Source organism: Microcoleus vaginatus PCC 9802 (assembly GCA_022701275.1).
GTDB lineage: Bacteria > Cyanobacteriota > Cyanobacteriia > Cyanobacteriales > Microcoleaceae > Microcoleus > Microcoleus vaginatus_A.
Map to the genome: position 1 here is coordinate 3,191,585 of CP031740.1, position 57,671 is coordinate 3,249,255.

Consider the following 57,671-nt stretch of genomic DNA (forward strand, 5'->3'; position numbering starts at 1 on the left):
ATCGCGCTCTTGCTGATAAAATTCAATATCTGTATCTTCCAGCACAGATTTTTCCTCCCCAGCCAGCTTGCGATCGATCAAATCAGGAATATACGACAACTGGAACTTCTCGTTAAGTTTTACCAAATTCGCCTCAACTTCCCCCGTTTGCATCAAGTGAATCCCAGCCAGCAACACCCGGTAAACATACAGCAGCGGCTTAACCCGACGCGGGCGTTCTTTCTCAAACAATTTCCATTGAGTTTGAGCAAAACCGAGATAGTGGTGGCTGTGGTGCTTGGTAATGCAGTGAGAGGCAATAGCCTTTAATTCCTCGTGTTCCTTTGTACTGTAAACTATCAGCGGCGAATACAGTTGTTCCAAGACGTAGCCGTTGCGCTTCAACAGCAACTCAAAAAATTTCTTGATGTCGTGAGTTACTAAATCGAGTTGCATTCCCTCCCGAACTTCAGAAACTTCGATCGTTTCTTCTCCAGCAATCAGCCCAATTACTTTGGGTAGCGGCAAAATGTGTACTCCCCGCAAGTCGAAGTCAGAATCTGCGGAAGGAAAGCCGTATAAGTGCGAACCGCTGACAGTCGCAAACAACAGCGGATAAGGTTGAACGGAGATAATTTGGGCGAGATTCGAGATGTATTCTGTCATTTATTCCAGTCCATGCAGGCGGGCTTTGTTTCACAAGAAGCGATTTCAAGATCCGATTTCGATCGCACCTCTGCGAGATTTAATCAAAAACAGATTCGCTTTCTCGTAATTAGGACGTTCTGGCAATTTAGTGGCAGCAAAAGCGCGATCGAACTCACCGTGTAAACTCAACCGCCACTGATTCACCTCTTCCCAGGATATTTCTTGGTTGCGGATCGATAAAAGTTGCGATCGATAATCCTGCACCCGAACAGGCACAAACCCCTCCTTGAGCACCGTAATTCCTGACAGCAGCAAGCGAATTAAGTGCATCGCGTGCTTCCAACGAATTTCCCCGGTATTGCGGAGGTCTTGCTCCATTTTTTTAAATTGAGACAAAACGTAGCTATTGTAAGTTTGGTAAACCAATTGAGAAAGAAATATTTCCCTAATTTCCAGCAATTCTTGTGCGACAGGAGAAACCGTTTCTACTAAAGGCGTGTACAAACATTCTAGCACATTTGGATTAGCTTTTAGTGCCAAAACTAGAAACTTTTGCAGTTCCCAATAGCATTCCTGATTTTCCTTGTTTTCCAATTGTTCTGGAATGCCGTAAAGCGACCAATGAAGTATTGCCGGCGGCAGGTAAATCCCGCGTCTGTCTGTATCGGATTGCTCGTTATCAAGACCATAAGCTCTCGAACCAAGAATGCAGCGGTAAATTACAGAATCATAGAGGTTGTATTCTGCAAGAAAATCTCCTCCTGACTGCAATCCTTCGCTCTGAAACTGCTTGCGGATGCTGAGTTCGTGCCGCCGCAGACTAACTTCTGTTCCGTCTGGGAGTTTGACTAAATATGCGTGAGAATTGTCTGTAGGCGATTGAAGGATGACACCTACTAATCCCGGTTTCCAAGATTGGTCACGGGCGGGGTTTTTAACCTCAATTCTGGTGACAATTTGGGTTCCTGTGGGTAGGATTAAGTTGAAATTTTGAGGAATATTGGCATTTGCCATGAGGAAACCTCCTGCGGGGGCACGAGCTACAATGTTAGTGTAGCATATGTGTAGTATAGAAGGCAAGTTTTGGGCGATCGCGGATTTGGCCTTGTTGAACAGTGTCTAATTCACGATCAAAGAGGAATACCGCCAGCGCTTTGAGGGGGAGGTGTTGGAGATTGTGGAGACTCACCCGACAATTGCCACGATTAGCAACGGGCAAGCGGTGACGGACTTGCAATTGGTGACGTTAGAGGCTACACTGAGGCAAGAGTTGCGTAGAAAAAACGTGCATTTGTCGGAGTCGAATATTCGCAAGGCGTTTAATTTGAAGGTAATTGGAATCAATACGGTATACTACTTTTGTTCTACAAAGCGCCCAACATTGGAAACGTCTACCAACTCTCCCGGCTCTCACTCTTAAAGTATAGAAGAACACAGAGGCTGATAGATGGATGAAATTGATTGGTTATACCCCTTTGGATGTCTCCCCCCAAGCAATGAAAATGAGTGGTTGAATCTTAAAGACTTTGTAGATATTTATAACTCCATTCATACTACACACTACATCCTAGAATCCTTTCCTGAAAACGATAATCGTACAACTCCCGAACCGGAGATTCTACTTCGTGATGGCGATGCACGGATGGTAATTGAGCGTAAGGCGTTCTCATGGACTTCAGACCATATCAGACATCACCAACTTTGGCATGAGTTTACCAAGACATTTACAAATAAAGTAAGAAGCACTTTTTTCGACGATGTTTATGTGCTTGAGATTAATAATGTAGATATGCCAAAAAATAAGAGAGAAGTGATTAGGTTGGCAAATGAAATAGCAAGCTCAGTTATTGAGCATGAAGCATGGATTAAGAATTCAGAAGGAATTGCCACGGATGAATCACCGTTATGGAGCTTCTTCAGAATACCAGAGATAGACCGAGAGGATGCCCCTATTGAGTCGGGTATTTGTTGTAGTCTGAAAAACCCATTTAACTATAGCCAACAAGAAATAAGAGATTTATCCCCACAAATAAAATCGGAAGTAGCTGAACTCATTAAACGTGCGGCTCCTAAGTTTGATAAATATCGCGATTGTATCAAGATTTTAATTTTGGAGTTACACACGAACGTCTTAACTTTTTCAATTAAAAGTTTAACTCAGATTATACAAACTATCGAGGTACCTGAAAGTATCGATCAAATCTGGATTGGAGGACAAGTTGAACTGAACAGTGGGGAATCAGTATTAGATTATGAGTTAGCCGTAAACAAGCGGAAGTTCGCGATTTAGCCGAATTTTTGCAGTAAAGACAACAACAAAAGCAAGTAAGCTAAAAAAGCTATTACCGATGACAAATAACTTGTCACTTATCATAAAAATTAATGGGCAATACAGGATTTGAACCTGTGACCCCTTCCGTGTGAAGGAAGTGCGCTACCACTGTGCTAATTGCCCGCAGATAACTAAGATACCATACCAAGTCCAAATTGGCAACTAAATTTTTCCTAAAAAATCAGCAGCTTGTTTCCGAGTTAAACTCGACACAATGCCAAGAATACAGGCATTTGTCGAGTCTGGCATCAGTTAACCTGCCACCAACCCGCCGCTGGGCCGACAAATCGCACTACAATCCACCAAGCCACCAAAAGGCTAATCCCGATCCAGCTTCCGCGACTTGTCCACTTGACAAAATCTTGGCTTTGGGTTTTCGTGATTGGCAGCCAGGAAACGATGCGTTCTTCTTTACCGTATTCGTCGCCGATCGCCTCTTTGCGACGCTTAGATTCACCCATAATCTTTGTCTACTAAATTAGATTTCAACTGGATACCTAACCAAATTATACGCCAACAGGTGATCTCAAGCCTGCGTCAGCCAAGTCGTATCCAAATAATCAATCCTCGCAAAAGGACTCAAAGCCGCTAAAACCTGCTGTCCATAACTGCGGTGAATCACCCTGCTGTCGAAAATCGCCACCACCCCTTGACGTTCTCGCACCGGCGCGATCGCCCGTTGCAACTCATTCAGCGCCGCCGGCAGTAAATACAACCGAAACCAATCCTTGCGCCGTTCCTTATAATAAGCCACACGCGCCGTCACCAAAGGATTCTCCAAAGAAGGTAGCGGCAAAGTTGCGATCGCCAGCAAATGAGGCGCGCTCAATTCCCCCTGATGTTCCCGCCAAAACTCCCACCCCGTCACCAAAATCGCATTCTCGCCCACATCTGTTTTTTCTACCTGCACCCGAGAACCGAACTCAGAAGCCAAAATCGCCGCCAGCCGAGCCTTCAGCGGTACATCACCAACAATCAGCACAGTTAAACCCGCCACCGACGCGCTCATCAACAGCAAAGTCCGAATTTCTTCCATTAAAACACCCTGAAATTCCGGCGTATTTGGCAGCGGCAGCCAGTTGGGAATGTACAGTTGAATTAATTCACTTTGTCGATCGGGCGAAAACTTAACGCTCGTCAATTCTGGAAGTCCCAGCATTTCCCGGAAAATCGGAGCCTTCGGTTCCACATCCACCGCCCCACCAATCAACACCACGGGCTGATCGTCCCAAATTTTGCCCAAAACCTCCCCCACCTGCACCGGCGCGCAGTAAAGAGAAAATGACCCAGCCTCCCGATGAATTTGCGCCCACCGCAGTTTTCCGTTTGTTTCCCACCGCTGCCAAAAATTTCTCCAAGCAGCCGGAATTAGGGGGTTTGGCTCGATTTTTTCAAACAGCCCCTGCAAAATATTTTGCTCTGCCGTTTCCAGCAAATAGCACTCCTCTGGTTTCGCCGGATGCTGAAAGAATGCCCGCGTTAGCATTACCCGCCCTTGGAGGATTGCATCGGCTTCCAAAGGCTGAGATTGCATTAAATCATTCCAATCAGCCGGTTGCAAACCCGCCGTCAATTGCTGGCGCGTCCAAACTTCCAAGTCATCCACACCGTCGATAATTGTCGGAATATTCCTGTGCAGTTGCGAATTCCCCGCCAAGCGAGCCGCCAGCCAAGACTCGGGATCTGCTAGCATCAATCCTCGCCCCGTGGCACGATCCGAATAAGTCTCGATTGACCCCTCTGTTTGCAGCCACTCTTGCAAACGCGGAATTTCCACGGCTCTCAAATGCTCAATCAGCGGTGTCGGCGCCACTAAAATCACAGGCTCCGGCCACATCAATATCGGCATCAAATAGCTAACTCGATACCGCTGTCGGTAAGCTCCAGCGGGAAGCCCTGTTTGGATCAGAGCGCTGCGCCCCAAGCGCAAAGCGCGCGCCACGAGCCGCGCCATGGTTAAATGGTGGGGCCAGTGCGGCTCGGAGTTCGATCGCAGGAAGCGGAGCAATGAGTTGTGGACTTCTACCTCAATCAATCGGTTTTAAAATTGATATTTCTCACTCAACATAATCAAAACTGGCCAGAAAATCAACTACTTTTTGACCGAGAGGCAAACTGAATTTACTGTCCTGATGAGTTGCACCTCCCTTCCCAAAATTCCCGTGAGAATTCACCATCAAACTCTCCTGTCCCGAACTAATTAAAATAGTTTGGGTAGGTGACTCAAAAAACTTTGTTGGCTGACTAACCCGTGATATATTAGAAACCAAATTTATCAACTCATTTAATTTATTTGTAGCTGTACTCAATGCTTTACGCAACTGCACTATTCGTTTCTCATCCAAATTTTGAGTTTCGATATTTTTGCCGATAACCATAATATTTCTCTGAGTTTGTACAGCATCCTTAAAAGGAAGAATCGCTAAAAAAGCTGCTGGCAATAAATGCTCATCGCTCTCAAATCTAAAAGTGAGAGTTGTGCGGCGGTAGCCGACTTCAATATTAGGAGGAAAATTCATGGCCCGGTAATGCCGAGCTATTTCGCTGTAAACTGTTGCTAAAGTGCTGTTTGCTGAATAGTCTAAAAGTGCATCAACCACAATTTGCACTAACCCAGGCGTGTGATTTAAAAATTTTCTCGATTCTGACGGCGAATTAAATTGTTGAATCTGAGTGCGATCGCCAGCCGGGCTGAGGTCAATCCACTGGCAAGTAATATCCTCTGCAATGATACCACACCGAGGAACCAAATACAGCTTTGCTCCTGTTAAAGTTGCTCCCCTCAAATCAGCGCCCACCCAATCGGCATTAATCAAATTTGTTTCTGTCAAATCAGCGTGAACGAAACTAGCACTTCCTAAATTAGTATTTCTTAAATCTGCTCCGTTAAGGTTAGCTCCGCTCAATTTAGCAAAGCTCAGATCCGCGCCGTTGAGGTTAGCTCCCGTCAAATCAGCCCATTTGAGGTTAGCTCCGCTCAAATTTGCACTGCTGAGATTCACCTGTTGCAAAGAAGCTTGTCTCATATCGGCATTGCTCAAATTGACGCCGCTAAGTTCTGCTTTCGTCAAATCTGCGCCGTGTAAGTTAGCTTCTTGAAAGTTAGCTGAAGAAGCCGAAGCACCTCTGAGATTTGCACCGGAAAGATTAGCACCGCACAGGTTAGCTTCCGTCAGTTTTACCTCTCTTAAATCTGCTTCAGTCAGGTTAGCGCCGCTGAAGTTAGTTTTGCTGAGTTCGCAGCGGACTAATTCGCTTCTAATCAGGGATGCTCGGATTAATTGAGCTGCACTTAAATCGGCTCTCACTAAGTTTGCTACGTTGATAGTAGCCCCGTTTAAGATTGCCCGCGAGAGGTTGGTACTGCTGAGTCTAGCCACATTCAGGTTAGCTTCGCTCAAGTTAGCTTCGCTCAAGTTAGCGCCGCTGAGGTTGGTGACAAATAAGCTAGCCCGCCTTAAAATTGATTGGCTGAGGTTGATGCGGCTGAGATTAGCTTCATTCAGGTTGATTCCTGTGAAATCTCTGTCACCTTCTGTGTATCTCTTGACGAGTGCAAATCGTTTGAGCAGTTCTTCAGCTTCCATTTTTTTTCTTTAATGAAATGGCAATTGGCTAACTTTTATATGGCATGAATAGAAATGATATCAAATTAATTTATAGTATTTACTCACCGAGCTGATAAAAGCTTTTGACAAACTCAATGACCGTATTTAGCGGCGGGGTGGTAAATCTTTGGGCTTTAATTGCAGGACTGATAGACGTTTTGTTGACTCCAGGCAAATTTGTCAAGTTTCTGCCAAAATCTGGGTGATAGTGAATCATCAAAGTTTCGGCGCTGGAGTTAGCCAGTACAGTTTGGGTAGGCGATTGGAAAAAACTTGACATCGGTTCGCGATCGAGGCGAATCGGCTGAATTTTCATTTCCCCTATTTTCCTCATTGTTTTGGTCAGGGCTACGTTTAATTGCACTACCATATTTGAGACTCTGACGCCCAGGTTATTACCACTTTGGGGTTGAATCATCTTGATCAGAGTAATCAAATTTTTCTGAGTAAATGCTGCATCACTAAAGGGAATAATCGCAACGAAAGCTGTGGGAAATAGTTGCTCGTCCTGCTCTATTTTAAAGGATATGATTGTGCGTCTGGAATTAACTTCGATACTGGGAGGATGGCTCAAAGCAGGGTATTGACGGGCAATTTGGCGGTAGGTAGCTGCAAGGACAAAGTTAGCATCGGGGTCGAGGGGTCGATCGACAATAATTTGAACTGTCGGTGGTGTAGCATTGAAAAACCTTTGAGATTCTTCTGGGGTAAAGCGCTGAATGTGGCTGCGATCGCCGTTGGGACTGAGGTCAACCCAATCGCAGGTAATGTCATCTGCTTTCACATCAAACCTAGAAACCGCGTAAATTTTTGCCCCCGTCAGGGCCGCCCCCGTCAAATCTGCGCCCACCCAATCAGCGTGAATCAAATTAGCTTGAGTCAAATCCGCGTGTACCAAAGTAGCGTTCAACAGATTGACATTGCTCAAATTTGCCCCGTACAAGTTGGCCCCACTCAATCTCGCTTCATCGAGGTCAGCGCCGGTCAGGTTCGCCCCGCTGAGGTCAGCCCACCGGAGATTAGCGCCTCGCAAGTCAGCGCCGCTAAGGTTTGCCTGAGACAGATTAGCTTGTCTGAGTTCGGCATTGCAGAGGTTGACTCCTCGCAAGTCTGCCCTACTGAGGTCGGCTCTGTGCAAGTTTGCCCGTTCCAAGTTTGCCGCTGTTAGGGAAGCGCCTCTCAGGTGAGCCCCGCTGAGGTCGGCTTGCTCTAGATTGGCTTCTCTGAGGGTTGCTTCTCTCAAATCTGCTTCGCTGAGATTTGCACCGGTCAAATTGGCACTGCTGAGGTTGGCTCGAATCAGTTCGGATCTGATCATTGTAGCTTCGACGAGTTGGGCTTCTCTGAGGTCGGCTCGAATCAAGTTAGCCACGTTGAGAATAGCGCCGCTGAGGTTGGCTTTGTAGAGATTGGCACCGCTGAGTCTGGCAACATTGAGTTTAGCTTTTCTCATGTTGGCGTTTGACAAATTGGTGCCGCTCATGTTGGTGAGGCTCAAGATTGCCTCACTGAAATTAGCTCCGCTTAGATCGATCCTGCTGAGATTTGCCTCGCAAAGGAGGATGGCAGTAAAGTCTCTTTCTCCTGCTGCATATTTGGTGATGAGTTCTTCGGCATCCATGCTTTTCAATTTCCCTGATGTGTTAGCTAGAACAAAGCTTTGTTGTGCCAACCTTTAAACTAGAATAAGCATTTTTTGTAACTTGATGCAATATGCCTAGACATCTATATTGTGGAAGCCTTTTATAAAATCCAAAATGCTAGTGATATTAGCTTGAGCCAATTTTGTGCTTTCGGCTAACTTACCCGATGGTGAGTTACTTGGCTCGTATTTTTTAATCAGGCGCTTGCCGAAGGCAGGGTGGTGATATACGCTGAGTCTTTGATCGCGGGAATTAATTAATATCATCTGTGTGGGAATTTGAAAAAAATTGATGCTTTCGCCGATTTTTGGAAAAGAACTGGAAATTTTGATTTGGTCTACTTTGCTGATAGCTTGGTTGAGAGCTTTGCTGCATAACTGGACGTGTTTTGATTCTTTGACGTTAAGTTTACCTGCATCGTGGGATTGAATCATTTTCATCAAAGCTATTAGGTTTTTTTGAGTTATGGCAGCATCGTTAAAAGGAATGATGGCAACGTAAGCGGTGGCAAATAATTTATCGTCGCTGTCCATTTTAAAGGCGAGTACGGTGCGCCTGGAGCTGACTTCGATCGTGGGAGGCTGACTTAAACTCGGGTATTGTTGGGCAATTTGGTAATAAGTTGCAGCTAGTGCAAAATGAGCGCCTTGGTCTAAGGGCGAGTCAATCACAATCCGAACTGTGGGCAAGGTTTCATGAAAAAATTCCTGGGTTCCTCCCGAGTTCAACCAGTAAATTTGGCTGTGGTCGCCGTTGGGACTGAGATCAACCCACTTGCAGGTCATGCCTTCGGTTTTGATGCCGAGTCGCGAAACTGCGTGAAGTTTGGCTCCGGTTAAGGTGGCTCCGGTTAAGTCGGCTCCAATCCAGTCGGCGCGGATCAGATAGGCATTTGTCAGGTCGGCGTGAACTAAGCTGGCATTCAGCAAGTTGGCGTGGCAGAGGTCGGCTCGGCTGAGGTCGGCACCGCTCAATTTGGCTTCGCTCAGGTCGGCCCAGCGGAGATTACAGCCGCTGAGAATAGCCCAACGCAAATTGACGCCGCTGAGGTCGGCGCCGCTGAGTACGGCTTGAGTAAGGTTGGCTTGTCTCAGTTCTGTGCCTCGCAAGTCGGCGCCGCTGAGGTCGGCGCGACTAAGGTCGGCCCCTTGCAGGTTGGCTTGTTCGAGGTTGGCTTCTGTCAAGCACGCGCCGCTGAGGTGGGCGCCTCGAAGGTTGGCTTGAGCGAGGTTGGCTCCTCGAAGGGTGGCTTCGGTGAGGGTGGCGCCGCTGAGGTTGGCGCCGCTGAGGTTGGCGCCGCTGAGTTCGGCTCGAATCAGCTCGGCTCTGATCAGTTTGGCTCCTATGAGTATGGCTTTTTTGAGGTCAACTCGCACTAGGTAAGCGACATTGAGGTCGGCGTCGGTGAGGTCGGCGCCGCCTAGATGGGCGCCGCTGAGTCTGGCGATGTTGAGTTTGGCACCGATGAGGTTGGTTTGGCTGAGGTTGGCTCCGCTCAGGTTTGCTACACTCAGATTCGCACCCTTGAGGTTGGCTCCGCTCAAGTTGACGCCGCTGAGGTTGGCCTCAGTCAGGTTGATTCCGGCAAAGTTTCTTTCTCCGGCGGCATATTTTTTCAGGAGTTCCTCGACTGTCATGGGGGCGGCACCGTATCAAATATCCCCATTTTATTGCTATGAATATCGGTATTGTAGGACTGGGTTTAATTGGTGGCTCGATCGGGCTGGATTTGCGATTGCGCGGGTTTAATGTTTTTGGGGTTTCGAGTCGGCTGCAGACTTGCTCCCGGGCCCAAGCTCGTGGTGTTGTCAATGAAGCCAGCATACACCTGTCTCTAATGGCAGCAGCCGATGTGGTTTTTATTTGCACGCCGCTGGGGTCGATCGAGCCGATCGTCCGAGAATTGGTGCCCTATCTTTCCCGGGATACTATTGTAACGGATGTCGGTTCCGTAAAAACACCCATAGTGCAGGCTGTGTCTTCTCTGTGGCCGAACTTTGTGGGGGGACACCCGATGGCGGGGACTGCTGAAAGCGGAATCGAGGCGGCGGTGCCGGATTTGTTTGTCGGGCGACCTTACGTGGTGACGCCGACTCCCCAGACGCCGGCGCTTGCGGTCGATAAGGTTGAGGAAATTGCGCGGTTACTGGGTGCTAAAGTTTACCGATGTGAGCCGGAAGAACACGATCGAGCTGTGGCTTGGATTTCTCATTTGCCGCTAATGGCGAGCGCGACGCTGGTTGCTGCGTGCGATCGAGAGGGCGATCGGAATATTGTTAATTTAGCTCAACATTTGGCGAGTTCGGGTTTTCGGGACACGAGCCGCGTTGGCGGCGGCAATCCCGAGCTGGGAGTGATGGTGGCAAAGTACAATCGAGAGGAATTGTTGCGATCGCTCTCTATTTACCGCGACAGTCTCGACGAGTTCATCACTGATATCGAAGCTCAAAATTGGCAAGCTCTCGAACACAAGCTGAAGCAGACTCAACAAGCGAGACAGAATTACAACTTGTGAGCCAAAAATTACAAGCCAATTCAACCAGTAATTCACGTTCAGATTGAGGCGCAAATAGTTGGTGTAGTGGCTAAAATGAAGCCAGTGTTAACGTTTAAAGCCTAGGAACGGGGCTTTGGAGAATTTAAAATTAAACAAGAGTAAGGTGTGCGCCGATCACCCTACAAATTTCTAATTCTCGGCCCTATTTCCGATGCCCCATGCCCTATGAATGATTCTCAAGTATCACCAAATCCCTCAAAACCTGTCCATCCCCTAAAACGGCTGCTGAAGTACGGGCGCCGCTACCGCCTGAAAGCTTGGCTGGCAAGTATCTGTTCGTTGCTCAATAAATTCTTTGATTTAGCGCCGCCAGCATTAATCGGTATTGCCGTTGATGTGGTGGTGAAACAGCAAGATTCTATCCTCGCTCAGTGGGGCATAAAAGATGTCTTTTGGCAACTGGCAATTATCACTCTTTTGAGCGCAATTGTTTGGACGTTGGAATCTCTTTTTGAATATGCCTATGATTATTTGTGGCGCAATTTGGCTCAGGATATTGAACACGATTTGCGTCTGGAAGCTTACAGCCATTTGCAGGAATTAGAATTAGCTTATTTTGAAGAGCGCAGCACGGGCGGTTTGATTTCTATTCTCAATGATGATATCAATCAACTCGAACGTTTTTTGGACGACGGTGCTAATGAGGTGATTCAGGTAATTACAACGGTTGTTGTGATTGGAGCGGCTTTTTTTGCTGCATCTCCTGGTGTTGCTGGGCTGTCAATGCTGCCGATCCCTTTTATTATTTGGGGTTCGATCGCCTTTCAAAATCGCCTCGCTCCTTTTTATGCTGATGTGCGGGAAAAGGTGAGTTTTCTGAACGGGCAACTGTCGAATAATTTGATGGGAATTACTACTATTAAAAGTTTTACTTCCGAAGATTATGAAATTCAGCGCATCGAAACACAAAGCCAAGCTTACCGCCAAAGCAACCGACGGGCGATCGTACTTTCGGCAGCTTTTATTCCGCTGATTCGGGTTGTGATTTTCTTGGGGTTTATTGCAACGCTATTTCTGGGCGGTTTGGAGGTGGTGGCGGGGCGATTGTCTGTGGGAACTTACAGCGTTTTGGTGTTTTTGACGCAGCGGTTGCTGTGGCCTCTGACTCGCCTGGGAAATACTCTGGATCAATACCAGCGCGCAATGGCATCTACTAATCGGGTGATGAATTTGTTGGATACTCCGATCGCCATTCGCACGGGTGATATTCGGCTGCCGGTTAGTTCGATTAAGGGTGAGTTGGAATTTAAAAATGTTACCTTTTATTATAATCAAAGAAAACCCATATTGCAGTATTTTTCCTTGACTCTGCCGGCGGGAAAAACTACTGCGATTGTTGGGGCTACGGGTTCGGGAAAAAGTACGCTGGTGAAACTAATCTTGAGGCTGTACGAGGTACAGCATGGCAATATTTATCTCGACGGTATAGAATTAAATAACCTGAATTTAAAAGATTTGCGGAGAGCGATCGGATTGGTGAGTCAAGATGTGTTTTTGTTTCACGGTACAGTGGCCGAAAATATTGCTTACGGCAGTTTTGAGGCAACTAATCGAGAGATAGTAAATGCTGCGAAAATTGCGGAGGCTCACGAGTTTATCGCCCAATTGCCGGACGGTTACAACACTATTGTAGGGGAACGCGGTCAAAAATTGTCGGGGGGTCAGCGGCAGCGAATTGCAATTGCACGGGCTGTTTTGAAGAATCCGCCGATTTTGATTCTTGACGAAGCTACTTCAGCGGTGGATAACGAGACTGAGGCGGCAATTCAGCGATCGCTCGAACGAATTACCAAAAATCGCACTACAATTGCGATCGCCCACCGTCTTTCTACTGTCCGCAATGCCGATTGCATTTGTGTCATGGAAGAGGGGCTGGTGGTAGAATCGGGGCAGCACGAACAACTGATCGAACAGGACGGAATTTATGCGGCGCTCTGGCGCGTGCAATCTGGTATAAGATAGAAACGCAGCGGTTTTGGGTAATTGCTAATTAGGAATTGGGAATTGGGGATGGGGCATTGGGCATGGGTAACTAATGACAACAGTCAACTGCCAACTGCCAACTGCCAACTGACTACTGACTGCTGACTGTAAAATATTAGTTTATACAAACAAGAAGAGAAAATGTTTCTATTTGATAGCCCTCAGTCCAAACCCAACGAAAATAGCTGGAGCCGCAAGTTAGATAAATTTGTGAAAGCTAATCAAAATGAATTGGCTGCTTTGGCTTGGGGACTATTTCTGGAAAGGGGAGAGGAAAGCGAGGAGATTTTAGCAATTGATATTGCAGAAACTGCGCGTTTTGTGTATTGTAAGAAAGAGGCGGTTGAGGAGTTGAACCGTCAAGTGAGAAGTCAGATTCAGGAAGTTGTAGGTGTGTTGAACGCTCACAAGCCTGAGAAGGAAGTGGCGATTTTGGCGATCGGTGAAGGTCAAATTAAGTTGATTCTTTTTGAACCTAAGCCTGAACCTCCTGTGTGTTTTGAGGAAGCCGCAACAGATGTGGATACATTGTTGGCTAAGCTGGAACAGCAGATGGTTGAATGTATGAAAGGATAAGATTACTCGGATCTTGAAATCGCGTCTGCACAAACTTTCGTCCCAGCAGAGAGGGGCTAAGAAATGAAAGGAGTATTTAAGCCTCATTTAGTATCAGTTGTTTGAGGGCTTGGATGACGCTGGAACGGACTTCTGGTGAGGTGTCTTTGAAGGCTTTAACTAATATGGGCGCCCTTGCGACATCTCCAATTTTTCCCAGTGCTTCTGCTGCTTTCGCCCTGACAGCGGGGCGGGCATCCTCTAGGGCGGTGCACAAGGTGTCTAGCACCATCTGATAGTATGCGGGATTTTGAATCATGCTGTGAGCCTCCGGTTTGCATAGAGCTTACTGCTGTTTTATTTTACCTCTTACATCTCTGTCAGGAACAGGCTTTTCGGCCTGTTCCACAAAGAGTAAATTTTCTTCTGGGGTGGGCGTCTCGCCCGCCCTGAAAGCCTTATTAAAAATGTTGCAATATTTCAGCAAACTTTTGGGTTGGCTGGCTATTTCACGTCTTCGGATACGCCTTCAATGAAGGCAACAAGTCCTTTGCCCCAGGGGTTTGATTCTGCGAAGTGTTCGCCAACTTTCACGGCTGCTTTTTTGCCACCGTTGTAAAGCCGTTTGAGGCTGATTAGGTTTTGCCACTCGATGGGTTTTTGCTCTTTGATTTCCTTAAATTCTGCATCAATAATATTGAGTGCCTGTTGTTCGTCTTGCACATAGCTATACTTTTTTTCCAATGCCTGAATGATTTGCACCACTGCATTCAGTGCAGCTTCTGGGGAGGATTGCTGGGCGGCTTCGATTTTTTGAATAACCTTGGGATTGCTGTTTTCAGCGGCATAGTTAACGCCGATGGTGGAATTTGGTTGGTTAAAGATGGGTGATTGGTTTGACATCACTGTGACTTCCTTGACAGATTGTATGTTGTATACGCTAGCAGAAACATTCGCCGGATGCCTGCCAATTTCCGGGAGTAGGGACAAGTGACGTATCGGGTAGTTGTAGTATTTGCAGGCGGCTTGGATGGCGAGGATGAGGCGGTGAACTTTTTCGCCGGATTTGGAGGGGATTAAGGTAAGGAGGTGGGGGAGATGGGGGGCGACTTTCTCTGCGTGCTGCTTAGCGATATTGCCTAAGGCATCTGCCGCGCTCCTACGCACATCAGAGTCTGAATGTTCAACGAGTTTAAGTAATCCCGGAATCGCCTTTTCGTCAGCGATATTGCCTAAGGCCTCTGCCGCCCTACGACGCAAATCCGAGTGTGAATCTTCAACGAGTTTAAGTAATCCCGGAATCGCCTTTTCGTCACCGATTTTGCCTAAAGCATATGCCGCGCTCCTACGCACAGAATAGTCTGAATCTTCAATGAGTTTAAGTAATCCCGGAATCGCCTTTTCGTCAGCGATTTTGCCTAAGGCATCTGCCGCCCTACTACGCACATCAGAGTCTGAATGTTCAACGAGTTTAAGTAATCCCGGAATCGCCTTTTCGTCACCGATTTTGCCTAAGGCATCTGCCGCGCTCCAACGCACATAAGAGTGTGAATCTTCAACGAGTTTAAGTAATCCCGGAATCGCCTTTTCGTCACCGATTTTGCCTAAGGCATCTGCCGCGCTCCAACGCACATAACAGTGTGAATCTTCAACGAGGTTAAGTAATCCCGGAATCGCCTTTTCGTCAGCGATATTGCCTAAGGCATCTGCCGCCCTACTACGCACATCAGAGTCTGAATGTTCAACGAGTTTAAGTAATCCCGGAATCGCCTTTTCGTCAGCGATTTTGCCTAAGGCATCTGCCGCCCTACTACGCAAATCCGAGTGTGAATCTTCAACGAGTTTAAGTAATCCCGGAATCGCCTTTTCGTCAGCGATATTGCCTAAAGCATATGCCGCGCTCCTACGCACAGAATAGTCTGAATCTTCAACGAGTTTAAGTAATCCCGGAATCGCCTTTTCGTCACCGATTTTGCCTAAGGCATCTGCCGCCCTACTACGCACATCAGAGTCTGAATGTTCAACGAGTTTAAGTAATCCCGGAATCGCCTTTTCGTCAGCGATTTTGCCTAGGGCATCTGCCGCGCTCCAACGCACATAAGAGTGTGAATCTTCAACGAGTTTAAGTAATCCCGGAATCGCCTTTTCGTCACCGATTTTGCCTAAGACATATCCCGCCCTACTACGCACATCAGAGTCTGAATGTTCAACGAGTTTAAGTAATCCCGCAATCGCCTTTTCGCCACCGATTTTACCTAAGGCATATGCCGCGCTCCTACGCACATCAGAGTCTGAATGTTCAACGAGTTTAAGTAATCCCGGAATCGCCTTTTCGTCACCGACTTTGCCTAAGGCATCCGCCGCGCTCCTACGCACATCAGAGTCTGAATGTTCAACGAGTTTAAGTAATCCCGGAATCGCCTTTTCGTCAGCGATTTTGCCTAAGACCTCTGCCGCCCTACTACGCACAGAATAGTCTGAATCTTCAACGAGTTTAAGTAATTCCGGGATCGCCTTTTCGTCACCGATTTTGCCTAAGGCCTCTGCCGCCATCCTACGCACAGAATAGTCTGAATGTTCAACGAGTTTAAGTAATCTCGGAATCGCATCATCCGATCGCACTTCCTCCAAAAGCTCAACCTTCAACCACCGCGGCACATCCAACTCATCCACCAACCCAACCGCGCGCTTGTGAAACTCCCGCCTCAGCTCCCCCACCAGCCGCGCCCCCAACATCACATCCACCTCTAAAGCCAGCCGCACCACCCGCACCGCCTGCACCTCATTGTCCAACAGCGACAGCATGAACGCCAGAGGCTCCGTCCATTTAAAATAATTCAAATAGAAATGCTGTAACCGTTGATCATCCATCGCATCAGGATGCTTCTCAACCAACAGTTTCAGCAATGCCCGCCCTGCATAATACTCCTGAAATAATTGGTGATGAAACTCAATTTCCTCCGGCTTTGTCGCTATCTGCAACAGATGATGTTCCAGCAAATCCTCTAGCCATTCCTTCGCCTTCGTTGGCGCATCCACCACCCCCCGATCGCGCAACCAGCACTCCAAAATCCCCTCAGCCCGATCGCGAGAAATCGCCACCCAACCATCGGTGGGGCGCTGCGAGTCACCCTCCAACATCACAAAAGCCAACTGCTGCAAAACCTCCGACTTGAATAGCTGAAAACCATCCGAAACCCACGCACCGCGCTTAAACTCCTCATACTGGCGATCGAACTCCTGAAACAACTCGCCCTTACTCTGGGGAATTTTCCCGCTATTTTTAAACACCTTACACATCATTTCCAGTAGTAACGGCGTTTCGGCAATCTCTCGCAGGCGATGGTCCAATTGTCGCAGCAGCGAATCCCCATCTTGTGGCAAATGCTTGTGCACAAACTCCCGCATCTGCGGTTCCGTCAGCGCGCACATCTCCAGTTGTTTCTCAATGTCCAAAGATCCGCCCAGCGCCAAATCCCGCGTCGTGAAAATCATCGGCGTATCGGAATTGTCGTCGCGAAATTGCTGCAATTCCTGCCGCCGTTGTTGCGATGGCATCTCATTCACGCCATCCAGCAACAGCAGTAACTTGCCATCAAACAGCAAATCCTCCACCTCTGTGTCGCTCACTCTGAGCTTTGCTTGTCGAAATTCGGCACAGATTGCTTGTACGATCGAGCGATCGCTCCTCAACTGCACCAACACCGGAATCTGTCGATCGCCCTCCTGGAGCGCTTCTAGTGCCAATTCCCACCGAAAACGCTGCAATACCGTCGATTTTCCCGAACCTGGCTTGCCCACTAGCAGCACTTTTCCCTGCTGCACGTACTTGCGGAGTCCCGCCAGCACTTCCAGGCGATCGATTTTCGTTTCTGGTTTCTTTTCTGGTTTCTTTTCTGGGGATGGAGGTTGCGATCGATCCTCCGGTGGCTTTTCCACCCGCACCTCCACCTGTAAATCCGTCAGCGTGTAGAGATGCTGTTGTTTTTTATAAGACTCAACCAGGGATTGCAGATATTTAGGAAAATCAACTGGTGTCGCCATTTGATTATAGATTTTAGGATATGGATTTATTATAGATTTTTTCTCGATCGGCGATCGACGCTGAAAATTCCGGGAAAAAGTAGCATCAATATTCTGTGTGAGTAACCATCATCTCGCTCCCCCCTAACCCCCCAAAACACAAGGGGGGGACAAGAACATTCATTCAAAGTCACCCTTATTAAGGGGGATACGAGGGGGATCGAAACTTCGATAAAACCGAGATATTATTATCAATATCAGAATAACCAGCAATCAAAATAACCAGCGGGCGGCGAATCGTCATGCAAAATTTGAGCTTTGTCTAAAGTAGGTACAGCCCCCGCCAATTCTCTACCTACTTTTACCTCAAGCGCCCTGTCTGTTAATGGAAAGGAAAATTGATAGCCATCTTGCAAATATTTTGCCCTAGCTACAATCTCATCTTTCTCCAAACTCGGGCTGTTGCTACCAATCAAAATGCTATTACTTTCCTGGCAAACACACACGCACACCTGAGAAAACACACTTTGAAAAGTTGTGATTTTTTCGGCATAAAACTCATCTCTGTGCAGCAGATTTGCTAGTACAACTCCCTCGCTTGACAAGTGTTTTTCGCAGATTTGATAAAATTCTTTGGTGGATAGGCGGTGCGGAAAGTAGCCGTTGCCAAAAGCTACGTCGATCATGATGATATCGTACTGAGTATCTGATTTTTGCTGCTCTAAATACTCTCGGCCATCTTGAATTGTTACAGTTAGCCGATCGTCAAACTGCACTCCAAAACACTTTTTAGCTGCTTCGATCGCGATCGGATCGATCTCCGCACATTCTATAACAGTGTCCGGCAAATAGTGGTGCAAAACTAAGGGAACTCTGCCGCCACCAAATCCAGCCATGTAGATTCTTTGAGGTTGGCTTTGCCACACTAAACCCAACATCATCGCCTGAGTATATTCAGACACTAGATGTAAAGGATTGTTGAAATCGAAAACAGATTGCAGTAAATCTGTGTGCTGATTTACTTTTTCTACTAAAGATAGCTTAATGTGCGATCGCTCTTTTGTGACTGCAACATAGTGAACACCAGACTCTTTGCAAAAAATAACGTGGTCTGGCTGTTGCTGCAGCCAAGCTAGCCGCTGTCCAATAGCGGATAAATTGATAGATTGCCAAGTTTTGTGTTCCTCAATCATCTGATTTTAAATTTTATTTAAATTCGATATTCTCTAGGAATATAGCCTCATCAACTCGGTTTCTATAAAAATGCATGAGTCGCCCGGTATCTGCGAAGAAACCGGGTTTCTAGTCAAGGCTGGGGCAAGTCATGTTCTCATTTTCCAGCATGGCGAAGAACGAGAAGACAACAGAAATTCACCCGATTACAGCCGCTTGTACGCCACCAATTCCAAACCGGAAATCGAAAGTTCCACTTTTTCCCAACCTTGCTTGTCACCTTCTAACTTTTCAAAGGCTGCTGAGGTTAGCAAAATCTCTCCCCGTTCCGCCAAATCCTCTCCCAGCTTGGATGCCAGATTAAATTCCGCTCCGTACATATCCTCTCCTTCCAGCATCAAAACATCGCCGCAGCCAATACCAATGCAGAGGTAAATATCCATTTCCGGCGGCAGTGTCGTGTTGACAGCAGCCGTTTGCTTGAGAGAGTCGATCGCAGCTTCCACCGCCGATTTTACATCGCCAAAAACTGCAAAAATATTGTCTGCTTCCTCCTTAACTACAGTGCCACCGTATTCTGAAATTATCGGTTTGACAATTCCGTGCATCCGGTGAATCATTGCCAAAAAATGAATAATTCCGTAGCGGACTGTCGTGCGCGAAAATCCCGACATATCCATTACTAAAATTGCGTAATTTTTGCGGAAAGTGACATTGATTTTTTCATCAATTTCAGCCATTCTTTCGGGATGTTCGTTTCTTTCTTGCAGCAACTTTTCCAAGTTAGCGCGGTTATTTGTTTTCATTTTGGTTTAATTAAATTCCCAATCGCGACACAGTTCTTGAGGGCGGCCAGCCGGATGCACCGCACAATTGATGCCATCCTTGCCGTAATAATAATCGCACACTTTGCAAGGTTGAGTTTGCTCTAATTTTTTCATCAAAATTGCCCGGATTGTCTGGACTCGGTTGCGATACTTGTTTGCATTCGAGTGACTCGGTTCAATTGCCAAAGCTTGCTCGAAAGCGGCTAAGCTAGAATCGTACAATTTAATAATTTGGGCGCTGTATTTGGTCCAAGCATCGGCGTGGCTTTGATAAAGTTCGACTGTGTTTAAGTTTAAAATTCCATATTCCGTCCAAGCATCGGCTGAAGCTCGATCGAACTTAATATTGGCATTGAGCAAAACTTTTTTGATCGTTGCCAAAAGTTCCCTCGGCTGCCAAGGTTTGCTAACATAAGCCTCGGCGCGATCGCCCTGGAACCGGGAAAATAAAGCTAACTGCTGTCCCTTGCCTGTTAAAAATACCACGGGTATATTCCGAGTTTCGGGATTAGCTTTAATTAAACGGCAAACCCCGTAGCCGTCGAGACGGGGCATTATGACATCTAATAATACTAAATCGGGGCAATTTTTCTCAACTTTAGCCAGCGCTTCCACACCGTCTGATGCCTGAATTACATTCAATCCACTGCATCTCAACTGATGTGAAATGCACTCGCGCTGGCTGCGGGAATCTTCCACCACTAAAACTGTTCTCATCACTCCCCACCTGGTTTTTGAGGTAAACTTGTTCGCTGCTTCGAGTGGCCCTTGCTGAAATCAGTTTACCCGGCTTGGATGAATTTGTTATCACTGGCGAGCTAAACTTACTCAAATTGCAACAAATCTTAAACTGGGGAGCGAAGAGGATACTTATCAGAAAATGCGGGTTGCCAATACGCGGATAATTGTTGAAGATTTGGGCGGCAAATATTGGGCTTTTAAGCCTTAATAACGGCAAATCGTACTGATATCGGACGAAAACCTTGTTGAATTGCAACAGATAATCGGCTACTGTATACGTTGAAGTTCTGAAGGACGACAAATGAATCGATTGCTCCTCACTTTATTGGTAAGTCCAACGCTCTTTGGATCTGTGATGTCTTTGAGCGCGATCGCAAATCCCGCTCAAATTGGCGAAACACCAAGCCAATCGGCTGATTCGCCCCAATGCGTGCGATCGCCCCACACTCAGCGTCTGACTTGCGTGCGCCTCCCAGCCAAAGCTGCTGCTGCTAATTCTAAAGTAAAAATCAGTTGGCAGCGGCCCGATGATCAGCAGGTGGCAATGCTGGATTTTTCGGAAGAAGAAAGTGATGCAGCCTCGGCGTTGTTTGGCTGCGATTGTCAGATGTGTATCAACTCGCTGCGACAGTTGCGCGGTTTGCCACCTCTGGATCTGACTTGAGGCCGATCCGACAGCATTGGGAGTCAGGCTCAAAAACCAGGTTTCCGATCGCTGCGCGCTTTTGATTGCCTTTAGCTTTCTCACATTTAGAGAAATTGTAGTCAATTTGTTCCAGGATTTCTAGAGATTTTTTATCTCTCAAAATCGGGTCTCTACTTTTTAGCGAGAACTTGTTTAAGTTGAGCAGTTGCTTGCTCAATTTTTTCGATACTACCTGGGTTGACCAATCCGTAGTAGTCAAAAACGTAAACTCGATTATTTTTGGTTGCGGTTAGTTGATTCCAAAATGAATCAGATTTAAATTGGTCTAAAATTCCTTCTCCCCGATCGACTATAATGATTACTTCCGGATTAGCCTCTAAAACCTTTTCCGCTGAAAGCGTCACGTAGCCTCGAACGGGGCTATCTCCTTGCAATTGGGCTGCGACATTTTTCACGTTAAACTTACCCAGCAAATCTCCAGCCCAACTGCTTTGATTGGGCGATAAAATCGGTTGTCTGCTTACCAAAACTAAAGTGGCGGGGCTTTGATTTGGGATGTCTGCTAAAAATGTTTGGTAGCGTTTTAAAAGAGGTTCGGGATTGGCATTGAGTGATTTAGCTAAAGTTGTTGTTAACTCTTCTAGGGATTTCCAGCTATCAACTTGAGTGAGTAAAGTTTTAATTCCAAGCTGCTGCAATTTTTGCATTGTTTGGTCATGAAATCCCGATGCACCTACAACCAAATCCGGTTTCAAGGCGATGATTTTTTCTAAATTAGGAGGGGTGCGTTCAGCAGTGACTGCGGTAATTCCTTTAAATTTGGGGTTGCTGCTGACTAATGCGCTGCCGGGAATTCCTACAAGTTTGGTTGGGTCGAGTTGATGGATAATATCGGCTGTTAAAGGTGTTAAAGCTACAACTTTTTGTGCGGATTCGCTGTTAGTTGTTTGTGGTTGATTGGCGGGCGAAACAGCAGGAGTTGATTGCTGAATTTGGGGTGAAGTGGCGGCGGAGCAAGCGGTAAATGCTAAACTTAGCAACAGGATAGCGGTACGATAAAAAAAAGTTTTGTACATAGTTTAGGCGGGAGTTACAGCAAGTTTAGACCAGGTTGAGACAGAATTGACGGGAAGTTCGATCGCACTCAGAAATGATTGTTGACGGTTGACTGTTGGGATATTTGAACAATACCGATGCAACCGGAAACGATATGACGGGAAGTTCGATCGCACTTTAGCGCTTAATGATTTAAATATCAATAGTTTACGGTAAATTTTGTAGAAAAAACCGCATTTATTGCGTGAATGCGGTTTTTTTAAGTATCTCTTAAGTTTTATTCCACCCTTGAAAATCAAGATTAGGCAATAGTTTAAAGCCTGTGGCACTGATATAGAACAGCGAATTGTGGCAATAAGTTAATAGAAATAATTATGAAGAAATTGAGAACTTAGTGCGAGGGCAGGGTTATACTTATCATAAAAATATTAAGTGTGAATAGTAGGAGCTATCGCACAAATTTGCAAGCCTACAGAAGTTTCTAAAATTATAGCTTCTACGCCAAAAATCTGAGCTAGATTATCAGGATTTAAAACTTGTGCGGGAGTTCCTACACAAAAAAGTTCTCCTTTATTTAACATAGCAATTCGCGAACTGTACCTGGCAGCTAAATTAATTTCATGCAGCACCGTAATAATCGTCAATTTGTGTTCTATATTTAGTTTATTAAGCAAATCTAACAATTGCAACTGATAGCAAATATCTAAATAAGTCGTAGGTTCATCTAACAGCAAAACTTGCGGGTTTTGAGCCAACGCTAAGGCGAGGAAAGCGCGCTGGCGTTCGCCTCCTGAGAGTTGTTCGACGGGGCGATCGCGAAATTCCTCAATCCCAGTTTGACCGATCGCAACTTCCACCTTCTCTGCATCTTCCTTGCTCAATTCCCACTGCCACCAACCCTGATGAGGAGAACGCCCCAAACTAACTAATTGCCTTACCGTCAAACCTTCCGGTACTGTTTGCTGCTGTGGCAAAATCGCTAATTTTTGAGCGACAACAGCAGCAGGTTGAGTATGAATTGCCTTGCCATCAAGCAACACACTTCCTTGCTGCGGAGTTAGGATGCGGCTAACTAACTTCAAGAAAGTAGACTTACCAGAACCGTTGGCACCGATGAGACTCAACCACTCACCAGGTTGTAAAGATAAAGTGATGTTGTGGGCGATGGCAACTTCGCCATAACCACCAGTTAAATTTTGGATTTCTAAAGACATTATATTTTGTTATTGGTTATTGGTTATTGGTTATGGGTAATCGGTAATTAATTTTGCGTCTTCCTTCTTCCTTCTTCCTGACATCCGTTACATCCGTTACATAATCCGTTGCCGAACTTCCCTCTTCCTTCTTCCCTCTTCCTTCTTCCTTCTTCCTTCTTCCCTCTTCCTTCTTCCTTCTTCCCTCTTCCTTCTTCCTTCTTATTAATAACTAGAACGCCGATAAAGCAGCCAAACAAACAGCGGAGAACCCAACAAAGCCGTAACCGTACCCACAGGCAATTCTACGGCGCCCAAACGAGCCAAAAAATCAGCAAAAGTCAACACCCAAGCACCGCCGATCGCACTCAGCGGCAACACAAACCGATAATCATTACCAACCAACAAACGCACCCCGTGAGGCACAACCAATCCCACAAAACCAATCAATCCGCCGATGCTGACAGCACTCGCAGCTAGCAACGTCGCAACACCCCCAATCAACAAGCGCGATCGCACCAGCGAAACCCCCAAACCAACAGCTAAATCGTCGCCCAAAGCCAGCAAATTTATCGAGCGACCCAAAAAACATCCTAACAACAAAGCCGCCAAAATATAAGGTGCAGCCACCTGCAAATCCGACCAACCGCGACCGTTCAAACTACCAATTAACCAATTCAAAGCAGCTTGCAAACGGCTGTCTTCAGCTAACAGCAGCAGTGTAGTTTGTATTGCCCCAAACAGAGAACTCACAGCCACACCAGCTAAAACCAAACGTTCAACAGAAATCCCCGTTTTAGTTTTTCCCAAAAAGTAGACCAGCATCGAAGTTAAAATAGCACCTATCCAAGCCGCCAAAGGCACCCAACTTTGAAATATTCCCAAAGTCAGCATGGTAATCGCAACCAACCCTGCACCCGCCGAAATTCCTAATACAAAAGGATCTGCTAAACCGTTGCGGAGCAAACCTTGCAGCAAAGCCCCCGACATTCCCAAAGCCGCACCAACCGTCAGCGCTGCCGCCACTCTGGGCAAACGCAATTCCCAGAAAATAGTCTGATTGACAGCATCACCTCGGTGCAGAAATGCTTGCCACAATTGAGCTGCACTCATGGGTACCGCACCAAAAGAAAGCGAAAGGGCGATGGTTAACAGCAAACCCAATCCTAAGAATACAACTGCCTGAAGAATTCGATATTTTAGCCAGATTTTTTGCAGAGTCACTACATTACACCACAATCTTCCTTAACAGCACTAAATCCCATATTTCCTCTGTTTTGAATGCTCGAACTCGTTAACTACAATAACAATAACCGATTCACCTGAAGACGGCTTCAGTGGGAGGACATGAGCAGGCGATCGCACCCGTCGGCAAAATTAAATGTATAATATTAACGAAGTAAACCGCTACGAGTGAATCATGTCTGCAAACACCGCGCTACCCGCAGCCCTAGCTAAAATTGTCCAGCGCTTTCAGCGACATTCCGATCCGAAACAGCGCTACGAACAACTGCTGTGGTATGCCAAGAGACTCCCAGCATTTCCCGAAAGCGATAAACTGCCGGAAAACAAGGTTTCTGGCTGCGCGTCGCAAGTTTATGTTACTGCAAATTTGGCAGAAGGAAAAGTTTTGTTTCAAGGCGATTCAGACGCTCAGTTAGTCAAAGGATTAGTTGGCTTGCTAGTGGAAGGTTTGAGCGGATTGACGCCTGCTGAAATCGTCAGCGTTACCCCAGATTTTATTCAAGACACGGGATTGAATGTGAGTCTGACACCCTCCCGCGCTAACGGATTTTACAACATCTTTCAAATGATGAGAAACAAAGCCGTTGCTTGCGAAGTGAGCAAGCAAGCCGAAGCAAATTAAAAGAATAAACAGCCATGACTCAAACTACAAATTTAACAAAATTAGGTTCTGGCAACTATCCCGCTGCAGTTAAAGAATATCTCTGGAATTGGAAAGAAACGCAAATCAAAGTTATTTACGAAACCAGAGGACAGGGAAATCCTGTATTGCTACTGCCGGCTTTCAGTACGGTTTCGACGCGAGAAGAAATGCGTCCTTTAGCAGAATTGTTAGCTCCTAGCTTTCAAACTGTGAGTTTAGATTGGCCTGGTTTTGGCGCATCGGATCGCCCGCGAATTGACTACGAAGCGCAATTATACCATCAATTTCTCAAGGATTTTGTTGAGTCAATTTTTAATAGTCCTGTTGCTGTAGTTGCGGCAGGTCACGCTGCGGGTTATGCGATGCAATTAGCGCAATCAAGCCCCAATGTTTGGTCAAAGATTGTGTTAGCTGCGCCGACTTGGCGCGGGCCTTTGCCGACGATGAGCAAACAGCAAAGCGGGTGGCATGGAATCGTGAGAGAATTAGTACGATCGCCTTTACTGGGACAATTCCTCTACAAACTCAACACTGCACCGTCATTCCTCAGTTTGATGTACCGCCGCCACGTCTATGTTGATGCAGCTAAAGTCACGCCCGATTTCATCCAAAGCAAATGGCAAGTGACGCAAAAACCAGGTGCTCGGTACGGTTCCGCTGCCTTTGTGACTGGTGGTTTAGATCCGGCTAAAGTGCGATCGGAATTTACAGATAATTTTCAACAATTAGCAGTGCCTGTGATGGTTGTAATTGCTGAAAATGCGCCGCCCAAATCAAAGGCTGAAATGGAAGCATTAACGGAATTACCGGGTGTTGAGTCGCGAGTTATTCCTGGTTCTTTGGGAATGCACGAAGAGAATGCAGAAGCTTTGGCAAATGCGGTTAAATCTTTTATTTGAGAGAATTAAGAGGGAATGAACCGCAGAGGGCGCAGAGAACGCAGAGGGGAGAAGGGAAGAGGGGAGGAATGCAAGCTGTTTTTTTAACGTTAGTTTGGATTGTTTGCTATTGGTTTTGTCTGCCAGCTTATGCTATCGGAGAGTCGCCGATAATCAATTTGCCAAAGAGTACGATCGAAGGTGCGATCGACTTTCACATTCATTCTTCTCCTGATGTGATTCCGCGCAGGTTAGACGATTTTGAGGTAGCTAAGTCAGCGGCACGATCGCACATGAAAGCTGTTGTATTAAAAAATCATTATGCCAGCACAGCAGCGCGGGCAGTTTTGGTTAATAAAATAGTACCAGAAATCGAAGTTTTCGGGGGAGTTGTTCTCAATCATTCGGTAGGGGGAATTAATCCCGAGGCTGTAGGCGCAATGCACCGCATAGGTGGCAAATACGGTAAAGTAGTGTGGCTGCCCACGGTTGATGCTGAGCATCACTTGCAGGTTTTTCACAAGTCGGGAATTGGGATTAAAGTTGCGGAAAATGGCAAGGTTTTACCGGAAACAGCAGCGGTGTTGAAGATGGTAGCCAAAGAGAATTTGATATTGGAAACCGGTCATATTTCCTCAGAAGAGGTGATGGCAGTTGTCGGTGAAGCCAACCTGCTCAACATTAAAAACATCCTGATTACCCATGCAATGGCGGATGTACCGGGCTTGTCTCTTGAAAATATGCAAACAGCCGCCGCAGCCGGAGCTTTCTTAGAACTCGCGTTTGTGAACGATTTGATGGGAGAAAAGGCCGCTGATGAGGCACACAAAAACTGGCATCAAGTTTCTATTACTAAGATGGCAGCAGCGATTAAACTAATCGGAGCCGAGCATTTTGTTATGAGTACAGATTTGGGAAGAAAACCCGATCCTTTGCCGGCGGAAGGTTACAAATTATTTGTGGAAAAATTGATAAATGAAGGCATTTCTCCGCACGAAATTGATTTAATGACGAAACACAATCCAGCTCGATTGTTAGGCATTTAGAATTGGTAATTGGTAATTGGCCATCGGGGATTGGGAATCGCTAATTGGGAATTCTCTTCGCTCTTTTGTCTTCCTTCTTCCTTCTTCCCTCTTCCCTCTTCCCTCTTCCTTCTTCCCTCTTCCTTCTTCCCTCTTCCTTCTTCCTTCTTCCCTCTTCCTTCTTCCTTCTTCTATTCTTGATTGCCTTTGCCGCGCACGTATCCGTTATCTGCAATGCGCCAAGCACCCCCAGCATTGCCCGTTAAATCGCAATCTTCCACGGTAGCAATGCTATCTCTGTAAACGCCGATCGCCGCACCTTCATTACCATTAATCCGACACCGGCGCACGATCAATTTTCCTCCCAATCCGACACCTATTCCCAAACTGCCGTTGTCAAAAATACTGCAATCTTCCACCGTTGCTTTCCCATTATCCGATATAAAAATTCCGTTCCATACCCCATCATGAATTTGAGTGCGGCGGAGGATAGAATTTGCATCAGGACCGCAAATTCCCACAACAGAATAGTCCGCAGAAGTGATATCGCTGTCTTCTATGATTAACTCGCCTTTGCGAATATCTACAGCGTAATGTTTTCCAGTCGCGCTCAGCGTTAAACCGCGCACTAAAGCACTGTCAGTTACCATTTTAATGCAGTTTGAGTTGATACTTTCAACCACAATGCGATCGACCTCTCCGCTGCCGATAATTTCAACCGCTTTGTCGAGAATTAGACTTTCGCGGTAAACGCCTGGATGCACCTCAATGCGCGTGCCCGGTGCTGCATTTTTCAGCGCTTCGCTAATAGTAGTATAATCGCCTTGCCCCTGCGGAGAAACAACAAATTTTTGACTATTCAAAACTTTGGGATCAGAAGTAGATGCTTCAATTTGCCCTGACTTCGAGTCAAAATGCTCAGATTGTCGATCGCCAGCTTCGGAAAGTTGCGAGGTTAGCTGCAAGCGTTGTTGATAAACTGTCTCTAGTTGGTGTTCTAACTCGGATACTTGAGATTGAAGTTGAGCTTGATTCTGGTTGGCTGTCTCGATTTGACTTTGGAATTCCGACAGTTGAGAATAAAGGTGCGATCGTTCTCTGTTAGCAGTTTCTAGCTGAGATTCTAATTCAGAGCGACTTTGACGCACACTTTCTAACTGATTTTCTAAGTCGGAGATTTGAGATTGAAGTTGATTTTGATTCTGATTGCCTGTCTCGATTTGAGTTTGCAATTGCGAGATTTGAGAATAAAGGTGCGATCGTTCTGTGTTAGCACTTTCTAGCTGAACTTCTAATTCAGAGCGAGTTTGATACACACTATTTAGGTGATTTTCTAACTCAGATACTTGAGATTGAAGTTGAGCTTGATTATGCTTGGCTGTCTCGATTTGACTTCGCAATTGCGAGATTTCAGAAGTGAGCTGAGATTCCACTTCAGAGCGACTTTGACGCACACTCTCTAACTGATGTTCTAACTCGGAGATTTGAGATTGAAGTTGAGTTTGATTCTGATTAGTCGTCTCGATTTGAGTTTGCAATTGCGAGATTTGAGAATAAAGGTGCGAGCGTTCTGTGTTAGCCGTTTCTAGCTGAGATTCTAATTCAGAGCGACTTTGACGCACACTTTCTAACTGATTTTCTAACTCGGATACTTGAGATTGAAGTTGAGCTTGATTCTGATTGGCTGTCTCGATTTGAGTTTGCAATTGCGAGATTTGAGAATTGAGCTGAAATTCCAATTCAGAGTGAGTTTGACGCACACTTTCTAACTGGTGTTCTAAGTCGGATACTTGAGATTGAAGTTGAGCTTGATTCTGGTTGGCTGTCTCGACTTGACTTTGGAATTCCGACAGTTGAGAATAAAGGTGCGAGCGTTCTGTGTTAGCCGTTTCTAGCTGAGATTCTAATTCAGAGCGACTTTGACGCACACTTTCTAACTGATTTTCTAACTCGGATACTTGAGATTGAAGTTGAGTTTGATTCTGATTGGCGGTCTCGATTTGACTTTGGGATTCCGAGAGTTGAGAATAAAGGTGCGATCGTTCTGTGTTAGCACTTTCTAGCTGAATTTCTAATTCAGAGCGAGTTTGATACACACTATTTAGGTGATTTTCTAACTCGGATACTTGAGATTGAAGTTGAGCTTGATTGTGATTGGCTGTCTCGATTTGACTTTGCAATTGCGAGAGTTGAGAAGTGAGCTGAGATTCCACTTCAGAGCGACTTTGACGCACACTCTCTAACTGATGTTCTAACTCGGAGATTTGAGATTGAAGTTGATTTTGATTCTGGTTTGCTGTCTCGGTTTGACTTTGTAATTGCGAGAGTTGAGAAGTGAGCTGAGATTCCAATTCAGAGCGACTTTGACGCACACTTTCTAACTGGTGTTCTAACTCCGATATCTGAGATTGAAGTTGATTTTGATTCTGGTTTGCTGTCTCGGCTTGACTTTGAATATCCGAGAGTTGAGAATAAAGGTGCGAGCGTTCTGTGTTAGCTGTTTCTAGCTGAGATTCTAATTCCGAGCGAGTTTGACGCACACTATCTAGCTGAGCTTCTAAGTCGGATACTTGAGATTGAAGTTGAGTTTGGCTCTGGTTGGCTGTCTCGGTTTGACTTTGGGATTCCGACAGTTGAGAATAAAGGTGCGAGCGTTCTGTGTTAGCAGTTTCTAATTGAGCTTGCAGTTCTGATAACTGAGACTGGAGTTGGGAGCTATCTCCCTCCTGGCGATGTATCTGAGACTCCAATTCTGACAACTCAGCCAGCAGTCTCTCTCGCTCTAAAACAACCATTTCGGATTGAAGTTGTAGTTCATGAACTTGAGAGTTTAACTGCATTTTATCCAGATTAGCAGCTTCTAACTGTCTTTGCAGTTCTAATAATTCAAATGGAGGTTGCTGTGCTTGTTCGCGAGCGGTTTGCAATTGAGAGTTGAGTATTTCGCGTTCTTGCTCTGCACTCTCTAATTGAGCTTGTAGCTCTGACAATTCCGAAGTAAATTGCGATCGCTCTGCTTCGACTAATTGCAGTTGAGTTTGCAAACCCAACAGTTGAGACTGAAGTTGCTCCCGCTCTTCAATGGAGCGATCGAACTTAATTTGAATTTCCGACAACTGGTACTGTACCTGCAATCTGCTTTGACTAGCCGTTTCCAACTGACTCTCAAATTCCGACAGCAGAGCGTGAAATTGAGAACGTTCTGCATCAACCGTCTCTAATTCTGCTTGCATTTCCAGTAATTGAGCGTTAAGTTGCGATCGCTCCTGCTCCGCAACTTCTAACTGATATTTAAGTTCTGCCACTTCTGCTAACTGCGACTCAGCTTGTTGAGCATTTTCTAGCTGAAACTGCAAATCAGCAATCAGAGAATCAATTTGCGATCTATCCTGGGCAATTCCTGCCAAAAATCCTTCCATTTCCGACACTTGATTTTTTAAAAAATCTTGCTCGCGAGTCACAGTTCCCAACCGACTTTGCAACTGGGATAATTCAGAATTTAGCTGATTTTCATTCTGCACCTTTTGCCGCAATTCCGAATTTCGGGCATCCAACTGAGCCGCCAAATTTGATATAGCCTCCTGCGAACCCTGCATCCGCACCAAATTGCGTGAATTTCGCTTATTCAAAATTAGCCAGCAGACTAATGCCCCGCCTCCAAATCCTATGAATAAAAGTAATGCTTGCATTTGTTTTATCTAATTAATATAAATTGAGTGATTTTGATACTGAAAAAAAAATGGACATCTACAAATCGCTATCTTACTCAAAGCTATCACACCTTGCCAGCCTGTGTTCACTTGGCTCAACAATTTATATTTCTTTACAAATACCTTTTGTTTGCAGGTAAGGTGCAGCGCACCCTGCAAGTCCGATTAATGAAGCAAATCCACAATATGAGGAATAATTTCGATATGCTGAGTCAACAAATAATCCAACCTATCCGCCAGTAAACTAAAAATTAAATCGTTATAACTCATTCCGTATTCCGCCAAACCTAAAGCTACCAAACTCGTCACATTTCCCCCTGGATGTTTCAGATCCGGTTTGGGATTTGCTTCCAAAACATAAAGTGAGCCATCAGCATCACTTCGGACATCAATCCGCACCAAACTGTTCAAACTAAACTCCCAATAAATTTTTCGAGCTAACTCAATTAACTCTTGTTTTAGTTCAGGTTCCTCGGCGCCCATTAACCGTCCTCGATCGGCCGTAATCGCTTTTTGATCCATAGAAGTAAATATGCGTTCGTCAGGCTCCAGCACCCGCTCTACAGTCGAAAAAGCAAAGGGTTTTGTACTTTTATCAAATCTGTCTTTAGCATAAGTAACATAGCCGCAGACCGCTACACAAAATTCTCGCCCAGGCAAATACTTTTCAATTAAAGCAGTATTGTGAGTGTCTCGGTGAACTTCCGAAACCGCCTGAGACAAACTCTCAATCTTATCTACAAAATGAACGTGCAGTGAAGCGCGACCGGATACTGGTTTAACAACAAACGGCCCTTGATAGTCACCAAAAGCAATGGCAAAACGCTGATGCAAATTATGCTCCAAAATCCCTTGAGAAGGATGCCAAGTCATAAACGGAGCGGTTTTAATTCCGACTGATTGCAGTTCCCGCTTAAAAGCGTGTTTGTTATCTAAAGTTGAACTATTTAAAGGGTTGTGACCGACATAAGGCATTCCCAACATTTCCAACAATGCGGGAGTGTGACAAACAGGATTGTAGCCCTGGACTCCGCCAGTATTCAGCCACACTAAGTGGATATTTTTTTGTTTGAGTTGTTCCGGCAAATTCATGTCATCAGCCATGACAAAGACTTGCTGAAAGCCAATTTCTGCTAAGGATTTAGCAATCTCGCGGGCGACTACTTCGTAACTCTTCCAAGAGCGGGGATTGTGAGTTTTGTAAATCACAGAACCAGGGCGATCGCAGTCGCCGCCGAACACCACAGCAATCCGCAATTTAGTAAACAGCACCTCCAAATATTGAGGTAGTAAACTAAAGTCGTAATGCCAGTGATTCATGCCAATTGATGTTGCAACCATTTAAGTTTTTTCCCTGTGTGTTTCATTTTTTAGCGACCGAACCGCTAGATTTTCCCAAATATATTCCAGCCAAAACCACAGAAAAAGCAAACCAATTAAGCAAGCTCAAACTTTCCGAAAACAGCACCCAAGCCATAATAGCCGTTATTACGGGTTCTAGCAGCAGGAAAAAAGCTACAAATTCCGAGGACAAACGACCTAGACTGTGGATAAGCAGTCCCTGACCGAAAGCTTGGCAAATCACCGCCAAAGCAATTACAGGCAGCCATCCCTGCCAAGAATAAGGGAAAACTCGATCGCCCGCAAGCAGAACCAGTGGCAAAACTAATATACTCCCAATGAAACATCGCCATATCAATATAGTTGTTGCTGGAAACTTGGTCCGCAAATGTTCTGAAATGAGCAGATTTCCTGCATAAAACATCGCCGATAAAAGAGCAGCAATGTCGCCGACAATAGTGTTTCCCGCCGTTTGCAAATCTTCCATACCGATCGCAATTGCGCCACACAAAGCCACCGCCAGTCCCACCAAAAACCTGTTGTCAAAGCGGCGCCCCAACAGCAGCCATCCCCCCAAAGTAGTAAATAAAGGAGTTAAGTTTCGCAGTACAGTAGAATTAGCGACATTCGTCTGACTCAGTGACCAGGCCCAGAAACCTACAGAAGCAGAAGAAACCACGCCTACCGCTGTTAACAGCATCACATCCTGCAGAGTGTAGTTCGATGGCTCTTCAACTTCAGCCCCAGAGATTCGGCGACGCGCAGCACCCGCACCATTCCACACTCCAAATACTACAGTTGCTATCCACAAACGGTTAAAAACAGTAGCATTCGGGCTGATTTCCCGTTCGCTCAACCTAATAAAAATCGCAGCCAGCGACACCGCTAGCAGCGCCGCCGACAGCGATGCGATCGCCCAAATTTTGCCTTGACTCTCAGCGAATTCACCGTTTTTTAAACTGTCGGGCTTTCCCGAAACAATAGTTTTGTCTTCAGTTTTTAAGGGAGAGTTTAACTCTGTTTTTTCCAAAACATTGCGCTGAAGTTCAATATTTTGCTCGGGTAATCCCAGTTTTTTTGACATTATTAAAAGTTCCAATGAAGGCAGAAGGCAGTTGTGTAGAGTGCGTGACAAAATAATATTTTGCTGACGAAGGGAATAACTCACAAGTCACGCACTCTACTTACTAGGGCTGCACCAACTATTTTTTATAGTTAACAGCAGCTTAGGCAGAAGGTTTAACAGAAAGCCTTGTCAAAGCCTCCTTTAGCGCCGGCGGCAATTGCCGGATAATCTTCTTCTTGTCGCGATCGACACCAACCAAAGTTACCTGTGCTGTCACATATAACTCCTGAGTATCAGCCGATCGAATTTCGTAATCCCAAAGCAGCCGCACACCCTCGGTAGCAGCGATCCGCGTTCTGACTGCCACAGATTGACCCATTTGTACAGCCCGGTGGTAGCGCAGCGAAAGTTCCACCACAGGCAATTCCAAACCCTGCGCCACCCAGTCTGCATACTGAATGCCAAGAGAGCGCAAACTTTCCACCCTAGCTTCCTCCATCCAAGCCAGATAAGTACCGTGCCAAACCGCACCGCTGTAGTCAGTATGGTGAGGGTACACTCGCACCAAATATTCAAACCAGCCCTCAGAGTCCATCCCGCGCCGATTTTGAATAGCACCAGCCGGTGCGAGTTCTGGTTGAGTTCGATCGTTTTCTAACACGTTACAAATTGTTCCAAAACGCTACATTTCTACAAATCATAAAGCAAACTTCAGGCTTATGCTTGACATTAAGCCACTAGAGTACCAACGCCCTAGTTAGAGCGTCGCACAAGAAAACTCAACTATTTTTACCGCCCAAACCATGATAGAAAAAATTTTAGTAGCCGTCGCCGGTCGCGGCTTGTGCGAAGAGATGTTTAATATGTTGATGGACATCCCTTCCTTGCAAAAAGCCTCTGTCACCGTCTTGCACGTCGTGCCACCGCAAGTAACATCCGAGGGCATGGCAGCCAAGTTGGAAGAAGGAGGCAAGATCTTAGCACAAGCAGTCCAGTCTTTGAAAATAGATCCCAGCAAAGTCAATCCCCGGCTCAAACAGGGAGATCCGAAAACAACAGTTTGCCAAGTCGCAGAAGAAGAACAATCCGACTTAGTAATTATGGGTTCCCGGGGACTCGGACGGCTGCAATCGATTTTGGAAAACTCAGTCAGCCAGTACGTTTTCCAGCTAACATCCCGACCGATGCTGTTAGTAAAAGACGACATCTACGTCAAAAAAATCAAGCGTGTCATGGTGGCGGTAGACAAATCAGAAGCTGCCCAACAGTCATTGCAGCTTGCGCTATCTTTGGTCAAAGAAGTCAGTGGCGGAGAGATAATTTTAGTACACGTCACTAAAGATTTGACGGGAAAAGCCAGCGAAGATTTAACAGCAAGTGCTGAAAAAGACCCCGTATTAGCTCCGGGAGTAGCACTAGCGAAACAAATGGGAGTTAGCTACCGCTGCGTTAGTGCTACAGGCAAGCCAGGGGAAGCAATTTGTCGGATTGCAGACGACATGAATGCCGACTTGTTGGTGCTCGGTTCCCCGGATCGGCGGCCCAACGTTGCCAAAAACTTTGTGGATATCGATCGACTCCTGGGAAATTCGCTATCAGACTACGTGCGAGTCTACGCCAACTGTCCCGTCTTGCTAGCCCGCACAGTCGGCTAGAATCTCATCGTTAAGAGTGAGCAGCTAACACTCAACAGTTAACAAAAAAAGCGCCTCAGCAAAAAGCTGTTGGCGCTTTTTTTTGCAAGCAGCAAAGCCAGACAGAAATAGCAACAGTTGCTAATCTTTTCTGCTTTGACGGCTAGCCGTTTGAATGTACAGAATGATTAGAAAAACGCTGGGAACCAATACAAACAGAATGGTTGCCACAAACCCTAAATCGTTAACTTCCATGAAGACGCTCGCCTCTATCGGAAAATAGGAAAATACACACAACTAGGATATCACTCAAAGGCGAAAGGCAAACTCGAAGACAGAAGGAGGACTGGCGGACAAGCGTCGAAACCCGGTTCCTGTCTGGATGCCTGGCAGCCCAACCTTTTATTCCTAGAAACCACGTTTCTTTTCCTAGGTCGGCAAAAGGAATGATTATACAGTTAAATAGGAAAAAAAAACAAAATTCTTGGATTCTGAATTTTTCTTTCCTTCTGCATAAAAGCATCTCTAGCCTTCTGCCTTCTGAGAGTCACGGTTTAGTCTTCACGCTGACCTGGCCATTGACCATAGCTTGACAAGCCAACCGATAGTTTTCGGGCTTTTTCTTGAGCTTGCGGTTTTCAAAGTCAGTGCGGGGCGACAGATTTTCACTTCCCTCGACAATTTCCACAATGCAGGTGCCACATTGACCTATGCCCCCGCAATTCATGAGCTTTCCCGAAAATGTGTACAAGTCGATGCGATTTTCTAGAGCTTTGAGCCTCAAATTGGCCCCGTCTGCTGCGATGACTTCCTGATTTTCCTTCACAAACTTGATATTGGCCATTGCCGATTTCCTAACGCAGTTGACATGGAACTCTATTACAAAATATTAACGAATGTGTCAGACGTTTAATACAGGATGTCCAATTGTTCTGGTAATTAAAGCTCGCCCCAACTCAATGTCAAGGAGCATCCGAGAGGTTATTAGTGGGAAGATTGCTCACAGCGCGCTGGAGAGACGAAAGCCCCAGGTTGTAGGTGACAATTGCCGACAATCGGTTTCTCTCAGCCCTAGTCAAATCAGTTTCCGCCTGAATCACATCCGTCTGAGTACCCACGCCAGCTTGAAACCGCAGTCTCGCCAAACGCAAAGCTTCCCTCGACTGCAAAACCCCCGCCTCAGAAGTTTCGATATTCTCAAAACTCGACTCTAAGCCAAAATAAGCTTGTTCCACTTCCCGGCGCACCTGATTGCGGAGTTGGTCAAATCGACTTTCGGCGATCGTAATATCAGCATCCCGCTGTCTCACCCTGGCGTTCGCCGCGCCCCCATCGAAGATACTCCAAGTCAGACTCGCCCGGATCGAATAACCATCGGCCCAGCCGCGAGTAGCAAACGGGTTCGGGTCGTCAGGGTCTTGCCCCAGCACGTTGTAACTACCCCCAACACTCAGTTGAGGCAAACGCCCCGCCTGAATCGATCGCCTCTGCTGCTTGCTGATATCCCTCTGCACCAACTGCTGTTCCAACTCGGGGCGATTCCTAAAAGCCTGCACGATACTCTCTTCCAAAGACAGCCTCCAAGAGCCGGCTTGCTCTACCGGATCAGCCGCTGTCAAGTTCGTTGACTGGCTGATATTCAAAATCTCAGCCAGACGCCGCTGGGCAACTCGCTGATCGCGACGGGCTACTGAGAGTTGTTGCACTTCGTTAGCCAAATTTGCCTGAGCCTGCAACACAGCAAACCGGGTTCCCACTCCGGCCCGTTCCAAAGCTTCGGCATCCCGCAAACTTTGCTGGGCATTTCTGACCGAAGCTTGGCGGATGGCAACTTGTCCGTCTGAGTTTTGCAAGTTGTAGTAAGCCTCAGCAGTGTCGAAGCGCAGTTCCTCGGCTTGGCGTTCCACATCCAGTTCCCGAAGGCGCACCTGTTCCTCTGCCGCGCGGATGTTAGCCCGCCGCCTTCCGAACAAATCGATGTCGTAGCTCAACTGCAAAGTGCTGTTGAGACTGTTGCTGCCGAAATTTGTGCCCGCTTGGGGGGCGGGCTGCCCGGTTTGGTTAGCCCGAGAGTTGAGGCGGCGCTGCGTAGCCCGGATTCCGAGTTCTCCGCCGGCACTCACAGACCGGCTGGCGTCCATTTGAAAATTCAGGTCTGGATAAAGAGCAGCTTGCTGTTCGCGCAAAGCTGCTCTGCTTTGTTCCACTTGCTTTCCGGCGATTTGCAAAACTTGGCTGTTGCGGCGGGCGAGGTCGATCGCCTGCTGCAAGGTAATTGACTCTGTTTGCTCGATCCTGACATCCTCGGGGTTTGTCGGAAACAGCAGCGGATTCGGGTTGGGTTCCAGGGAAGCCGGAGGATTGGTGTTTAAAAGGCCCCTCGGAGGGAGAGGGGGGAAACTTTCGTTCGGAGTGCCCCGGAGAATGGGTACCGGGGAACTGGGCACAGGAATATTGTTGGGAGGGTTCGGGGAAGGCTGCTGAGCGTCTTTCGGTTCCAACCCTCTTAGAGGTGTTGAACCGCCCTGAGACAGAGTTGATGGGGAAGCCGGAGCAGCCTGTTGAGGCTTTGATGCTTGCTCGGGCCCGGTTGGGGTAGTTGATGCGATCTTGGCTCCCCCTGGCTGCTGAGACTTGGAGGTTTGAGGGTTAAGGGCGATCGACTGTTCGGGAGCGGATGTTGATTCTGGCGCTGTGTTCGAGGTCGATCGAACATTCTGCCCTAATTCGAGCTGATTGCTAAGGGCGGAACTGTCCTGAGATTGAGCCGGAGGCTGTGCTGAAGCACTCTGTGCGGCGTTGCTGAAAGTAATTGCAGCGCCCACTCCGACTACGATGATTTGACGAAAAACACGCATAATTTTTTAATTAGTCTGCAATCCTAGAGACAATTTTAGAGCAAGATTTGGCTTCAAGTTTCTAGTTTGTAGCCTGAACTCTCCAGTTACAAGTCAGAATTACCCTACTCATCTTAACTTTTGAATGTTCGATTCAAAATTTATAATTCAACCTCAGCAGTTGCCAGACCGATCGCCGCCGAGATTAGTTCCTCTACTCCGCTCACCGGCAAAATCCGGGTTTTCAGCGAGCTGGCGAGCTGTTCGAGGGTCATGTCGTCTAGAAAACGCGGTTCTCCCTGTTTTAGCATCACCGACGGCAGCAGGATACCATCTCCCAAGTCTCGCCCCTGCAAAGCTTCGAGTAAATCTTGCCCGGTCAGCAAACCCGTAACAGTGATAGTTTGTCCCCAGTAGTGGCTGCACAAAGCTGCCATGTTGACGGACAAGCCGGGAATCTGGTTTAGTTGTTGTACGATCGGCTCAAAAGCTTTTTCCACAGCATTCCCCACCACCCAAACTAACTTGCGCTCTGGCTCGACTTGCATCGGTTGCAGCTTCTCAAAAGCCGTTTCAAACTGCTGGATAAACTGGCGAATCGAACCCACACCGTTACCAATTTGGGGATAATCTTCGTAATCTGCAGCCGACGGCAAATCTAAACCCGCTATTAAAAACCACTCGTCAGCCAGCCAAATGCACCGTGATTTTGAATTCTGCTTTTTCGCCTTTTGGCCACCTTTTCCTTTACTCAAAAGCACTTGAATTTTCTGCACTTGCTCGATTACTTCTCGCGCTTTTTCCGCAGTTACAGCGATTAGTTCATCTTCCGCAGGGCGAAAGCGAGTTAAACCCACCGGCACTACAGCCACCGATGCTACAGCGGGAATATTTCCGGTATGAAACTTTGCCAAATCTAACAAAGTGCGTTCTAAATGTTCGCCATCATTAATACCAGGACAAACAACTACTTGAGCGTGAATTTGCAAGCGGCGTTCTTGAAACCATTTGATTTGTTCGAGAATCTTCCCAGCGCGGAGATTTTTTAACAGCCTAATTCGTACTTCCGGTTCGGTAGCGTGCACGGAAACATAGAGAGGAGAAAGCCGCATTTGCTCGATTCTCTCCCACTCTTTTTGAGTCAAATTTGTGAGAGTGAGATAGCTACCATAAAGAAAACTAAGTCGGTAGTCATCATCTTTGAGATACAAAGTTTCCCGCTTGCCCGGAGGCTGTTGGTCGATAAAGCAAAAAGGGCAGCGATTGTTGCACTGAATTAGTCCATCAAAAAGAGCAGTTTCAAATTCCACTCCCAAGTCTTCGTCATAATCTTTTTCTATTTCTAATTTGTGGGTTTTGCCTTTAGTGTCTAATACTTCTAATTCTAGAAATTCATCGGCGCACAGAAATTGATAGTCAATTAAATCGCGGGGTTTTTGACCGTTGACGGCGACGATTGAGTCTCCGGGTTCAAATCCCATTTCGGCGCAGATGCTGTCGGGGATAACTTTGGTGATTAGGGCGGGCCGAATTGATAAGTCGCTCATGGTTATATTATCGGTTACTTGTTGAAGTTTGCTAAAGGCGATCGGCTTTAGAATCAGGGTTTGTTCTGGGTTGTGAATTTATTTGATCTGTGACAGAATAAGGCAAAAATCTTTAATTTATGAAATTCAAAATCTTGACAGGGCTCCTAACCGGGTTAGTTGCTTCTAGCACAAATGTACTTTTTTGTCAACCAAGTAGTGCGGGAAATTATAGCTTTTTTAACAACGGCACTCTCAAATATATTAACACTGGGATTCTGAATGCAGAACCCGTGATGTGCGCTGCTGTTAATCAAGAGGATACTGGTACGAATAGGACTTTGCTATTGACTCTGAAGCAGGGGACTGATACTGAGCCTAGCTTGAAAAAACTGCCAAAAGTTGACTTAACAGTTGTAGAGTTTACCAACAGTCAAAAGTACAGCGTTGCTCAGATTGGCAACTCAGATTTGGCGGCAGGGACGAAAGCTGAGGATTTGTTTATTAGGGGTGAGGATAAGTATCAAAAAGGAGATTATCAGGGTGCTATAGCCGCTTACACTCAAGCAATTGCGCTTAATCCTAAGTATGCCCAAGCCTACCACAACCGGGGAAATGCCCGCTCTAAATTAGGAGACAACCAGGGTGCTGTAGCCGATTACAACCAAGCTTTACGAATTAATCCTAACTATGCCAAAGCCTACTACAACCGGGGAATTTCCCGCTTTGAATTAGGAGATAACCAGGGTGCTGTAGCCGATTACAACCAAGCTTTACGAATTAATCCTAACTATGTCTTAGCCTACAACAACCGGGGACTTGCCCGCTATCGTTTAGGAGACAAGCAGGGTGCTGTAGCGGATTATAACCAAGCTTTGCGAATTGATCCTAACCATGTTAATGCCTACTACAACCGGGGACTTGCCCGCCGTGGCTTAGGAGACAAGCGGGGTGCGATTCAAGACTTTCAGAAAGCAGCAGACTTATATCAGAAGCAAGGAGATAAAGATAGCTATAAAAAAGCCCTTAACCATCTTAAAAAACTTCAATGAACGGCAACAAATTTTCTTTTTTATTAACAGGTAAAATCAATGAGTTTTTCTAACCAACTTTCCATCGTGTTGATAGGTGCTGTTGCAATAAGTGCGATCGCACAACTAACCCCAGTTTTTGCTATATCTGCTAAAGTTCCTAGTGCGGCTGGGGCGGCTGGGACGATAGCTGAGAATTTCTTTATTCAGGGTAATGAAAAGTATAAAAAAGGAGGTTATCAGGGTGCTATACAAGCTTTCAGCCAAGCAATTGTGCTTAATCCTAATTATGCCCAAGCCTATAACAACCGGGGAATCGCCCGCCGTACTTTAGGAGACAGCCAGGGTGCACTCGCCGATTTCAACCAAGCGCCGGCGAATTAATCCTAATTATGCCGAAGCCTACAACAACCGGGGAATTGCCCGCTCTCAATTAGGAGACAAGAAGGGTGCTGTAGCCGATTTCAACCAAGCGCCGGCGAATTAATCCTAACGAAAGCGGAAGCCTACACCCACCGGGGGAATGCTCGCGATGATTTAGGAGACAGCCAGGGTGCACTCGCCGATTACGATCGAGCGCCGGCAAATTAATCCTAACGAAAGCCGGTGCCTACTTAAACCGGGGCGTTACCCGCTCTCGTTTAGGAGACACGCAAAGTGCTGTAGCCGATTACAACGCAGCGCCGGCGAATCCATCCTAACGAAAGCCGGTGCCTACTTGAGGCGGGGACTTACCCGCGCTCAAGGGGGAGACAAGCCCGGGGCGATGCAAGACTTTCAGAAAGCAGCAGACTTATTTCAGCAGCAAGGTGATAAAGATAACTATGAAAGAGCCCTTAACTATCTGCGGAAACTTCAATAAACTGCAAAAACTCCCCAAAGGTCGATCGCACTACTAAGCGCTAAAAAATAGAATACTTAGAACCCAGACTTTTTTAAGAAGTCTGAGTTCTAATTAAACATTATCATAATCCGATAATTAATTTTTTTTTCGTTACTTACTATAGGGCGTGTGAATAAGTTGTGTAAATAAAAGAAAAGTGGTAAGCTCAAATTAAAGAAAAAATGGGTAAACAAATCGTCCCCCTTCCTCCTTAACGGCACGTACATTTTATCTAAATCGTCGCTCTCTAAATTCTTTTTTAACTGCATCAATAAATTCTGTTAATCTTGAGGTGTCAGGTTTTATTTGGTTGATAAAATAATAAAATTGTAATTTGGCGTTCGAGTTATTAATTAGACCGAGTTCAGAGCGACATAAGTCGCTCCTACTGGTATCGGATTTTATTTTAGATATTTCGCAATGCCCCACCTGCGATCGCCGTTAAAATGGCTACGCCAAAAGCTAGCCGATACCACACAAACACCCAGGTGTTTTGAGTTTGCAGGAACTTGATCAGCCACGCGATCGACAAATAAGAAAACACAAATGCCGAAATCGTCCCCACTATCAAAGCTGCAACTCCAGCATCGCTGATTCCTTCTCCCAAAGCACCCTTTAATTCTACTAATCCAGCCAGAGTAATTGCCGGAATTCCTAATAAAAAAGAAAACCGCGCGGCGGCGGCTCTTTCCAATCCCATGAACAATCCTGCTGTGAGAGTGGAACCAGATCGCGAACACCCCGGAATCAAGGCTATTGCTTGAGCTAATCCCATAAAAATGCCGTCTGAGACAGTTAACTTTTCATAAGTGCGATTGCGCTTGCCAGTTTTTTCTGCTATTGCTAACAGCAGCGACATGACGATCGAAGCAATGGCGATGCTGGTCAAATTTCTCAGCGGCGAGTTGTCAAAATCTGGAACCAATGCCTTGATTAGCAGCCCAAAAAAGAGTATAGGTATTGTTCCCAAAACAATTCCCAGCGCTATTTGAAACTCTTGCGATTTGTAGTCGCGCCGCATCACGGCATCTACAGCACCCAAAGTTATAGTTGTCAAGTCTTTCCAGAAATACCAAAGCACTGCCACAATACTGCCTAACTGAATTACAGCAGTATAAGCAACCCCTGGATCGCCCCATCCTAGGGCGATCGGCACTACCTTTAAATGAGCGGTGCTGCTGATGGGCAAAAACTCGGTTAATCCTTGTACAATTCCTAAAACAATCGCTTGCAACAGATTGATTTGAGCGGGCCCGGAAACATCAGCAGCGGGCGTTTGGGCCAGGAGTGCGTCAAGCAAAGCTATCATTAGTGGTTAATTCCCAGTTTTCAGTTTCTAGTTATCAATTGGATTTAAGATTTTGCACCATTCTGGGAAGCTAGAAGTCCATCCCACAAATAAATTTTATTGGGGCGCGGACACTTCCAGCCCGCCCTTGAAAAGCCGATCGCAAATAGTGCTCTTCGCTCAGCAGAATTGCCTTGTCGCTCGCCACTATCAGCAATTTATGATAGTTGAGCCGAAACTACTTTAACCTACTCAACAACATTTGCCTACATTTTGCTGATAAACTTAGGAAAGTTTTTGCATCTGATTTCGCTTTCCTTACAGCAACTGCCAACAACCTATGATATTTCCTGAGAACAAAAATTCAATTGTTACTCCTGCTACCGGCCTGGGCTTGCTGCGGCGAATCTTGTCAGCCAGTCTTTTAACAGTGGCGCTCGCACTTAGCTTGATACTGCTAACTGGCACGCCACCAGCCTTAGCAACTCTCACAGACGATCGCTTTGACGGTACAATCTTTGCCCTCTACGCCGGCAACGGTTCCCTAGTTCCTCCTAAAGTCAAGCTTGCAGATTCTTTCAAACGCCATAAACCCGTACTGTTAGTTTTTTACACTGATGACAGCAGCGACTCCAAGCAATACGCGATCGTCGTCTCTCAACTCCAGGAATTTTACGGCCGCGAAGCGGATTTTATGCCGATAACAGTTGACTCTTTGCCTCCCCAACCGTCACCGGAACTCACAGAACCGAGCCATTATTACGAAGGTTTTGTACCTCAAACTCTCATCCTCGACCAATCGGGAAAAGTAGTTTTTAATGAGAAAGGACAAATACCATTTGAACAGGTAGATGATGCTTTTCGGAAAGTATTTGACTTGCTGCCGAGAGAAAAATCTCTCCCGCTCAAACGCCGTGTCGTGAACGAACTAAACACCGAATTGTCGAAGTAATAGGTAAGGGCTAATTGCTAGTCGTTATAGCAATTTTCAAGGATGCCTTAACAGAGTTTTTTGTCTTATATTGGGTAAGGTGCGCCATGCGCACCCTACATTTAGGGTGATACAGTCAACAGTCAAGCGTCAACCGTCATTCTGCCTCAGTAATTCTTTACAAACACCATCTCGGGTATCAGGGCAAAATGGACGTGAACTATTTAAACTTTAAACCATGAGTAGAACCTTAATTCCTGTGATTCTGGCCGGCGGTAAAGGGGAACGTTTCTGGCCACTGAGTCGCAAGCAGCGGCCCAAGCAGTTTTTGAGTCTCGACGGTAGCGGCAAGAGTTTGCTGCAGGCTACTGCAGAAAGACTTTTGGAATTAGGTAATGGTTGGGACGATTTGTGGGTGGTAACGTCGGAAATGTTGGCTTCGGGGGTTCGCGAACAGTTGCCGCTGTTACCACCGGAGAATTTGCTGGCGGAACCGGAGGGCCGGGATACTGCGCCAGCGGTGGCCTGGACTGCTATAGAAACTGCCAAGCGTTACGGTGAGGATGCGGTGGTGGGTTTTTTCCCGGCGGATCACTGGATTGGGGAACCAAAGGAGTTTATCAAGACTTTGGAGGCGGCGGCGGAGTTGGCGAAAAATCAGGATGCGATCGCCACTTTGGGAGTAAAACCGAGTTATGCTTCCACCGGCTACGGCTACATCGAACAAGGTGAGGAAATTGGCAGTTTTGGGGGTTTTCCGGCCTATCGGGTGGCGAGATTTACCGAAAAGCCCGATCGCACAACTGCTGAGGAATTTGTAGCCAGTGGCAAGTTTAGTTGGAACGGCGGAATTTTTGTCTTTCGAGTTGGAACAGTCTTGACAGAATTGCGAAATCATGTACCGGAAATGATGGCAGCTTTGGAAGCAAAAGGCGCACAGGCTTACTCGGAATTACCTAAAATAAGCATCGATTACGCCCTGATGGAGAAGACGCAAAAAGCCTGTGTTCTGCCCGTAGGCTTTAGCTGGGACGATTTGGGAGATTGGAATGCGATCGGCCGTTTGCTGCAAGGAGATAAGCGGAATGTCGAGTTAGCAAAACACGTCGGAATTGATACCAAAGGCGGCATTTTCTATGCAGCGGATGAGAATGAAGTAATTGTCACCATTGGTTTAGAGGATGTGGTAGTTGTCAGAGATGGCAACGTAACTTTGATTGTGAAAAAGGACAGGACGCAGGAGATTAAACAGGTGATCAAAGTGTTGGGAGAAGATGAGAAATTGAAAGACTTGTTATGATGTAAGTACGGCACAGATTGGGCAGGCGAATACAAAGGATTAATCACTCTTTATCCAGACTTTCGTTTATTAATCTGTGTCGTACTTTACTATTCTACTTTTGTTGTTCGCACTTCCACTGAAGCCATTTTTGTAGCAGAGCCATAATTAAAGCATCTGCTTCGTATAGTGACATAGGTTCTTTTGGTGGAGCGTGCTTATCGACACCATGCCGTGCATCATCACCAATTGCGCTTTGACTATTAGCAGTATGCGTGAATTGGCTAATCTTATCTTTAGTTATCCACTGTTCAATCTTTTTTTTACCAGCATCTTTATTGACAATTTCATAAACTTTGTAAAGATTAATCCACTTATGTTCAAAGTCCGTAATTTGTCTGAAAACATTTTTAACTATCTCGTCTTCTTCTGCCAGCTTCCTCCAGGATTCAAACTCTAAATTACGGATTATATCTTGGCCGCCTTCTAGTTGGATAGAAAAAGAACTTGAATCCACGCTAATTGTGGCTGAAAGCGCAACCCACCTCTGACGCTTACCTTCTTCATCAACTTCGCAGATGATATCAGGCTTAAGAAGTGGAAAACCTGTAAAATGAATCCTTGCAATAGCACTTATATCTTGAAGAGGTTTAGTAGCTTCCCCATATACATCAGACGTATTCGTTAGTGATTCCCAGCGCGAAGAGGTTAGGTAATATTCACCATTCTCTGCCATTAAGCTAAACTCATCTGATGAACGCAGCAAGTTCGACAAATTGTCAAAATCCGACTTTTTAACATCTAGTAAAACTAGCCATTTCATTAAAAAAACCTCCTAATCGTAATCTTTAAGGAAATACAACTTTATAAATGACTCTCTTGTCCGAGACTAACTCTAAGGAGTTGGAGCGAATGATGTACATCATATTGCATCACTCAGCATCTTCTGGCTTTTTTGCGATATAAAGAGGAGAGGCAATCGCCAATGGTGGCATTGCCTCTCCTCTATTCTGCTTGGGACTTTGTTTTTTCCCAAGTCCCCAACTATTAACCGTTCCTCACGAAGGATTAATCAATCAGTTCCGGCGTAGGAACTTGTGCATTAATCTGAGCCTGAGAAAACGAGGGCAAGGCCCAAGTTGTCTCACCCGCTTTAAAAACTTTAGCAGGGGCAACATTCAATTGAATACCACCCGTTGCTGCACTCGTGGTAGCAACTAGCTGCGTACCATCTACAACCTTAATAGCAACCGGTTCAGCCAAAGAAAGTGGCTGAGTCGCCGGGCCTAAAGTAGCTTGAGCCCCTGCTGGCAAGTAAATACCATCGCAATCCCAATCATCATCTGTAATCTCACCGGCTGCCAGGAAATAAAGTTGCGTCGGCGATTTTTTCGGCTTATTCGCATAAACTGCCAGCGTTTGCCCGGTTGCATTACGACACTGAGCCCGCTTTTTAGCAGTTTCGATCACGTACTTCTGCATTTGCAATTCGGCCAACCGCTGTTGGTACTGTTCAGGCGTATAACCCGCAGTCGAAGGATCGCTCTGAGCTGACAAAAGTTGATTTAATTCCTGTGTTACTTCCGCATAGTCAGCCCCCTTTGTGAAATCCTTGCCAGCCCAAGAAGGCTGAGCTAAAGCTAAGTTTACGAAAAGCACTAAAGCCACCAGAATTACTTTGAAAAACTTGCTCATTTTTGTTGTCCTTTGTGTAAGAAATCAGAGTTTGTTCCTAGAAAACCCCTCGACTTTGCTGAAGTTATAAATTATTTTTCAACTTCAGCAAAGTCGAGGAAACTTGAACTCTAGCTTGCCTAAATTTTTTCGACTTTAGGTGCAGTCTCTAGCGATAGATAACTGTCTTTAAGCAATATCAGCAGCCACAGGCAACTGATAGCTAAAGTAACTACCGTTAAACCGCGATTCTCTAGAGTATGGCTATCGAGCAGGATCAGCGTACCCAGACCCATTAGAACGAAGGGAACCAGGGAATTACCGTAGCGGACAAGTAGGGTCGCGATCGCGCTCATGCGAGTTAGTTGATACGCCACATAACACCAGACACCCACTAGCAAGAAAAAGACGCTAAGAATCACTAGCAGGCTCTCCCAAGTGCAGTTGGCAAACAACGGGACATAAATCCCCACATTATCACCTCCATTAGCAAATGTCACCGCAGCTACACTATAAGTTTGTGGGGATAAAAGACTAGCAAAGATAGTGGATTGAGGCGAATCTGTAGCTGTATTTTCATCATCAGCCTCTGTATCTCGATTTAGCAGGCGGCTGACTCCAATGGCAATTGGTACTAACCCCAACATCCCCACCCAAGGGCGTGGCACCATCATACAGCCAAAGAAGCTAGGAAGACTAAGCAGCACCAGTGCTGCGAACCCAAGATATTGTCCTGTAACAATGTGTTGCCGTCTAAAAACAGCATTGACTTGGGAGAAAAACAGCAGCAAGATGACAATATCATCTAAATGTGTGGCTGCGAAAGCTGTAAGACCTGTGGAAATAGCGGTAATGAAGGGGTTCATATCTAACTGCCTAGATTGTGATGCTAGTAGGGCTAAAATAGTGCCTGATATTAATTGATTTATAGGTTTCTTTGGGGCTAAAAGTGTTACTTAACAGATTGGCGAGAATGACGCTCTCATTCACTGATTAGTAACGTCGCTTGTCACAGCTTGAAATAGCTTGACGCGGATACCGAATGTGTAGAGGACTTTTGAGTAGGAAGTAAAATTGGCATTACTTCTACATATTTTGATGAGTCAAAGTTCGATTTAAATACTTGGGGAAGTAGTATGGGAACCTCAGCCTTCTGCTTCCGAGCGGAAGCAGACGGCTTAGCTGCTTCATTACCTTCGGTAATTGCCTTAACGGGGGCTGGCATCACCATCTCTTTGATGGGACTGACAGATTGCTGTTGCTGATTGAGCTTTTCCATTAAGTCAGGAATGTGGTGGCTTAATCGATCGAGCTTTTCGTGCAGTAGTACCACATCGTGAGCAGCTTTGAGATTAACTTGATGATTGTAGAGATTTTGTTCGCGTTCTGCATCCGACTGGCGGTTTTGACTCATTAACACAATCGGTGCAGTGTAAGCAGAGGCAAAGGAGAATACTAAGTTTAGCAAGATAAAGGGCTGCTGATCCCAGTGAGGAATGCCCGGTGTCAGGTTCGCGCCCACCCACCCGGCGAGGACTACTGTCTGTCCAATCAAAAAGGGCCACGAACCCACTTTCGCTGCTAGGGTATCTGCTAAATGCTGTCCGCGAGTTAAGGCTTTTTCCTCTGGTTTTTGAGGCGTAACCTGTAAAGGCTTTTGATGGCTGCCGGTTTTCATTTTTGCGTTAACGCTGTTGGATAGAGTGGATTTCATGGCAAACCTCAGGGGTGAATCTCTAGTTGAAGCTGACTGGTTAATGTTCGCTGGCGTTTTTCTTTGATGCCTTTACTTTAGTCAAACTCCACTCATAAGAGCAAATGTTCTTTTTTATCAAATCAATCACTTCAATTTATAGAGTTGTGGGGAAATACTAAAGCCAAAGTCAAGATGGGTATTGTATCCAGAGGCGGCCAAGCTAGAAGTTTAGAACCAATCCCAACAGATGACCGTGATACTCAGTGGCAGACAGTTCTCGTTTGCCTTACTCGGTCAACTCGGCTGCAAATATGACGTGGAAGAAACTCAAACCAATTGTACATTTGCTAGAAACGACCTATGAAAAGGGGATTAAGGTCCCATCTCAGGAACTAGAACTGTACCTCCGGTTCTGGCCTCGCTCCGAAATCCTGCCTAAATGGGATGTCACAATTGTTCCCACTTGATTGGGATTTTATTTAATCGTCCGTCCCTTTCTGATAAAAATACTTTAGGCTGTGTCTCAATAAACTTATTCCACTCTGCGGAATCGACATGGGGCAACATCTTTTCAATATATTTTACAACTAAGGGATGCCAAATATTTTTTCCCTTGTGTATACAATTCGGTGCCAATTCGATTTCTTCTAACTCTAAGTAGCAAAGGATTTCACCTACCTAAGCTAAAAACAAAGAAGAAAGATATTGATAGGCAAGCTGTATCTGATTATCAAATGCCGGAAGAGTGTAATCTTTGTAAATCTCTATGAGCATTGTTGAACCCCGAAACAGCCTGGATTGCAAACCCTCTGCGGCAAGCAGAATTTTTCCTTGTAAAGGCATTTTGTGCAGATTTGAGATTCGCACGGAAATCAGGATAAAAACTGAGGTCTATTTTATGCTCAATTCGCTTCAAGCGTTGTTCAATTTCTTCTAACCGCTGTAGTACGACAATAAATGCGGTACATGAGACAGTTAAGGTGAGGATACTGGCAACTGAACCACACTGAGATATAGCAATCCTTGCAGGAGTCGTAAATTTTTTACCCCACCCCAACCCTCCCCTAACCCGCTGGCTCGGGAGTAAGAAATTCACAAATGATGCGAGGATTGCTATAGTAGGGTTGATCTTGGAGAAAGATTAGAGTTTACTTTACGCAACATAGCAACTCTTTCAGGCGGCTGCTTCTGTGCATCCCGAATCACACCGCAAACTCGTAGATACTTCCCACTATTCTAAACCTGGATTACTCGACTCAGGAATTGTAAATGTTACATCAACTGCACTCATCTTTTTGACCTTTCCTAAATCTGTATATTTACTTTACTTATATAATTAATTTTATTGATGTATAATTTTTTAATTATAAAAATATTATGTAGGCTTTAAAAGTATATTACTATGAGGAGTAATGCCAAAGCCAAAAACCGATCGCCCCCACACCCCAAAATTCGATCGCACGCTTTCGCCCAAGTTATTCCCCAAGACACTGGTCAGCCCGGTCAACAGCGCTATCCTAGTAGTTATATAGCCCTTAAACCCGATCGACCCGGAGGCCCCTTGTTTAGCCTAGTTCAAAACAATTCTCGTAAAGGAGAAATTCTAGAGGTCGTCTTCCGCAACGGTTGGGACTACATGAAAAGCCTCCTAACCGGCCGCAAAACCGACGCACCCAGTCTCCCAACTCCAGCAGTTCTCCGCAACATCCTCGTCGAATTAGGCCCAGTATTTGTCAAATTGGGACAATTGCTGAGCACGCGTCCCGACCTTTTACCCGCCACCTACATCGAAATCCTCTCCACGCTACAAGCGGAAGTGCCGCCCGTACCGTGGTCGCAAGTAGAACTTATCGTCCGCAAGGAACTCACACAATCTCTCGAAGATACCTTTGCCAAATTTAACACTGAAGCTGTCGCCGCAGGTTCTATCGCCCAAACCCACAAAGCTACTTTAAAAGACGGCCGCGAAGTCGCCCTCAAAGTTCAGCGCCCCGGTATTGATATTGTCATCGAACAAGACATCGCCGTGCTCCGAGGTTTGGCAGAACTTGTCATGCTCACAGACTTCGGCCAACAATACGATATTGTCGCCCTAGCTGAAGAATTTGCGATCGCCCTGCGTGCAGAACTAGACTTCATTCAAGAAGCCAGCTACACAGACGAACTGCGCCGCAATTTATCTAAAAGTAAATGGTTTGACCCCACACAAGTTGTTCTACCAGAAATTAACTGGGAGTTGACTACAAAAAAACTTTTAGTAATGGAGTGGCTGAACGGAGTCCCAATTTTGTTAGGCGACTTGCAAGGAATTCGCCACAAAGGAGATGTAAATGCCGAACGCGAAGAAATTACAACGCTGCTTTGCCGCGTTTTCTTCCAGCAGTTGTACATCGACGGATTCTTTCACGCAGACCCGCATCCCGGCAATTTATTTTATCTCAAAGACGGCCGCATAGCCCTGCTGGACTGCGGCATGGTCGGCAGATTAGACCCGCGCACTCAGCAAAATTTGACAGAAATGTTGCTGGCAATTGTCGATTTAGACGCTCAGCGCTGCGCTCAATTAACTTTGGAAATGGCTGAATTTGCTCAGCCGACAAGTTTAGTTAATCTAGAGAACGATTTAGCTCGAATGCTCCGCAAGTATTACAATATCAGCTTGTCGCAAATGAACTTGTCGGAAATTTTTTATGAGGTGCTGGAAATCACCCGCAAAAATAAAATTCGACTCCCCAGCAATCTCGGTTTGTATGCAAAAACTCTAGCTAATTTGGAAGGACTGGCGCGCTCTTTTAATCCCAGGTTTAATATTGTAGAGCAGGTCAAACCGCTGATGACCGATATGTTTCGGCGTCAGTTATTCGGAGATGATCCTATACAAGCTCTGTTGAGAACAGCCCTGGATCTCAAAAGCTTATCTTTGCAATCTCCGCGACAGGTGGAAGTGCTTTTAGACCGAGTTACTTCGGAAACTTTGAAGTGGAACTTGACACTAAAAGAACTCGATCCGCTGCGTCGCACTCTGGGGGACTCTGCGAACCGACTTTCTTTTAGTATTGTGGTGGGTTCGCTGATTGTAGGGGCAGCAATTATTTCTTCTAACGCACAAACTGCTCAGTTATCTTTTTTGAGCACGGGTTTGTTTGGGGCGGCGAGTTTTTTGGGTTTTTGGTTGATTATTAGCATTCTCAGATCAGGGCGTTTGCGGAGTTGATTAAAAAGGGGAAATCGGGAAAATCAGGAGATATAGCAATCGTTTCGCGTTTCCAGAAACTGGCTTTTTTTGTGAACAAACCGCGAAGATGCTATTGAGGCAAATGTTGAGAAGAAAAGAGAAAGATTTTACAATGTGATGCGAGGAGTGCTATAGCGATCCTCGCATCAATTGTGAATTTCTTACTCCCGAGCGAGCGGGTTCGGGGAGGGTTGGGGTGGGGTAAAAAATTTACGACTCCTGCAAGGATTGCTATATAGCATCCTCAACTATTAAGCAACATCTCTGACTTAAGATAGGCGATCGCACGCAGCCGCTAAGTCTAAGCTAGAAATTGTTCCATAAACCTAATTGAGGAAAAAAAGATGAGTAGCGGTCACGCCAGCCATAAAGGATCTTCCACAAAACCCAATACCAACACTAACGGTCAAATTACATCCCCTGCGGACCAACCCGCTGATCCGCTAAATCAAGAAACATCCGGTTATCCGTTCCATAATGAAGCAATGGAAAATCCTGTAGCCACCGCACGGCCCGACGAAGAGGCTGAGTCTGCCGAAACACAGCAATAGTTATATCGATTAAATTAGCACCGATATGCTATCGGCGAGGCGGTTCATTAGATTTTTGATAACAACTCACGTTTGGACTAATTACATCTTGCACCTGTCCCCAGAGTCCGCCAGAGTTTTCAATCTCGGCCGGACTCTTTCGGCAGGTTCAGTAGTACCTAAAAACTTCTAGACTAAAAACTCAAGTCCTTACGAGAAACCTATTTAACATAAAATTAAAGTTAGGGATTATTGGTAAATGAGCGGGATTAACCAAGTATTGGAACAGGAAAAATTGCCGGAATTGGGGCTAGTCTGCATTACAACATCCGATGCAGTGCGCTTTCGCACTGTCACCCGGAAGCGACTTTTACAGCTTTCGGAAGCTGAACAAGAAAAAGTATTGCGCGAGTTGTATGCAGACAATTTAAAACGACTTGACAAAGCGATTGACTTCTGTTCAGCTAATCAGATTAAGCTCTACCGGATGACTTCTGCACTGTTCCCTTTTGCAGATACAGATTTGGGGGAAGCAGTGCTACACTCCATGACTGAGGAATTGCGGACTACGGGCGATCACGCTCTTTCTTTGGGCATCCGCTTGGTACTCCATCCCGATCAATTTGTGGTGCTCAGTTCCGACAAGCTTTCTGTGGTTGAAAACAGCATTAAAATTCTCGCCACTCATGCTTTAATTTTAGATATGTTGGGACAGCCCCGATCGCCCCAGGCACTGATGAACATTCACGGCGGCAAGAGCGATCGTACTTCGCAGCTCACATCAGTCATCCGCGACTTGCCAGAATCAATTCGATCGCGCTTAACCTTTGAAAATGACGAATACGCTTACAGTTCCTCGGAAATTTTAGAAGTTTGTCTCGATACCGGCGTACCAATGGTTTTTGACGCCCACCACCACGTCATTCACGAACATTTAGAAACTTACGACGATCCCAGCGTTGCCGAAATGCTCGCAGCAGCCCGCACAACTTGGTCGGTTCCTGAATGGCAATTAGTACACATATCGAATGGAAAAGAGTTTTTTACCGATCCGCGCCACAGCGATTTAATTACAGAAATGCCTAATTGTTATTATCAGGCTCCTTGGATTGAAGTAGAAGCTAAATTCAAAGAATTAGCTATTGAAAAGTTGCGCGCCGAATGGTTGTCTGTGAATGTTCCACAATTTAGCAGTGTCTCGTAGGGGCGGGTTCTACCAAAAATAATTTCATCAAACCAATCATCTCGAAAACCCGCCCCCACCCAACGGTAAATCCAAAGAACAGGCAAGATGCCTGTTCCACAAAGAATGAATTTTATTGTGGGGTGGGTGTCCCGCCCGCCCGGTTTAGTCCGACAGTCCGAGAGGGGTTTTTAACCCCTGTCTCATAGCTAAAGTTCTCTAAAAGAGCACTAAAATATATAGATATTGAGATCGTATTTCCAGTCGGTTTTAACTTACATCTTGCACCATTGTCAAGAACAGGCAAGATGCCTGTTCCACAATAAAATTCATCTCTTGTGGAACAGGCATCTTGCCTGTTCCTAAACAAGTAATTAAGAATGTTGCAATATCTCAGTTTTAACCGACTTTAGCTTTGAGGCAGGGGTTTAAACCCCTGCCAGAATGCCGGATTACCCGACTGTCGAACTGCCGGAATAAGAGAAAACCGCGTTAATACCAACTATAAATTATGTGCGGACGATACACTTTAACTACTTCAGGTCAAATCATCGCCGAATTCTTCAAACTGTCGGAAGTTCCCGACATCAAACCGCGATACAATATCGCCCCAACTCAATCAGTGGCGACAGTCACAGTTTCTCAAAAGCAAATGCAGCGACAGTTTCAATTTATGCGCTGGGGTTTGATTCCAAGTTGGGCAAAAGACAGGAAAATGGCCAGCAAGATGATTAATGCCCGATCGGAAACAGTAGCCGAAAAACCTGCTTTTCGCAGCGCCATCAAGCACAGGCGATGTTTGATAGTCGCTGACGGCTTCTACGAATGGCAACAGCAGGGAAAGAACAAACAGCCTTACTATTTTCAAACGGCAGATGGCGAACCTTTTGCTTTTGCCGGTTTGTGGGAAAATTGGGAATCTCCAGAAAAAGAAAACATAGTATCTTGCAGTATAATTACTACCGCTGCTAACGAAACAGTGGAGCCGCTGCACGATCGAATGCCAGTGATTCTCCCCGACAGCGATTGGGAACAGTGGCTAGATCCTGCTGTTAAAAATGCTCAGGAAGTTTTGCCCCTGTTAAAGCCCTATGCTTCCGAAGCCATGAAAGCAAAGGCCGTAAGTGTGATCGTCAACAGTCCAAGTAGAGACACTCCCGAATGTATTAGCGATCCGCAATAAATCATTGCAGCAGACAAAACCGAGATAGTTTGAGTTATGATCTAAAATAATGTTTGAGCTGTAGCTTTGGTTTTCTAAGGATCAGTTTAACTCAGTTGTTATTTGCTCAAACATTTTTTTAATCTTAACATCAGTTAGAAGACAAAAAATATGATCGGATACGTTACACTCGGTACCAACGATATTGAAACTGCAGCCAAGTTTTATGATGCTTTGCTTGCTGAAATTGGCGCTCGACGATTCATGGAATTCGACCAATTTATCGCATGGGGCGTTTCTATTGAGCAACCAGGACTTGCTATTACAAAACCCTTTGATGGTAACACAGCAACTGTTGGCAATGGAGTAATGATAGCTCTTCAAGTTGACAGTCCAGAAAAAGTCAACTTAGTTTATAACAAAGCGATCGAACTTGGGGCTAAGGATGAAGGACCGGCCGGACCAAGAGGAGTGTTGCCGGGGTTTTATGCGGGATATTTTCGGGATCTTGATGGGAATAAGCTGAACGTGTTTTGTATGATGGCGCCAAACATTTAAATTTTTTATTTTTGGTGAAGCTCACACAAAAAAAGCTATTTCCGATTATTAGCTATTAGTTATTAGTTATCAATCCATAATTAGGAGTTGATAACTACTAACTAATAGCTAATTACTAATAACTAAATTAACTCTCGTACATCCGCGCTTCAGCCGCCTCGGGATTTTCCTCGCAATACTCGTCAAAAGCCGTTTTGTCAAGCTTCAGCGATCGCTGGTGAGAAGCCTCAGCCTGCATTTCCTCTACAATATCCCACGCTACCGCGCACTCTCTAGAAGTAGCGCCTTTCTCGGCACAGATATTTCTGGCATCCGCGATCGCCTGTTCGATTTCTTCCTCAAATAAAACACTTTTCGGCTTCTCGACAAAATCGCTTTTTGTCAAGATATCCGTTACCGAAATAATGCCCACTAGCTCGTCCTTAATCACCGGCGCCCGGCGGATGCGGGTATTCGCGAACAACCTAGCCACGTATTCCACGCCCAAGTCGGGATTCACCGTAATGCACGGTTTGGTCATAATCTCGAAGACGCGGACTTTTTTCGGGTCTACGCCATAGGCTGCTACTTTATAGACAATATCCGTTTCTGTCACAATGCCGTAGGCATCTTGTTCGTGGCGGCGTTCCACAATCAACGCGCGCAAACACAAATCGTTCATCATCGCCACCGCTTCAGCTACCGTTGCTGAACCGCGAATGGTAACAACTTCTGTTGTCATAATATCTTGGGCTTTCATCATCATTTTTTATTGCTTCCGGCTGATAAAGTCTACTGCGTCCCGATTTGGGGCTGTCCATTTGATTTGTGATCATCATTAGGACTTACCCTCAGAAACCCGGTTTCTACCAAAATATTGGGTTTAGTAACGATAAATCCGGTCTAGCCACCAGGTTTCTGAGAAATCGTGCGATCGCAAACTAATCATAAAACCTTTAACGGCCATCGGGATGACAAGTTGCCTCACACAGCCCCTCGCTCCCCCGGAACCTCTGGAGTCCGCGATTTAGCGCTCAGACGGGGCTAGTGTGCGATCCTCCAAACAAGAGTGAAGTATTGGGGCGATCGATCCTTGAGCTTGTTGGACTCAGATTTTCCAGCCCCAGTCTCAAAGAAGCAAAAGTTAACACAAACTAAGCAACTGCTTGCGCTCGCACAGATCCCCGCCTCTGATAAACTTGATGGCTGGGAGTGCAAAATAGCACAAGGCACGCATCAGCAGTTGGGAGGATCTAGTTCGTGGACAATGTAATCGGTTTAGAGATTATCGAAGTAGTTGAGCAGGCAGCCATCGCCTCCGCTCGCTTGATGGGCAAAGGCGAGAAAGATGAAGCCGACAGAGTGGCTGTAGAAGCCATGCGGGAGCGCATGAACAAAATTCATATGCGCGGCCGCATCGTGATCGGCGAAGGCGAACGCGATGACGCACCCATGCTTTACATCGGTGAACAAGTAGGTATTTGTACCCGCGAAGATGCCAAAGATGTCTGCAATCTAGATGAATTGATCGAAATTGACATCGCTGTGGACCCCTGCGAAGGTACTAACCTGGTTGCTTACGGTCAAAACGGTTCGATGGCAGTTTTGGCAATCTCTGAAAAAGGTGGTTTGTTTGCGGCACCGGATTTCTACATGAACAAATTGGCTGCTCCTGCGGCTGCTAAGAATCATGTAGATATTCGCAAAACGCCGACTCAAAACCTCAAAATTATCTCTGATTGTCTCGGCCGCAGTATTGAAGATTTGGTGGTGGTGGTCATGGATCGCCCCCGACACAAAGATTTAATTAATGAAATTCGGCAAGCGGGTGCAAGAGTTCGGCTGATCAGCGACGGCGACGTTTCGGCAGCGATTTCTTGCGCGTTTTCTGGTTCCAACATCCACGCACTTATGGGTATTGGCGCAGCACCGGAAGGTGTGATTTCCGCAGCAGCAATGCGCTGCTTGGGCGGTCACTTCCAAGGACAGTTAATTTACGATCCAGCAGTTGTCAAAACTGGTTTGATCGGTGAAAGCAAAGAGAGCAATATCGCCCGCCTGAACGAGATGGGCATCACAGACCCAGACAAGATTTACAATGCTGAAGAGTTGGCATCTGGAGAAACAGTTCTGTTTGCAGCTTGCGGGATTACTCCCGGAACGCTGATGGATGGAGTTCGCTTCTTTGGCGGCGGCGCTCGCACTGAAAGTTTGGTAATTTCTTCTCAGTCGAAAACTGCTCGGTTTGTGGATACAATCCATATGTTTGACCAGCCGAAATCTTTGCAATTGAATTAGTGATTAGTTAGTGGTTAACAGTTAAATGTTAACAATTAACAGTTAACGGTTAACAGTCACCGGTGATTAGCAATTAGCGATAAACTAAGAACTAATAACAGGTGACTGTTAACAACTAAGAAAGAAATAGTGACAAATCACAGATATGAATATTGCAGTCGTAGGTCTCAGCCACAAAACAGCACCGGTAGAAGTTCGCGAAAAACTGAGCATTCCAGAACAGAAAGTTGAAGCGGCGATCGCCCAATTGCGCGGCTACCCGCACATTCAAGAGGTTGCTATTCTCAGCACTTGCAACCGCTTAGAGATTTATATTGTTACCAGCGAGTCGGAACCGGGTGTGCGAGAGGTTATTCAGTTCCTTTCAGAATGCAGTAAGGTTCCTTTGCAGTCTTTGCGCCCTCACCTGTTTATTTTGCTGCACGAAGATGCGGTAATGCACTTGATGCGAGTGGCTTCTGGCCTCGACAGTTTGGTGCTCGGAGAAGGACAAATTTTGGCTCAGGTGAAACAAACTCACAAACTCGCCCAGCAGTACAAGGGTGTAGGCAGAATTTTGGAGCGCTTGTTCAAGCAAGCTCTCACAGCAGGGAAGCGAGTTCGCACGGAAACTAGCATCGGTACCGGTGCAGTTTCTATCAGTTCGGCGGCGGCAGAATTGGCTCAAATGAAGGGTCAGCATTTAGCAAGCAGCAAAATTGCGATTATCGGTGCTGGCAAAATGTCGCGGCTTTTGGTACAGCATTTGCTCTCAAAAGGAGCTAGCCATATTTCGATCGTTAACCGCTCTGTGCGTGGCGCTCTGGAGTTGGCCGGTCAGTTTAAAGATGCTGAATTGCACCTGTATCAGCTCTCGGAAATGATGCAGGTAATTGCCAGTTCTGACTTGGTTTTTACCAGTACGGCAGCTACCGATCCACTGTTAAATAAAGCTAAATTGGAATCGGTTTTAGACCCGAATCGCCCTTTGATGTTGGTGGATATTTCTGTGCCACGCAACATTGACTCGGATGCGAACGAACTCACTAATGTGCGATCGTTTAATGTGGACGACTTGAAAGCAGTGGTAGCTCAA

General features: G+C 46.0%; 53 protein-coding genes, 1 tRNA gene and 2 pseudogenes (2 of these 56 running past the window's edge). 23 read left to right on the forward strand and 33 right to left on the reverse strand.

Annotated features, from left to right (window positions below; genetic code table 11):
* Positions 1–645 carry the 5' portion of a nucleotidyltransferase gene (locus D0A34_12915; GenBank protein ID UNU19650.1) on the reverse strand. It extends 117 nt beyond the left edge of the window, so the window shows 645 of its 762 coding nt (coding positions 1–645); its start codon is at positions 643–645; the stop codon falls past the left edge of the window.
* 45 nt (positions 646–690) lie between these two features.
* Positions 691–1,641 carry a nucleotidyltransferase domain-containing protein gene (locus tag D0A34_12920; protein ID UNU19651.1) on the reverse strand — a complete coding sequence of 317 codons (951 nt, stop codon included), beginning with the start codon at positions 1,639–1,641 and terminating at the stop codon, positions 691–693.
* A 433-nt stretch (positions 1,642–2,074) separates the two neighbouring features.
* On the opposite strand from D0A34_12920, the gene D0A34_12925 reads away from it, so the two are divergent.
* Positions 2,075–2,917 carry a hypothetical protein gene (locus D0A34_12925; protein UNU19652.1) on the forward strand — a complete coding sequence of 281 codons (843 nt, stop codon included), beginning with the start codon at positions 2,075–2,077 and terminating at the stop codon, positions 2,915–2,917.
* Between the two features lie 93 nt (positions 2,918–3,010).
* On the opposite strand, the gene D0A34_12930 is transcribed toward D0A34_12925, so the two are convergent.
* From D0A34_12930 to D0A34_12955, 6 genes are all read right to left on the reverse strand, one after another.
* Positions 3,011–3,082 (reverse strand) — tRNA-Val (locus D0A34_12930).
* A gap of 125 nt (positions 3,083–3,207) precedes the next feature.
* Positions 3,208–3,420, reverse strand: a complete 213-nt coding sequence (locus D0A34_12935; protein UNU19653.1) for a DUF2839 family protein — start codon at positions 3,418–3,420, stop codon at positions 3,208–3,210.
* 65 nt (positions 3,421–3,485) lie between these two features.
* Positions 3,486–4,994, reverse strand: coding sequence for an ATP-dependent DNA helicase (locus D0A34_12940; GenBank protein UNU19654.1), 1,509 nt, complete (start codon positions 4,992–4,994; stop codon positions 3,486–3,488).
* A gap of 22 nt (positions 4,995–5,016) precedes the next feature.
* Positions 5,017–6,546, reverse strand: a complete 1,530-nt coding sequence (locus tag D0A34_12945; GenBank protein ID UNU19655.1) for a pentapeptide repeat-containing protein — start codon at positions 6,544–6,546, stop codon at positions 5,017–5,019.
* Between the two features lie 79 nt (positions 6,547–6,625).
* A complete protein-coding gene (locus tag D0A34_12950) occupies positions 6,626–8,188 on the reverse strand; it encodes a hypothetical protein (GenBank protein ID UNU19656.1) in 1,563 nt (520 codons plus the stop codon).
* Positions 8,189–8,284: 96 nt separating this feature from the next.
* Positions 8,285–9,847 carry a hypothetical protein gene (locus tag D0A34_12955; protein UNU19657.1) on the reverse strand — a complete coding sequence of 521 codons (1,563 nt, stop codon included), beginning with the start codon at positions 9,845–9,847 and terminating at the stop codon, positions 8,285–8,287.
* A gap of 38 nt (positions 9,848–9,885) precedes the next feature.
* Here D0A34_12955 and D0A34_12960 point away from each other — a divergent pair, with 38 nt between their 5' ends.
* The 4 genes and pseudogenes from D0A34_12960 to D0A34_12975 all read left to right on the forward strand — a co-directional run bounded on the left by D0A34_12960 (position 9,886) and on the right by D0A34_12975 (position 13,326).
* The gene (locus D0A34_12960; protein ID UNU19658.1) at positions 9,886–10,725 is read left to right on the forward strand and encodes a prephenate/arogenate dehydrogenase; all 840 of its coding nucleotides are present in this window, start codon (positions 9,886–9,888) and stop codon (positions 10,723–10,725) included.
* 9 nt (positions 10,726–10,734) lie between these two features.
* Positions 10,735–10,830: pseudogene (locus D0A34_12965) on the forward strand (hypothetical protein).
* Positions 10,831–11,016: 186 nt separating this feature from the next.
* The gene (locus D0A34_12970) at positions 11,017–12,729 is read left to right on the forward strand and encodes an ABC transporter ATP-binding protein (GenBank protein UNU22278.1); all 1,713 of its coding nucleotides are present in this window, start codon (positions 11,017–11,019) and stop codon (positions 12,727–12,729) included.
* A gap of 162 nt (positions 12,730–12,891) precedes the next feature.
* The gene (locus D0A34_12975; GenBank protein UNU19659.1) at positions 12,892–13,326 is read left to right on the forward strand and encodes a hypothetical protein; all 435 of its coding nucleotides are present in this window, start codon (positions 12,892–12,894) and stop codon (positions 13,324–13,326) included.
* Between the two features lie 76 nt (positions 13,327–13,402).
* On the opposite strand, the gene D0A34_12980 is transcribed toward D0A34_12975, so the two are convergent.
* The 5 genes from D0A34_12980 to D0A34_13000 all read right to left on the reverse strand — a co-directional run bounded on the left by D0A34_12980 (position 13,403) and on the right by D0A34_13000 (position 20,045).
* Positions 13,403–13,624: a HEAT repeat domain-containing protein gene (locus D0A34_12980; GenBank protein UNU19660.1), complete on the reverse strand. Its 222-nt coding sequence runs from the start codon at positions 13,622–13,624 to the stop codon at positions 13,403–13,405.
* 185 nt (positions 13,625–13,809) lie between these two features.
* Complete coding sequence (locus D0A34_12985; GenBank protein UNU19661.1) at positions 13,810–17,349, reverse strand: NACHT domain-containing protein; 3,540 nt, start codon at positions 17,347–17,349, stop codon at positions 13,810–13,812.
* Between the two features lie 236 nt (positions 17,350–17,585).
* Positions 17,586–18,521: a spermine synthase gene (locus D0A34_12990; protein ID UNU19662.1), complete on the reverse strand. Its 936-nt coding sequence runs from the start codon at positions 18,519–18,521 to the stop codon at positions 17,586–17,588.
* 186 nt (positions 18,522–18,707) lie between these two features.
* The gene (locus D0A34_12995) at positions 18,708–19,307 is read right to left on the reverse strand and encodes an adenylate/guanylate cyclase domain-containing protein (GenBank protein UNU19663.1); all 600 of its coding nucleotides are present in this window, start codon (positions 19,305–19,307) and stop codon (positions 18,708–18,710) included.
* 6 nt (positions 19,308–19,313) lie between these two features.
* Positions 19,314–20,045, reverse strand: a complete 732-nt coding sequence (locus D0A34_13000; GenBank protein UNU19664.1) for a response regulator — start codon at positions 20,043–20,045, stop codon at positions 19,314–19,316.
* Between the two features lie 325 nt (positions 20,046–20,370).
* Here D0A34_13000 and D0A34_13005 point away from each other — a divergent pair, with 325 nt between their 5' ends.
* Entirely contained in the window at positions 20,371–20,733 is a 363-nt protein-coding gene (locus tag D0A34_13005) for a hypothetical protein (protein UNU19665.1), read from the forward strand.
* A gap of 61 nt (positions 20,734–20,794) precedes the next feature.
* Here the strand turns inward: D0A34_13005 and D0A34_13010 are convergent.
* The 4 genes and pseudogenes from D0A34_13010 to D0A34_13025 form a co-directional block, all read right to left on the reverse strand.
* Positions 20,795–20,884: pseudogene (locus tag D0A34_13010) on the reverse strand (class I SAM-dependent methyltransferase).
* Between the two features lies 1 nt (position 20,885).
* Entirely contained in the window at positions 20,886–21,791 is a 906-nt protein-coding gene (locus tag D0A34_13015) for an ABC transporter substrate-binding protein (GenBank protein UNU19666.1), read from the reverse strand.
* Between the two features lie 408 nt (positions 21,792–22,199).
* Positions 22,200–22,985 (reverse strand): ABC transporter ATP-binding protein, encoded by a 786-nt coding sequence (locus tag D0A34_13020; protein ID UNU19667.1) that lies wholly within the window; start codon positions 22,983–22,985, stop codon positions 22,200–22,202.
* A gap of 204 nt (positions 22,986–23,189) precedes the next feature.
* The gene (locus D0A34_13025; protein UNU19668.1) at positions 23,190–24,188 is read right to left on the reverse strand and encodes an iron ABC transporter permease; all 999 of its coding nucleotides are present in this window, start codon (positions 24,186–24,188) and stop codon (positions 23,190–23,192) included.
* Between the two features lie 196 nt (positions 24,189–24,384).
* On the opposite strand from D0A34_13025, the gene D0A34_13030 reads away from it, so the two are divergent.
* The 3 genes from D0A34_13030 to D0A34_13040 all read left to right on the forward strand — a co-directional run bounded on the left by D0A34_13030 (position 24,385) and on the right by D0A34_13040 (position 26,776).
* The gene (locus tag D0A34_13030; GenBank protein ID UNU19669.1) at positions 24,385–24,831 is read left to right on the forward strand and encodes a SufE family protein; all 447 of its coding nucleotides are present in this window, start codon (positions 24,385–24,387) and stop codon (positions 24,829–24,831) included.
* 14 nt (positions 24,832–24,845) lie between these two features.
* A complete protein-coding gene (locus D0A34_13035; protein UNU19670.1) occupies positions 24,846–25,751 on the forward strand; it encodes an alpha/beta hydrolase in 906 nt (301 codons plus the stop codon).
* Between the two features lie 68 nt (positions 25,752–25,819).
* The gene (locus D0A34_13040; GenBank protein ID UNU19671.1) at positions 25,820–26,776 is read left to right on the forward strand and encodes a histidinol phosphatase; all 957 of its coding nucleotides are present in this window, start codon (positions 25,820–25,822) and stop codon (positions 26,774–26,776) included.
* Between the two features lie 40 nt (positions 26,777–26,816).
* Here D0A34_13040 and D0A34_13045 read toward each other — a convergent pair whose 3' ends face one another.
* The 5 genes from D0A34_13045 to D0A34_13065 all read right to left on the reverse strand — a co-directional run bounded on the left by D0A34_13045 (position 26,817) and on the right by D0A34_13065 (position 33,533).
* Positions 26,817–27,002, reverse strand: coding sequence for a hypothetical protein (locus D0A34_13045; protein UNU19672.1), 186 nt, complete (start codon positions 27,000–27,002; stop codon positions 26,817–26,819).
* Positions 26,947–30,444 (reverse strand): hypothetical protein, encoded by a 3,498-nt coding sequence (locus D0A34_13050; protein ID UNU19673.1) that lies wholly within the window; start codon positions 30,442–30,444, stop codon positions 26,947–26,949. Before D0A34_13050 ends, D0A34_13045 begins: the two co-directional genes overlap by 56 nt.
* A 186-nt stretch (positions 30,445–30,630) precedes the next feature.
* Positions 30,631–31,806 carry an ATP-grasp domain-containing protein gene (locus D0A34_13055; protein UNU19674.1) on the reverse strand — a complete coding sequence of 392 codons (1,176 nt, stop codon included), beginning with the start codon at positions 31,804–31,806 and terminating at the stop codon, positions 30,631–30,633.
* 22 nt (positions 31,807–31,828) lie between these two features.
* The gene (locus D0A34_13060; protein UNU19675.1) at positions 31,829–32,890 is read right to left on the reverse strand and encodes a DMT family transporter; all 1,062 of its coding nucleotides are present in this window, start codon (positions 32,888–32,890) and stop codon (positions 31,829–31,831) included.
* A gap of 142 nt (positions 32,891–33,032) precedes the next feature.
* On the reverse strand, positions 33,033–33,533 hold the full coding sequence (locus D0A34_13065; GenBank protein ID UNU19676.1) for an acyl-CoA thioesterase: 501 nt from the start codon (positions 33,531–33,533) through the stop codon (positions 33,033–33,035).
* 142 nt (positions 33,534–33,675) lie between these two features.
* Here D0A34_13065 and D0A34_13070 point away from each other — a divergent pair, with 142 nt between their 5' ends.
* A complete protein-coding gene (locus tag D0A34_13070) occupies positions 33,676–34,527 on the forward strand; it encodes a universal stress protein (GenBank protein ID UNU19677.1) in 852 nt (283 codons plus the stop codon).
* A gap of 120 nt (positions 34,528–34,647) precedes the next feature.
* Here D0A34_13070 and D0A34_13075 read toward each other — a convergent pair whose 3' ends face one another.
* From D0A34_13075 to D0A34_13090, 4 genes are all read right to left on the reverse strand, one after another.
* Positions 34,648–34,761 (reverse strand): photosystem II reaction center protein M, encoded by a 114-nt coding sequence (locus tag D0A34_13075; protein UNU19678.1) that lies wholly within the window; start codon positions 34,759–34,761, stop codon positions 34,648–34,650.
* 292 nt (positions 34,762–35,053) lie between these two features.
* Entirely contained in the window at positions 35,054–35,350 is a 297-nt protein-coding gene (locus D0A34_13080) for a (2Fe-2S)-binding protein (protein UNU19679.1), read from the reverse strand.
* A gap of 118 nt (positions 35,351–35,468) precedes the next feature.
* Entirely contained in the window at positions 35,469–37,364 is a 1,896-nt protein-coding gene (locus tag D0A34_13085) for a transporter (GenBank protein UNU19680.1), read from the reverse strand.
* A gap of 140 nt (positions 37,365–37,504) precedes the next feature.
* Positions 37,505–38,890, reverse strand: coding sequence for a TIGR03279 family radical SAM protein (locus tag D0A34_13090; GenBank protein ID UNU19681.1), 1,386 nt, complete (start codon positions 38,888–38,890; stop codon positions 37,505–37,507).
* A gap of 119 nt (positions 38,891–39,009) precedes the next feature.
* Between D0A34_13090 and D0A34_13095 the strand changes: the two genes are divergently transcribed.
* From D0A34_13095 to D0A34_13105, 3 genes are all read left to right on the forward strand, one after another.
* Positions 39,010–39,921: a tetratricopeptide repeat protein gene (locus D0A34_13095; GenBank protein UNU19682.1), complete on the forward strand. Its 912-nt coding sequence runs from the start codon at positions 39,010–39,012 to the stop codon at positions 39,919–39,921.
* Positions 39,922–39,960: 39 nt separating this feature from the next.
* Positions 39,961–40,284 (forward strand): tetratricopeptide repeat protein, encoded by a 324-nt coding sequence (locus tag D0A34_13100; GenBank protein UNU19683.1) that lies wholly within the window; start codon positions 39,961–39,963, stop codon positions 40,282–40,284.
* 169 nt (positions 40,285–40,453) lie between these two features.
* On the forward strand, positions 40,454–40,762 hold the full coding sequence (locus D0A34_13105) for a hypothetical protein (GenBank protein ID UNU19684.1): 309 nt from the start codon (positions 40,454–40,456) through the stop codon (positions 40,760–40,762).
* 89 nt (positions 40,763–40,851) lie between these two features.
* Here the strand turns inward: D0A34_13105 and D0A34_13110 are convergent, their stop codons facing one another.
* Together D0A34_13110 and D0A34_13115 are read right to left on the reverse strand one after the other, a co-directional pair.
* Positions 40,852–41,052: a hypothetical protein gene (locus D0A34_13110; GenBank protein ID UNU19685.1), complete on the reverse strand. Its 201-nt coding sequence runs from the start codon at positions 41,050–41,052 to the stop codon at positions 40,852–40,854.
* Positions 41,053–41,189: 137 nt separating this feature from the next.
* The gene (locus tag D0A34_13115) at positions 41,190–42,092 is read right to left on the reverse strand and encodes an undecaprenyl-diphosphate phosphatase (protein UNU19686.1); all 903 of its coding nucleotides are present in this window, start codon (positions 42,090–42,092) and stop codon (positions 41,190–41,192) included.
* A gap of 319 nt (positions 42,093–42,411) precedes the next feature.
* Between D0A34_13115 and D0A34_13120 the strand changes: the two genes are divergently transcribed.
* Both D0A34_13120 and D0A34_13125 read left to right on the forward strand, forming a co-directional pair.
* The gene (locus D0A34_13120; GenBank protein ID UNU19687.1) at positions 42,412–43,023 is read left to right on the forward strand and encodes a thioredoxin family protein; all 612 of its coding nucleotides are present in this window, start codon (positions 42,412–42,414) and stop codon (positions 43,021–43,023) included.
* Positions 43,024–43,240: 217 nt separating this feature from the next.
* A complete protein-coding gene (locus D0A34_13125) occupies positions 43,241–44,302 on the forward strand; it encodes a mannose-1-phosphate guanylyltransferase (protein UNU19688.1) in 1,062 nt (353 codons plus the stop codon).
* A 94-nt stretch (positions 44,303–44,396) separates the two neighbouring features.
* On the opposite strand, the gene D0A34_13130 is transcribed toward D0A34_13125, so the two are convergent.
* From D0A34_13130 to D0A34_13145, 4 genes are all read right to left on the reverse strand, one after another.
* Entirely contained in the window at positions 44,397–45,104 is a 708-nt protein-coding gene (locus D0A34_13130) for a hypothetical protein (protein UNU19689.1), read from the reverse strand.
* A gap of 245 nt (positions 45,105–45,349) precedes the next feature.
* The gene (locus D0A34_13135; protein ID UNU19690.1) at positions 45,350–45,976 is read right to left on the reverse strand and encodes a hypothetical protein; all 627 of its coding nucleotides are present in this window, start codon (positions 45,974–45,976) and stop codon (positions 45,350–45,352) included.
* A 119-nt stretch (positions 45,977–46,095) separates the two neighbouring features.
* Positions 46,096–46,821 (reverse strand): transporter, encoded by a 726-nt coding sequence (locus tag D0A34_13140; protein ID UNU19691.1) that lies wholly within the window; start codon positions 46,819–46,821, stop codon positions 46,096–46,098.
* Between the two features lie 143 nt (positions 46,822–46,964).
* A complete protein-coding gene (locus D0A34_13145) occupies positions 46,965–47,669 on the reverse strand; it encodes a DUF1003 domain-containing protein (GenBank protein ID UNU19692.1) in 705 nt (234 codons plus the stop codon).
* Between the two features lie 1,618 nt (positions 47,670–49,287).
* Between D0A34_13145 and D0A34_13150 the strand changes: the two genes are divergently transcribed.
* The 5 genes from D0A34_13150 to D0A34_13170 all read left to right on the forward strand — a co-directional run bounded on the left by D0A34_13150 (position 49,288) and on the right by D0A34_13170 (position 54,319).
* Positions 49,288–50,865, forward strand: a complete 1,578-nt coding sequence (locus tag D0A34_13150) for an AarF/ABC1/UbiB kinase family protein (GenBank protein UNU22279.1) — start codon at positions 49,288–49,290, stop codon at positions 50,863–50,865.
* Positions 50,866–51,230: 365 nt separating this feature from the next.
* Positions 51,231–51,437, forward strand: a complete 207-nt coding sequence (locus tag D0A34_13155) for a hypothetical protein (GenBank protein UNU19693.1) — start codon at positions 51,231–51,233, stop codon at positions 51,435–51,437.
* 238 nt (positions 51,438–51,675) lie between these two features.
* The gene (uvsE, locus tag D0A34_13160) at positions 51,676–52,620 is read left to right on the forward strand and encodes a UV DNA damage repair endonuclease UvsE (GenBank protein ID UNU19694.1); all 945 of its coding nucleotides are present in this window, start codon (positions 51,676–51,678) and stop codon (positions 52,618–52,620) included.
* Between the two features lie 490 nt (positions 52,621–53,110).
* Positions 53,111–53,782, forward strand: coding sequence for an SOS response-associated peptidase (locus D0A34_13165; protein ID UNU19695.1), 672 nt, complete (start codon positions 53,111–53,113; stop codon positions 53,780–53,782).
* Between the two features lie 150 nt (positions 53,783–53,932).
* Positions 53,933–54,319 (forward strand): VOC family protein, encoded by a 387-nt coding sequence (locus D0A34_13170; protein ID UNU19696.1) that lies wholly within the window; start codon positions 53,933–53,935, stop codon positions 54,317–54,319.
* A gap of 127 nt (positions 54,320–54,446) precedes the next feature.
* Here D0A34_13170 and D0A34_13175 read toward each other — a convergent pair whose 3' ends face one another.
* Complete coding sequence (locus D0A34_13175) at positions 54,447–55,064, reverse strand: CBS domain-containing protein (GenBank protein UNU19697.1); 618 nt, start codon at positions 55,062–55,064, stop codon at positions 54,447–54,449.
* Between the two features lie 303 nt (positions 55,065–55,367).
* Here D0A34_13175 and D0A34_13180 point away from each other — a divergent pair, with 303 nt between their 5' ends.
* The 3 genes from D0A34_13180 to D0A34_13190 form a co-directional block, all read left to right on the forward strand.
* Positions 55,368–55,571, forward strand: coding sequence for a hypothetical protein (locus tag D0A34_13180; protein UNU19698.1), 204 nt, complete (start codon positions 55,368–55,370; stop codon positions 55,569–55,571).
* Positions 55,559–56,596 carry a class II fructose-bisphosphatase gene (glpX, locus tag D0A34_13185; GenBank protein ID UNU19699.1) on the forward strand — a complete coding sequence of 346 codons (1,038 nt, stop codon included), beginning with the start codon at positions 55,559–55,561 and terminating at the stop codon, positions 56,594–56,596. Before D0A34_13180 ends, glpX begins: the two co-directional genes overlap by 13 nt.
* 145 nt (positions 56,597–56,741) lie before the next feature.
* Positions 56,742–57,671, forward strand: the 5' portion of a protein-coding gene (locus D0A34_13190) for a glutamyl-tRNA reductase (protein ID UNU19700.1). It continues 363 nt past the right edge of the window; 930 of the gene's 1,293 nt are visible here — the first part of the coding sequence; its start codon is at positions 56,742–56,744; the stop codon falls past the right edge of the window.

Bases quoted from the DNA above. Each gene is read 5' to 3' on its own strand.
- D0A34_12920 (UNU19651.1), bottom strand. From the start codon at position 1,641: ATGGCAAATGCCAATATTCCTCAAAATTTCAACTTAATCCTACCCACA.
- D0A34_12925 (UNU19652.1), top strand. From the start codon at position 2,075: ATGGATGAAATTGATTGGTTATACCCCTTTGGATGTCTCCCCCCAAGC.
- D0A34_12935 (UNU19653.1), bottom strand. From the start codon at position 3,420: ATGGGTGAATCTAAGCGTCGCAAAGAGGCGATCGGCGACGAATACGGT.
- D0A34_12945 (UNU19655.1), bottom strand. From the start codon at position 6,546: ATGGAAGCTGAAGAACTGCTCAAACGATTTGCACTCGTCAAGAGATAC.
- D0A34_12950 (UNU19656.1), bottom strand. From the start codon at position 8,188: ATGGATGCCGAAGAACTCATCACCAAATATGCAGCAGGAGAAAGAGAC.
- D0A34_12955 (UNU19657.1), bottom strand. From the start codon at position 9,847: ATGACAGTCGAGGAACTCCTGAAAAAATATGCCGCCGGAGAAAGAAAC.
- D0A34_12960 (UNU19658.1), top strand. From the start codon at position 9,886: ATGAATATCGGTATTGTAGGACTGGGTTTAATTGGTGGCTCGATCGGG.
- D0A34_12975 (UNU19659.1), top strand. From the start codon at position 12,892: ATGTTTCTATTTGATAGCCCTCAGTCCAAACCCAACGAAAATAGCTGG.
- D0A34_12980 (UNU19660.1), bottom strand. From the start codon at position 13,624: ATGATTCAAAATCCCGCATACTATCAGATGGTGCTAGACACCTTGTGC.
- D0A34_12985 (UNU19661.1), bottom strand. From the start codon at position 17,349: ATGGCGACACCAGTTGATTTTCCTAAATATCTGCAATCCCTGGTTGAG.
- D0A34_12990 (UNU19662.1), bottom strand. From the start codon at position 18,521: ATGATTGAGGAACACAAAACTTGGCAATCTATCAATTTATCCGCTATT.
- D0A34_12995 (UNU19663.1), bottom strand. From the start codon at position 19,307: ATGAAAACAAATAACCGCGCTAACTTGGAAAAGTTGCTGCAAGAAAGA.
- D0A34_13000 (UNU19664.1), bottom strand. From the start codon at position 20,045: ATGAGAACAGTTTTAGTGGTGGAAGATTCCCGCAGCCAGCGCGAGTGC.
- D0A34_13005 (UNU19665.1), top strand. From the start codon at position 20,371: ATGAATCGATTGCTCCTCACTTTATTGGTAAGTCCAACGCTCTTTGGA.
- D0A34_13015 (UNU19666.1), bottom strand. From the start codon at position 21,791: ATGTACAAAACTTTTTTTTATCGTACCGCTATCCTGTTGCTAAGTTTA.
- D0A34_13020 (UNU19667.1), bottom strand. From the start codon at position 22,985: ATGTCTTTAGAAATCCAAAATTTAACTGGTGGTTATGGCGAAGTTGCC.
- D0A34_13030 (UNU19669.1), top strand. From the start codon at position 24,385: ATGTCTGCAAACACCGCGCTACCCGCAGCCCTAGCTAAAATTGTCCAG.
- D0A34_13035 (UNU19670.1), top strand. From the start codon at position 24,846: ATGACTCAAACTACAAATTTAACAAAATTAGGTTCTGGCAACTATCCC.
- D0A34_13040 (UNU19671.1), top strand. From the start codon at position 25,820: ATGCAAGCTGTTTTTTTAACGTTAGTTTGGATTGTTTGCTATTGGTTT.
- D0A34_13050 (UNU19673.1), bottom strand. From the start codon at position 30,444: ATGCAAGCATTACTTTTATTCATAGGATTTGGAGGCGGGGCATTAGTC.
- D0A34_13055 (UNU19674.1), bottom strand. From the start codon at position 31,806: ATGGTTGCAACATCAATTGGCATGAATCACTGGCATTACGACTTTAGT.
- D0A34_13060 (UNU19675.1), bottom strand. From the start codon at position 32,890: ATGTCAAAAAAACTGGGATTACCCGAGCAAAATATTGAACTTCAGCGC.
- D0A34_13070 (UNU19677.1), top strand. From the start codon at position 33,676: ATGATAGAAAAAATTTTAGTAGCCGTCGCCGGTCGCGGCTTGTGCGAA.
- D0A34_13075 (UNU19678.1), bottom strand. From the start codon at position 34,761: ATGGAAGTTAACGATTTAGGGTTTGTGGCAACCATTCTGTTTGTATTG.
- D0A34_13080 (UNU19679.1), bottom strand. From the start codon at position 35,350: ATGGCCAATATCAAGTTTGTGAAGGAAAATCAGGAAGTCATCGCAGCA.
- D0A34_13085 (UNU19680.1), bottom strand. From the start codon at position 37,364: ATGCGTGTTTTTCGTCAAATCATCGTAGTCGGAGTGGGCGCTGCAATT.
- D0A34_13090 (UNU19681.1), bottom strand. From the start codon at position 38,890: ATGAGCGACTTATCAATTCGGCCCGCCCTAATCACCAAAGTTATCCCC.
- D0A34_13095 (UNU19682.1), top strand. From the start codon at position 39,010: ATGAAATTCAAAATCTTGACAGGGCTCCTAACCGGGTTAGTTGCTTCT.
- D0A34_13100 (UNU19683.1), top strand. From the start codon at position 39,961: ATGAGTTTTTCTAACCAACTTTCCATCGTGTTGATAGGTGCTGTTGCA.
- D0A34_13110 (UNU19685.1), bottom strand. From the start codon at position 41,052: ATGCAGTTAAAAAAGAATTTAGAGAGCGACGATTTAGATAAAATGTAC.
- D0A34_13115 (UNU19686.1), bottom strand. From the start codon at position 42,092: ATGATAGCTTTGCTTGACGCACTCCTGGCCCAAACGCCCGCTGCTGAT.
- D0A34_13120 (UNU19687.1), top strand. From the start codon at position 42,412: ATGATATTTCCTGAGAACAAAAATTCAATTGTTACTCCTGCTACCGGC.
- D0A34_13125 (UNU19688.1), top strand. From the start codon at position 43,241: ATGAGTAGAACCTTAATTCCTGTGATTCTGGCCGGCGGTAAAGGGGAA.
- D0A34_13130 (UNU19689.1), bottom strand. From the start codon at position 45,104: ATGAAATGGCTAGTTTTACTAGATGTTAAAAAGTCGGATTTTGACAAT.
- D0A34_13135 (UNU19690.1), bottom strand. From the start codon at position 45,976: ATGAGCAAGTTTTTCAAAGTAATTCTGGTGGCTTTAGTGCTTTTCGTA.
- D0A34_13140 (UNU19691.1), bottom strand. From the start codon at position 46,821: ATGAACCCCTTCATTACCGCTATTTCCACAGGTCTTACAGCTTTCGCA.
- D0A34_13145 (UNU19692.1), bottom strand. From the start codon at position 47,669: ATGAAATCCACTCTATCCAACAGCGTTAACGCAAAAATGAAAACCGGC.
- D0A34_13150 (UNU22279.1), top strand. From the start codon at position 49,288: ATGAAAAGCCTCCTAACCGGCCGCAAAACCGACGCACCCAGTCTCCCA.
- D0A34_13155 (UNU19693.1), top strand. From the start codon at position 51,231: ATGAGTAGCGGTCACGCCAGCCATAAAGGATCTTCCACAAAACCCAAT.
- uvsE (UNU19694.1), top strand. From the start codon at position 51,676: ATGAGCGGGATTAACCAAGTATTGGAACAGGAAAAATTGCCGGAATTG.
- D0A34_13165 (UNU19695.1), top strand. From the start codon at position 53,111: ATGTGCGGACGATACACTTTAACTACTTCAGGTCAAATCATCGCCGAA.
- D0A34_13170 (UNU19696.1), top strand. From the start codon at position 53,933: ATGATCGGATACGTTACACTCGGTACCAACGATATTGAAACTGCAGCC.
- D0A34_13175 (UNU19697.1), bottom strand. From the start codon at position 55,064: ATGATGATGAAAGCCCAAGATATTATGACAACAGAAGTTGTTACCATT.